Consider the following 55,247-nt stretch of genomic DNA (forward strand, 5'->3'; position numbering starts at 1 on the left):
CGTCATCCAGCAACGCGTCACCGAACTGCTCGACGTGCGCCGCGCCATCCTCGCCGCCGACCCCCTCTTCCACACCAAGATCGACAACAGCATCGACCCGTACGACCCGTACCAGTCGGACGCCAGCGCCGACTACACCTACCAGCACGCCGGAGCCTGATCATGGCCAGCCGTCAATACGCCACCTTCGAGGTCGCCGACCAGCTCTTCGGGCTCGACGTCGCCAAGGTGCAGGAGGTCCTCTCCTTCGACCAGTACACGCCCGTGCCGCTCGCCCCCGAGTCCGTCGGCGGGCTGTTCAACCTGCGCGGCCAGGTGATCGCCGCGGTCGACCTGCGCGTGCAGCTCGGCCTGCCGCCCCGCACGAAGAGCGCCGAGCCGGCGATGAACGTGATCGTGAGGACCGAAGAGGAGTCGGTCTCGCTGCTCGTGGACCGCATCGGCGAGGTCGTCACGCTGCAGGACGACACGTTCGAGCCACCGCCGGACACCCTGCACGGCCCCAGCCGGCACCTCATCACCGGCGCGTTCAAGCTCGACGGCCGGCTGCTGCTGGCGCTGGACACCACCAAGGCCGTCAACACCAACCAGTCCGGCACCGGCAACCGCGAGGAATGACGCCATGACCTGGTTCACCGACCGCGGTGTGCGCACGAAGGTGCTCAGCGCCCTCGTCGTCGCCGGCATCGCCATGATCGCCATCACCGTCGGGGCACTGCGCGGGCTGAGCGACGCCAACGACACCATGCGCGAGGTCACCGGCAAGAACGCGCAGTTCGCGGCCCTGTCCGACATCCGTGACGGGATCACCGACACCCTCGCCGCGCTGTCGCCCGAGCAGCAGAAGGCCGCCGACAACAGCGTCGCGGCCGCGGTCGAGCGGTACCGCACCAGCGGCGCCCCGGCCGCCCGGGTCGCCGACATCGGCGCCGTCGGCGAGGCGATGAAGACCTACCAGACGGTGCGGGACACCGAGATGCTGCCCGCCGCCAGCTCCGGCCGAATCGACCAGTACGTGAAGATCGCCGCGGCCAAGGGCACCCCGCAGATCGTCAGGGCGCAGCAGCTCGTGGACAAGGTGCAGGCCGCCGAGTTCGCCGAGGCCGAGCAGTGGCGCGCCGCCGCCGAGCGCGACTACGGGCGCAGCCGGATGATGCTGATCGGCGCGGCCGTGCTCGGCCTGCTCGCCGCGTTCGGCATCGGCCTGTGGGTCACCGCGCTGGTCGTCCGGCCGCTGCGCAGGGTGTCGGAGGTGCTCGGCGCCGTCGCCGCCGGCGACCTCAGCCAGCGGGTCGAGGTCGGGTCCGCCGACGAGGTCGGCGCCATGGCCGAGGCGCTCAACAAGGCGACCGAGAGCATGCGCACGACCGTGCAGACGATGGACACCACCGCCTCGTCCCTCGCCGCGTCCGCCGGCGAGCTCACCGGGGTCAGCGCGCAGATCGCCAACGGCACCGGCGAGGCCAGCGACCAGGCCAACCTCGTCGCCGCCGCGGCCGAGCAGGTGTCGCGCAACGTGCAGACCGTCGCCGCCGGCGCCGACGAGATGGGGCTGTCGATCCGCGAGATCGCGCAGAACGCCAGCGAGGCGGCGAAGGTCGCGTCGCAGGCCGTGATGGCGGCCGAGTCGACCAACCAGGCGGTCGCCCGGCTCGGCGAGTCCTCCACGGAGATCGGCAACGTCGTCAAGGTCATCACGTCGATCGCGGAGCAGACCAACCTCCTCGCGCTCAACGCGACGATCGAGGCGGCCCGCGCCGGCGAGGCGGGCAAGGGCTTCGCCGTCGTCGCCAACGAGGTCAAGGACCTGGCGCAGGAGACGGCCCGGGCGACCGAGGACATCTCCCGGCGGGTCGAGGCGATCCAGGCCGACACCACCGGCGCCGTCGCCGCCATCGGCGAGATCAGCCAGATCATCTCGCGGATCAACGACTACCAGCTCACCATCGCCTCGGCCGTCGAGGAGCAGACCGCGACGACCAACGAGATGAACCGCAGCGTCAGCGAGGCCGCGACCGGCTCCGTCGAGATCGCCACCAACGTCTCCACGGTCGCCGCGGCCGCCCAGAACACGTCACTCAACGTAGCGGAGGCGCAACGCGCGGCCGCCGATCTGTCCCGCATGTCGAGTGAGATGCGCTCGCTCGTCGCACGGTTCAGGATCTGACCCGGCGGAACGGGGTACGCTCGGGGGGTGACGGCCGGCGGCCCGCCGGGCGTTGCCCCCGACCCTTTTGGCTGACAGACCGGGGTGCAGGAGCGTTGCAGACTAGTTGCCATGTACAGCCTGGTTAGCGCCCCCGTTCTTGGCTTCGACCTCTCCCGTCTGCAGGGCGGATCGGCCGCGGCCGATGTGCTGCTTCGCGGACTCTCGCTCACTGTGAGTGACCTTGATGCCGTCGCGTCGGCCCGCTCCGACGACGACTGGGACCGTGCCGACCTGTGGCGTGACGTCGACGCCGCCGCCCAGCAGCGCCGGGCGGTGAACGCCGACGCCGGCGGGCTCGCGGTCGTCGAGCGGGCCCCGCTCGGCACGCTCGACGGGCTGCTGCACTGCCTGCGGTACGACATCCTTGACTGGACCTGGGGCAACCGCCCGGCGCAGGCGACCATGCCGACGCCGCAGGTGCGCGCCCCGCGGCAGCGGCAGAGCGAGGTCGCGAGCAAGGCCACCGGCGTGCTGTCCGACGCCGCCGCGGCCGCCTACCTGCGGGAGCTGCTGACCGACGAGTCGCGGCGCCGGCTGAGCGCGCCCTACGCCGCGGCGCTGCGCGCCCTGCCCGAGCGCGAGCACGACCTCGGCCCGCAGGCCGACGAGCTGCGCCAGCTGCTGAGCCGGGTCGGCTCGCTGTCGCCGGCGCAGATGCGCCAGCTCAACAAGGTCACCGACACCTCGCGCCCCGGCCTGACCGACTGGGCGCCGGCCGTGCACTCCGCGTCCTGGGCCGTCTTCCTCTCCGGCCGGGTGCGCGCCGGCGCCGCCGCGCAGCTGCTGCTCGTGCAGGCCCTGGACCGCGCCGGCGTGCCGGTCAGCGACCGGGCCGGCGGGGTGTGGAACCTGCTCAGCGGCGCGGTGCAGGCGCTGATGGTGCGCGACCTGCTGGACTCGGCGACGGCCCGCCGGCTGCTCGATCCGTACTTCACCGCGATGGGGCCGCTGTCGGTCTGACGCATGGCTCGCGGGTGCAAACATCGCCCCTGTCCGGAATGCTCCGGGCAGGGGCGGTTCTTTTGGAATTTCCCTCATCGTCCCCGGGGCCACGCCGATTAGCCCGCTGGAACGTGACGGGCCTCGCAGCTGCGCTGGGGCCCCCGGTGCTGGAGGCAGGGGCGCGTGATCTCGGTTCTGGTGGTGGACGACTCGGTCGTCGTCCGGCGTCTGATCACCGACGCGCTGAGTGACGATCCCGGGATCCGGGTCGTCGGCACCGCCCCGAACGGCAAGGTGGCGCTGTCCAAGATCGAGCAGCTGCGCCCGGACCTGGTCACCCTCGACATCGAGATGCCGATCATGGACGGGCTGGAGACGCTGCGAGCGATCCGCGCCCTGTACGCCCGGCTGCCGGTCATCATGTTCAGCACGCTGACGGCGGCGGGCGCGACGGCGACCCTGGACGCGCTGTCGGCGGGCGCCAGCGACTACGTCACCAAGCCGGCCAACGTGGGCAGCGTCGCGGAGAGCATCCGGTCGGTCCGCGAGCAGATCATCCCGCGGATCCACGCCCTGTGCGGCGGCCGCCGGGGCGCGCTCGCGGCGCCGGTACGGCCGTCGATCGGCATCGGGCCCAACATCGGGCCCAACACCCGCACGTACGGCGCCGGCCACGCCGTCGCCCCACCTATGGCGCCCCCGCTGGCCCGGCCCGGCGGTACCCCGCTGCCCGGCACGACCCGGCCGCCGGTGACCGCACCGCCGCCGGCCGCGCCGGTGCGCACCGCGCCGCGGACCGAGCGCGTCGAGGTCGTCACGATCGGCTGCTCGACCGGCGGGCCGGACGCGCTGACCACCGTCGTGCGGGCGCTGCCGGCGAACCTGCCGGTGCCGGTGGTCGTGGTGCAGCACATGCCGCCGGTCTTCACCAAGATGTTCGCCGACCGGCTCGACCGGACCGCGGCGCTGACCGTCGTGGAGGCCGCCGGCGACATGGTCGTGCGGCCGGGCACCGTGTACATCGCACCCGGCGACTACCACCTGGAGGTGCACCGCCGCGGGACCGAGGTGGTCACGAAGCTCAACACCGGCCCGCCGGAGAACTTCTGCCGGCCCGCCGTCGACGTGCTGTTCCGCTCGGTGGCGAAGACCTACGGCGGCGCCACGCTCGCGATCATCCTCACCGGGATGGGGCAGGACGGCAAGCGCGGCGCCGAGCAGCTGCGCGGGGTCGGGGCGGAGATCGTCGCCCAGGACGAGGCGACCTCGGTCGTGTGGGGGATGCCCGGCGCGGTGACCACGGCCGGCCTGGCCCACGCCGTCCTCCCGCTCGGCGAGATCGCCCACCATCTCATCACCCGTACCGCCGGTGGCCGGGGTGCGAAGTCCATGGAGGTGACCCGATGACCTTGACTGCCCAGGAGTTCGCCTTCATTAGCGGCCTCGTCCGGCGTGACGCGGCGATCGTGCTCGAGGCCGGCAAGGAGTACCTGGTCGAGGCGCGGCTCCTGCCACTGGCCCGGCAGTCCGGCCTGCCGAGCGTGTCGGAGTTCGTGGCGCGTGCCCAGCAGCGGCCGGAGCCGGAGGTCCACCGCAAGATCGTCGATGCGCTCACCACCAACGAGACGTCGTTCTTCCGCGACGGCGAGCCGTTCAAGCAGCTCGTCGACACCGTGCTGCCGGACCTGCTGGCCCGGCGGGCCGGCACCCGCTCGATCAAGGTGTGGTCGGCGGCGAGCTCCAGCGGGCAGGAGCCGTACACGATCGCGATGGTGCTGCAGGACAACCTGCCGCCGGGCTGGTCCTTCGACATCATCGGCACCGACATCTCCACCGAGATGCTGACCCGGGCCGAGGCCGGTCAGTACACCCAGCTGGAGGTCAACCGCGGGCTGCCGGCGCCGCTGCTGGTCAAGCACTTCGAGCGCAACGGGGCGCACTGGCAGGTCGCCCAGTCGTTACGCAAGAACGTCACGTTCCGCCGGCTCAACCTGGCCGCGCCGTTTCCGTCCATGGGGCCGTTCGACATCGTGTTCATCCGCAATGTACTGATCTACTTCGATGTCCAGACGAAGCGGACGGTGCTGCAACGGGTCGCCGGCACGCTGCGGCCCGACGGCTGGCTCTTCCTGGGCTCGGCCGAGACGACGATCGGCATCGACGACAGATTCGAACGGGTGGTCGCCGGCAGGACGTCCGCCTACAAGCTGCGGACCGCACCGAAGACCGCCGCTTCCGTGAGCGCAGTAGGAAAGGGGTGACGCCAGATGCTCACCATGGTGATCGACGATTCCCGCGCGATGCGCCTCATTCTGAAGCGGATCGTGGCACAGCTCGGCTTCGACGTGGTCGAGGCGGGCAACGGCCAAGAGGCGATGGACTACCTGAAGGCCAATGTTCTCGACGGTGACGGCGAGATCCCCGGCCTGGCGCTGGTCGACTGGAACATGCCCGAGATGAACGGGCTGGAGTTCGTCACCGCGGTCCGCGCCGAACCTCGCCTGCGCGGGATGACGTTGATGATGGTCACGACGGAGAGCGAGCAGAGCCAGATCGTGCGGGCGCTGGCCTCGGGTGCGCACGAATACGTGATCAAGCCGTTCACGCCCGACGCGATCATCGACAAGTTGGCACTGCTTGGCCTCGTCCCGAACGGAGTCGCAGCATGACGACGAACCCTACCGAGGATGACCTGAAGGTGATCGCCGAGCAGGTCTGGTCCTCCTACCTCGACCTCGACGGCGCCAGTCCGCTGGTGCCGCTGCCCGCGGAGAAGCACCAGGCCGACGTCACCGCCTCGGTCTCGGTCACCGGCGCCTGGCGCGGGCACGTCCTGGTCAGCTGCTCCGACACGGCGTCGCGCAACGTCGCGGCCGCGCTGCTGGGCATCGAGTTCGACGACGTGGCGGAGGAGGACGTCGCCGACGCCCTGGGCGAGCTCGCGAACATCATCGGCGGCAACGTGAAGAGCCTGCTGCCGGAACCGAGCGCATTGTCGCTGCCACACGTACACGTCGAGGGGACATCGGGTCGCTACCCGGCGGTCACCGAGGTGTGCCACCTCGAAGGCACCTGGATGGACGAGTCCGTCACCGTGACCGTCCTGGAGAGCACCACCGACCTTGCTGGAGCAAGCGCATGAAGATTCTGATCGCCGACGACAGCCGCGTCATGCGGCAGATCGTGACCCGCACCCTGCGGCAGGCGGGCTACGAGGGACATGACCTGGTCGAGGCGTGTGACGGGCAGGAGGCGTTCGACAAGGCCGTCGCGGAGAAGCCGGATCTGGTGCTGTCGGACTGGAACATGCCGCACATGACCGGTGTCGAGGTGCTGCGGATGCTGCGGGCCAACGGCGTGCAGGTGCCGTTCGGCTTCGTGACGTCGGAGGGCACGCCCGAGATGCGGCAGGCGGCGGAGGACGCGGGCGCGCTCTTCCTGGTCACCAAGCCGTTCACGGCGGACACATTCAAGGACGCACTCGACCCAATTTTGGGATGATTTGAGCTATGGAGCATGTTTTGCCCGTTCCGAAGGCCGTCAAAGACCTCTTTGACGACCTTCTCGGCCGGCCGGTCACGGTCAGCCCGGCCGAGCCGATCCGAGCCGCCGACGTCCCCAAGACCCTCGTCGCCCTCTACACCGACGAACGCCAGCAGCTGCTGGCCGTGATCGGGATGGACTTCGCGCTCACGGCCTATGCCGGCGCCGCGATCGGTCTGATCCCACCCGGCGGTGCCGAGGCCTGCTTCGAGGACAACGAGATCTCCAAGATGATCGGCGAGAATGCCATCGAGGTGTGCAACATTCTCGCCGGCCTGCTCAACCGCGAGGGCGCCCCGCGCCTGAAGCTCTACCAGACCTACCTTCCCGGGGAGAGTGCGCCGACCGACGCGGTGAACTGGCTGATGGCGCTGGGCCGCCGGCTCGACCTGAAGGTCGACGTGTCCGGGTACGGCGCCGGGAAGATCTCCATCACGCTCGCCGGCTGACCGTGGCGGCTGCGGCCTTTGTACCGGTTTTCCGGTGGTCGCAGCCGCACCGCCGGCGCCGGCGCGGTTGGGTGGGTGACATCGTGCAAAAAATTGCGAAGGCATGCACTACGCTTGCGGCATGACTCGACGACTCGCTGAGGTGGCGAAGTACGCCGGCGTGAGCGAGGCGACCGTGAGTCGGGTGCTCAACGGCAAGCCCGGCATCTCCGACGCTACCCGCACCGCTGTGCTCACCGCGCTCGACGTCCTGGGCTATGAACGCCCGACGAAACTGCGCGGCGAGCGCGCCCGCCTCGTAGGGCTCGTGCTGCCGGAACTGCAGAACCCGATCTTCCCGGCGTTCGCCGAGGTGGTCGCCGGCGCGCTGTCCAAGCGCGGCTTCACGCCGGTGCTGTGCACCCGGACCGCGGACGGCGTCTCGGAGGCCGACTACGTCGAGATGCTGCTGGACCAGCACGTGTCCGGCATCATCTTCTGCGGCGGCCTCTACCATCAGGCCGCGGCCGAGCACGAGCACTACCACCGCCTGCATGAGCGCGGCCTGCCCGCGGTGCTGGTCAACGCGGCGATCGACGACCTGGGCTTCCCGCGGGTGTCGGTCGACGACGGCCACGCCGTGGACCAGGCGTTCAACCATCTGGTCTCGCTCGGGCACAAGCGCATCGGCCTGATCCTCGGCCCGGCCGACCACGCGCCGTCCAACCGCAAGCTGACCGCCTTCGAGGGGGCCGCGCGGTTCAACGACACGGTCAACCCCGAGGACGTCGAGCGGGTCATCTTCTCGATGGAGGGTGGCCGGGCCGGCGCGACGCGGCTCATCAAGCACGGGGTCACCGGCATCATCTGCGCCAGCGACGTGCAGGCGCTCGGCGCGATCCGTGCGGCGCGCCGGCTGGGCCGCGAGGTGCCCGACGACATCTCCGTGGTCGGCTTCGACGACTCGCTCTTCATGAACTGCACCGACCCGCCGCTGACCACGGTCCGCCAGCCCATCCAGGCGATGGGGCAGGCGGCGGTGACCCTGCTCGTCAGCCAGGTGGCCGGCACACTGGTGCCGACCGAGGAGATGCTCTTCGAGCCGGAGCTCGTCGTGCGCGGCTCCACGGGCGCCCTCAAGGTGGCCCCGCCGAAGGCCACGAAGGCGGCCTCGGCCGCCTAGCCCGGCGGGCCGCGGCCCACAAGTTTCATAGCTGCACCGAGCGCCACGACTCCTGCATGGAGTCGTGGCGCTCTTTCGTTGCGCGCGCAACAGCCGGGCCGTCGCGGATTGCGACGTTCCATGAGCGCGGGGTCGGGGGTGACCTCGGGTCCATGCACGATTTCAACCACTTTCCTGCAAGTCCACGGCGCATGGGAGCGTCTCCATGCAAGGACCTGCCTGTGGATCATTAAAATCTTGCAACGGGCCATGGACTTCTTGTGGCGCGTGAGCCTAATCTCTTGCCTACGTCAGGCCGAAACCCTGACGCGACGACACGGAAACCGATCAGTAACGCGCCTGAAGCACGTGCATACCGGCAGCCGACGCCAGGCCGCGTACCTGTGCGGAGCGGTCCAGGTCGGACGCCCCACCTCTCCATCCGATCCCCGTCCAGGCAGGGCCCGGATGTCTCCACACCCCAACAAGGAGCGACGATGAAGTACTCACGTACCAGGATGGCCGTCGCCATCGCCGGTGCGCTGGCGCTCACCAGCACGCTCGTCGCGTGCGGCAGCGACGAGGACCCGAAAGCCGACGCGAACGCCAAGGTCACGCTCAACGTCGTGGGCCTGCTCCCGGGTTCCAAGCCCGAGGCGCAGCAGGCGCTCGCCGCCGAGGTCACGGACTTCCAGAAGGAAAACCCGAACATCACGGTCGTCACGAAGGACTACGAGTGGAAGGCCACGACGTTCGCGGCCGACCTCGCCGGCGGCACCCTGCCGACCGTGTTCGAGATCCCCTTCACCGACGCGAAGACGCTGATCGGCAACGGGCAGATCGCCGACATGCAGTCGAGCCTGAGCACGCTGTCGTACGCCTCGAACTTCAACAAGAACGTGCTCCAGTACGGCCAGGGCCCGGACGGGCACGTCTACGCGATCCCCGCCAAGAGCGTCTACGCGGTCGGCCTGCACTACAACCGTGACCTGTTCACCAAGGCCGGTCTCGACCCGAGCAAGCCGCCGACGACCTGGGACGAGGTCCGCGCCGCCGCCAAGGCCATCGCGGAGAAGACCGGCCAGGCCGGCTTCGCCCAGATGGCGAAGGACGGCACCGGCGGCTGGCAGCTGACGGTCGACACCTACGCCCGCGGCGGCCGCCTCGAGGACGGCAAGAAGGCGACGCTCACCAACGACGCCACCAAGGCCTCGCTGCAGTTCCTCAAGGACCTGCGCTGGACCGACAACTCGATGGGCGCCAACTTCGACTACGACTGGACCGGCATCAACCAGGCGTTCGCCGCCGGCAAGGTCGGCATGTACACCTCGGGCCAGGACGTCTACACCAGCCTCGTGCAGACGAACAACATCGACCCGAAGACCTACGGCCTCACCATGATCCCGCTGTCCGGCGGTGACTCCGGCGTGCTCGGCGGCGGCACCATGGCCGCCGTGTCCAGCAAGGCCAGCGCCAACGAGAAGGCCGCCGCGATCAAGTGGATCGACTACCACTACCTGCGCAAGTACACCAACGCGGAAGCCGCGAAGAAGGCCGCCGAGATCCAGATCGCGAGCAAGCAGCCGGTCGGCACCCCTGAGCTGCCGATCTTCACGCAGCAGCAGTACCAGCAGTACCAGGAGTGGATCAAGCCGCTGGTCAACGTGCCGCTGGACCAGATGACCACCTTCACCGGCAAGGTCTTCGAGGCCAAGGTCGTCAACGAGCCGCCGCTGGCCACGCAGGACGTCTACAAGTCGCTCGACACGGTCGTCCAGGCCGTCCTGACCGACAAGAACGCCAACATCGACCAGCTCCTCGCCGACGCCAACACGAAGGCGCAGCGCGCCATCGACGCGGCCGGCTGACCCTCACCGCACATCGACAAACCCGCAAAGGTGTGGGCCGTGGGTACGCCGACGGCCCACACCGGGGCTCTGCCCCCGAACCAGGACGAGGAGTGAGGTGTCGTGAGTTCTTCCGGCGCCCTGCGGCACACCGGCGGCGCCGCCGCCACCGGGGGCAACCACACGCCGGGGACGGGCGGCCCCCGGGGCGGGCGGGCCCGCCGCCGCGACGTGGTCACGTGGGTCCAGCGCGGCGGGCTGAGCTCGGTGGTGTTCGCGCTGCCGCTGCTGCTGATCTTCGGGATCTTCTCGTGGTGGCCGATCGTGCGGTCGATCGTCATGAGCTTCCAGAAGACCAACCTGGTCGGCGACCCGACGTGGGTCGGCTGGCGCAACTTCGAGTACGTGCTCACCGACCCCGACCTGCCGAACGCGATCCTGAACACCCTGTACTTCGCGCTGCTCGCCCTGGTGTTCGGCTACCCGATCCCGCTGGTGACGGCGGTGCTCATGAGCTCGGTCCGCAAGCGCAAGGGCCTCTACTCCGTGCTCGCCTACCTCCCCGTCGTGGTGCCGCCGGTCGTGGCGGTCCTGCTGTGGAAGTTCTTCTACGACGGCGCCGCGGACGGCGTGTTCAATACGATCCTCGGCTACGTCGGGCTCGGCCCGTACGCCTGGCTGTCCAGCCCGTCGCTCGCGATGCCGTCGCTGGTGGTCGAGGCGACCTGGGCCGCGGCCGGCGGGACCGTCATCATCTACCTGGCCGCGCTGCTCAGCGTCCCGGACGAGCTGTACGACGCCGCCGAGGTCGACGGCGCCGGCATCTGGCGCAGGGTCTGGCACGTGAGCATGCCGCAGCTGCGCGGGGTCCTGCTCATCACGTTCATCCTGCAGATCATCGGTACCGTCCAGGTGTTCCTGGAGCCCTACCTGTTCACCGGCGGCGGCCCGGCCGGCGCCACCCAGACGATCCTGCTCATGATCTACGACTACGCGTTCGGCCGGTCGCTGGGCGGGAACTACGGTGCCGCCACGGCGCTGTCGGTCATGCTCGCCGTGTTCCTGGCGGTCCTGTCGCTGCTGTACTTCAAGCTCACGTCCGGCTGGAGCAAGTCATGACGGGCCGGCACATCCCGGAAGGGCAGAGGACCACGATGACCGTCACCAATCCCACCGGGCAGCGGCCGGACGCCGGTCCCGCCGCGGACGCGCGGCGGCGGGCGCCCGTGGCCGCGACCCCGGCCGGTCCGGTCCGGGGTGCGCGCACGGTCCGCAAGCGCAAGGCCTCCCAGTTCGAGAACAGCAGCCGCGGCTACATCTCCGCGCAGGACTGGCGCAACCCGCGGGTCAAGGCCACCGTCAAGGCGCTGCACGGCATCCTGCTGGCGCTGCTCCTGGTGGTCGGCGTCGGGCCGATGCTGCTGCTCGCGAAGTACGCGATCACCCCCACCCAGGACATCATCCGCTCGCCGCTGGCGATCTTCCCGCACGGCGTGCGCTGGGAGAACCTCTCCGAGGCGTGGAACGACGTCAAGGTCAGCCGGTACTTCCTGAACACCATCTGGCTCGCGATCGGCTCCTGGTTCGTGCAAATGGTCGTCGCCACCACGGGCGGCTACGTGCTGTCCGTGCTGCGGCCCGCCTGGGGCAAGATCGTCAACGGCCTGGTGATCGCGACCCTGTTCGTGCCGAGCGTCGTGCTCCTCGTGCCGCTGTACCTCACCATCCTCAACCCGCCGCTCATCGGTACGTCGCTGATCAACAACTTCTTCGCGGTCTGGCTGCCGGCCGGTGCGAGCGCGTTCAACGTCGTGCTCATGACCCGGTTCTTCGACGGCCTGCCGCGCGAGGTGTTCGAGGCGGCCAAGGTCGACGGCGCCAGCGCGTTCCGGCTGTTCTGGTCCGTCGTGCTGCCGATGTCCAAGCCCATCCTCGGTGTCGTGTCGGTGTTCGCCACCGTCGCCAGCTGGAAGGACTTCCTCTGGCCGATGCTGGTGCTCAAGGACCCGGCACAACAGCCGCTGTCGGTCCGCCTCCCGGCCATCGCGTCCCAGACCGACCTCGGCGTGTTCCTCGCCGCCCTCGCGATCTCGACGCTCATCCCGGTCGTGTTCTTCATCGCCTTCCAGCGCCTGTTCCTGTCCGGTGCAGGATTGGGAGGAGCCGTGAAGGGCTGAGCGCACGACCCTCCGGCAGCACCAGCGTCACCCACAGCCAACGCCCCCGACAGGCTTGTCGTGTGTAGGCAAACCGAGTGTGAGAAAGCAGGTTCCACGTGGCCGACCAACACCACCAGGCTTGGTGGCGCAGCGCCGCTATCTACCAGATCTATTTGCGCAGCTTCGCCGACGGCAACGGCGACGGCGTCGGCGACCTGGCGGGCCTGCGTTCCAGACTGCCGTACCTGGCGAAGCTCGGCATCGACGCGATCTGGATCGTGCCGTGGTACCCGTCCCCGCTCGCCGACGGCGGCTACGACGTCGCCGACTTCCGCGCCATCGACCCGATCTTCGGCACCCTCGCGGAGGCCGAGAAGCTGATCGAGGAGGCGCACGCCGCCGGCATCCGGGTCATCTGCGACATCGTGCCCAACCACTGCTCCTACCAGCACGCCTGGTTCCAGAAGGCGCTCGCCTCGGCGCCCGGCTCACCCGAGCGCGACCTCTTCTGGTTCCGCAAGGGCCGCGGCCCCGACGGCGAGCAGCCGCCGACCGACCTGCAGTCCATCTTCGGCGGCTCCGCCTGGACCCGGGTCCCCGACGGCGAGTGGTACCTGCACCTGTTCGCCTCCGAACAACCCGACTTCAACTGGGACCACCCGGCCGTGCGCGACGAGTTCGAGGACATCGTGCGCTTCTGGCTCGACCGGGGCATCGACGGCATCCGCATCGACTCCGCCGCCGTCCTCATCAAGGACCCGCTCGTCAGCGACGTCTACGAGGACAACGAGGGCATCCACGAGATCTACCAGAGCTGGCGGCGCATCTCCGACACGTACACCCCGCCGCGCGCCCTCATCGGCGAGCTGTGGCTGCCCGACCACGAGGCGTTCGCCCGCTACCTGGAGCCCAACGAGCTGCACACGGCCTTCAACTTCGCGTTCCTCAACGCGCCGTGGGAGGCCGCCAAGCTCCGGTACGAGATCGACATGACCCTCGAGGTCCACGCGCCGGTCGCCGCCCCGGCCACCTGGGTCCTGAGCAACCACGACGTCACCCGCGAGGTGACCCGCTTCGGTCGCGAGGTGACCAACTTCGCGTTCGCCGAGAAGCGCCGCGACGTCCCCTCCGACCTCCAGCTCGGCGCCCGCCGCGCCCGCGCCGCCGCGCTGCTCATCATGTCCCTGCCCGGCGCGGTGTACCTGTACCAGGGCGAGGAGCTGGGTCTCGAGGAGGTCGAGGACCTCGACGACGCCCTCCGCGAGGACCCGATGTTCCACCGCTCCGGCGGCGTCAACCCCGGCCGCGACGGCTGCCGCGTGCCGCTGCCCTGGTCCGGCACCGAGGCCCCGTTCGGCTTCAGCCCCGCGGACGCGGCCGGCGCCCCCTGGCTGCCGCAGCCGACCGCCTGGGCCGGCAAGACCGTCGAGGCGCAGGAGGGCGACCCGGGCTCCTTCCTCGAGCTGTACCGCCGGGCCCTGCGCATCCGCCGCGCCGAACCCTCGCTCGGCGACGGCCCGATGCGCTGGCTCGACTCGGCCCCGGAGGTCCTGGCCTTCGCCCGCGACGACACCTTCGCCAACGTCACCAACCTCGGCTCGGATCCGGCAGTCCTGCCGCCGCACCGCGAGGTGCTCATCAGCAGTGTGCCGCTCAACGCCGACGGCACCCTCCCGTCGGACGCCTCGGCCTGGCTGCGGCTGTCCTGATCCACCGCGGACGCCGCGGCCCCGGCCACGGTTCGTCCTGATCCACCGCGGACGCCGCGGCCCCGGCCGCTGTCGTCCTGTCCCACCGCAGACGGCGCCCGGAACCTGGCGCTGGGTCCGGCCGCCACCGGGCCCAGCGCCAGCCGGCCCGCCGCGCACAGTCGCCGGGCGGTCGCACAAGTTGGCGGGTGCGACCGCCCGGTCTCCACGTCCGGGCCATTCCAGGCGCCGCGCTTCCCTCCCGCGTCACGCTTTCTCCCGCGTCGTGGTCGAGCCTCGCGGGCCGGGACGACGCCCGCGACGCGCGAGGTCAGGGCCGTGCGCCAGGTGGCGGTGCGCACCTGGCGGTGCGCCGTGCAGGCAGCGGCGGTGGCCGATGTGAACGGTCGATTTCCCATACTTAACTGTTAAGGGCGGCCGGGGGTCGAGCGTTAACTGTTAAGCCGCGGGGAGATCTTCCGGTGGTTCGTGCGCCGCCATAACGTCATTGCCAAGGAAAACGACTTCCTTGTGGAGGCGGCACATGCGTTCCACCCTTACCGTCGCGGCGACATCCCAGCCGTTCAGATGGTGACGCCGGTTATGTCCGGGAACAGAGGCGGGGCGCTGGACACACCGGCGCCCCGTTGTTCCCAACTGCCCAAGACCATCTGAGCAGCAGGAACTCAGTCCCAGTCCCATCGGAACCCATAACGACCCGGGCCGTAGTCCAGCGCGATCGCGTGGACTGAATTGCCCACGTCGACCTCGTAAGGGGTCACCTGTTCGGTCTGGCCGTCCATCTGCTGGAACTGATTGACGGCCCGCGGTAGCGCGGCCGGGTCGAAACACACCTCGAGCACGTATTCACGCACCGGAAGCCTGAACTTGCGCTCATAGTTGGTCGCTGTCGGAAACGGCGGATAATTGTGCAGCGCATGTTCGGTGATGACCGTCTCGCCCTTGGCGAGCGGGCGGTCGAAGAGCAGCTCCGCGAGGAGAAACGCGCTTTCCACGTGCTCGACCACGCGGCCCAGGCGGCAGTTGCGGACCGCGGTGATCAGCGGGAGCGGGTGCTCCAGCTCGTCGAGGCGCACGATCACCACATACCGGTCGGGACCGTCGGCCTCGGCCCGTAACACCTGCCGGACGAGGAACGAGACCTCCTCGCGCTCCGGCCCGACGTTGACCCGGTCGTGCTGGCTGAGCCGGGTCAGCCGCTCGTCCCAGCGGGTGTCGACGCCCTGCGCCAGGTCGGTGATGAGGTCCTGCTCGGACCAGAACGCCCCCAGGCTCGGCGCCTCCTGGCTCTTGTGCAGGTGCCGGCCGCGCGGGCGCGGCGGGCCCACCAGGGCGGCCAGGGACCCCGGCTCGACCTCCAGGATCTTCTCGAGCTCGGCGAGCGCCGCCAGGGACTCACGCCGCTCCGGGCGGCTCCGCCCGGTCTGCCAGTAACTCAACGTGGCGAGACTCACCGAGAAACCCCCGGCGCGAAGCCGCTCCTGGATGCGTTCCAGTCCCAGGCCCCGTGCCTGGATGGCGTCACGTAGCGCGCCGGCGAAGTCGACCATCAGCCCCCCGGGAGCCATCCTCGCGGTCGGGACGGGGCGCACGCAAGCACGCGTTTGCGTCATTGCCGATTCGGTAACCCCGGAGCACATGGGCGAGCGCTGGTACACCGAGAGTGTCATCTATTGCCTGGACGTCGAGACGTTCCAGGACTCCAACGGCGATGGCATCGGCGACTTTCAAGGTCTCATCAGTCGTCTCGACTATCTGACCAGGCTCGGGATCAACTGCCTGTGGCTGCATCCGATCCATCCGACGCCTGGCCGGGACGACGGGTACGACGCCACGGACTTCTACAACGTCGACCCGAGACTGGGCACCCTGGGCGACTTCGCCGAGTTGCTGCACGAGGCGGCGAACCGGGGCATCAAGGTCATCATCGATCTCGTGGTGAATCACACCTCGGACGAGCACCCGTGGTTCCAGTCGGCGGTCGCGTCGAAGGACTCGCCGTACCGCGACTGGTACGTGTGGTCCGACAAGGAGCCCGCCGACCGCTTCCAGGGCATGGTGTTCCCGGGCGAGCAGGCCGAGACGTGGACCTACCACCGCCGCGCCCGGGCCTGGTACTACCACCGCTTCTACGACTTCCAGCCGGACCTGAACTTCGCCAACCCGCTCGTGCGGGCCGAGATCAAGAAGATCCTCGCGTTCTGGATCCAGCTCGGCGTCGCCGGGTTCCGCATGGACGCGGTGCCGTTCATCATCGAGCTCACCGAGCCGGGGCGCACCGACAGTCCGATGGACTTCGACTACCTCTCCGAGCTGCGCCAGCACATCCAGTGGCGGCGCGGCGACGCGGTCCTGCTCGCCGAGGCCAACGTGGAGCCGGAGAAGCTGCCGGAGTACTTCGGCGACGCGGGCGGGTCGGGCAACCGCATCCACATGCTGTTCGACTTCATGCTCAACGGCCGGCTGGTGCTGGCTCTCGCCCGGCAGAACCCGGAGCCGGTCATCGACTGGCTGAAGACCACCCCGAAGCTGCCGCCGGGCGGGCAGTGGGCGACGTTCCTGCGCAACCACGACGAGATCGACCTGTCGCGGCTCACCGCCGAGCAGCGCGAGGACGTGTTCGAGCAGTTCGGCCCCGACGAGGACATGCGCCTGTACGACCGCGGCATCCGCCGCCGCCTCGGCCCGATGCTCGGCGGTGACCGGCGCCGGCTGGAGATGGCCTACTCGCTGCAGTTCACGCTGCGGGGCACCCCGGTGCTGCGCTACGGCGAGGAGATCGGCATGGGGGAGGACCTGAGCCAGGTCGGCCGGTACGCCATCCGCACGCCGATGCAGTGGTCGTTCGCGAAGAACGGCGGGTTCAGCGACGCCGAGCCGATCCGCCCGGTCATCAGCAAGGGCGACTACGCGTACGACGCCGTCAACGTCACCGCGCAGCGGCACGACCCGGGGTCGTTGCTCGCCTGGTTCGAGCGGATGATCCGGACGCTGCGGGAGAGCCCGGAGGTCGGCAGCGGCACGTGCGCCTGCGTCGACAAGCCGCTCCCGGCGGGGGTCCTCGCCCACCGCGCCGACGGGCCGACCGGCTCGATGCTGTTCCTGCACAACCTGGGCACCGAGGACGCCGTCGTCGACCTCGGCGACCTGGCCAAGGACACGCACCTGCCCAACGACGTCTTCGCCGACCAGGAGTACGAGCCGGTCGGCGACTTCACCGAGCTGCGGCTGGCCGGCTACGGGTACCGCTGGATCCGCCTGCGCCGCAGCAGCGTGTGACGGCTCACAGCGCCGGCGGCAGCCCGAGCCGGGTGAAGTGGGCCTCACCGATGAAGGACGTGATGGCGCTGATCCGGTCGCCGCGCAGCGCCAGCACGTTGACCGACCAGGCGCGGTGCGAGCCCGTGCCGCGGTCGCGCAGGTAGCAGGCGACCGCGGGCTGGGCGTTCGCGGTCGCCGGCAGGTGCCGCCAGGAGCCGCAGCGCTTGAGCGGCACCTCGGCGGCGAACTCGATCGCGGTGGCCCCGCGGTACCAGTGCGGCAGCGGCGGCATCGACCAGGTCACGTCCTCGGTGAGCAGGGCGACGAGGCCGGCCGTGTCGCCGCGCTCCATCGCGGTGGCGTAGCGGGTGACGAGCTGCCGCACCCGCGCGTCGCCGACGTCGCGCAGAGTCCGCTGCTGGGCCGGCGCCGGCACGCGCTCGGCGACCAGCCGGCGGGCCCGGGCGAGGGCCGAGTTCACCGACGTCGGCGTGGTGCGCATCATCGCGGCGATCTCCGCGGCGGAGAAGCCCAGCACGTCGAAGAGCAGCAGCGCCGCCCGCTGGTTGCCGGGCAGGTGCTGCAGCGCCGCGACGAACGCCAGCTCGACGGTCTCGCGCCGCTCGTACACGGCGTCCGGGTACGGCTCGAGCCACGCCACCTCGGTCGACGGCGTGTCGGCGAGCACGACGCGTTCGCTGGCCGGCCCCAGGTCCATCGGCAGCGCCCGCCGCCCCCGGGCCGCGGCCAGGTCCAGGCAGGTGCGGGTGGCGACGGTGTACAGCCACGCCCGCAGCGAACCCTCCTCCTTGAGCGTGTGCATCCCGCGCCACGCCCGCAGCAGCGCGTCCTGCAGCGCGTCGTCGGCGTCGTGGACCGAGCCGAGCATCCGGTAGCAGTGCGCGTGCAGCTGCGCCCGCAGCGGCTCGACCAGCTTCGTGAACTCCTCGCCGGGATCGCGACGATTCCGCGCCCCGGCGCCGGTCTCATCTTCGACCGACGATTCGACCGGCATGTCCACCGCCTTGATCTGGAGGGTTCATGAACCACACGTTGCGGGTGCCCGACGCCACCCTGTACTACGAGGTGCGCGGCCGGGGGCCGCTGCTGGTGCTCGCCGGCGCCCCGATGGGCACCAGGTTCCTCGCGCCGCTCGCCGAGCTGCTCGCCGCCGACCATACCGTCCTCACCACCGACCCGCGGGGTGTCGGCGCCAGCGTCCCGGACGACCCGTCCGCGGACTCGACCCCGCAGCTGCGCGCGGCGGACCTCGCCCAGCTGATCGCCCACCTGGGCATCGGTCCCGCCGCCGTCTTCGGTACCAGCGGCGGCGCCGTCACCGGGCTGGCGCTGGCCCAGGCGCATCCGGATGCGGTGCACACGCTCGTCGCGCACGAGCCGCCGTTGACGGAGCTGCTGCCGGACGCCGCCGGCCAGCGCGCGGCGGTCGAGGACATCATCGCCACGTACGCCGCCGGGGACGTGCCCGGCGCCTGGATGAAGTTCCTGGTCAACGCCAACATCCCGGTGGATCCGTCGGCGGCGCCGCCCCCGCCGGACGCCCAGCAGGCCGCCGACGAGCGGTTCTGGTTCCTGCACGAGATGCGCGGCACCACCCTGTGGGCGCCGGACCTCGACGCGCTGCGCACCGGCGGGGTGCGGATCGTGGTCGGCGTGGGGGAGGACTCCACCGGGCAGATCTGCGACCGCACCTCGGCCGCGCTGGCCGCGGGGCTGGGCACGGACCGGGCCGTCTTCCCGGGCGGGCACATCGCGTTCGTCGACGACCCGGCCACCTTCGCGCCGCGCCTGCGCCAGGTCCTGACCGCGAACATGACGGCGGCCTGACCGGCGGGCCTGGCCGGCCGTCAGGTCCGCCGGCCTGGTGGCGGCGGTCAGCGGGTGGGGATCTCGGCCGGGGTGACCGGGCGGCCGAAGTGCCAGCCCTGGCCGAGGTCACAGCCGAGGGCGGCGAGCCGGGCGGCCTGGTCGGCTGTCTCGATGCCCTCGGCGGTGACGGTCATCTGCAGCGTGTGCGCGAGCCGGATCACCGTCTCCACGATCTGCTCGTCGACGTGGTCGCTGGCCAGGGAGCGGATGCCGGCCATGAAGGCGCCGGCCAGCTTCAGCCCGTGCACCGGCAGGTGGCGCAGGTAGGCGAGGTTGGAGTAGCCGATGCCGAAGTCGTCGATGACGATGCGCACGCCGAGGTCGGCGATGGTGCGCAGGGTCTGCACCGGCCGGCCGGTCGACTGCATGAGCACCGTCTCGGTCAGCTCCAGCTGCAGGTTGGTCGGGTCGAGGCCGGTGTCGGCCAGGGCGTGCCGCACGTCGTCGAGCAGACGCGGGTCGGTGCACTGGCGGGGCGAGACGTTGACGCTGATGAGCAGCGGGGTGTCGGGGTGGGCGCGCTGCCAGTCGGCGGCGACCCGGCACGACTCGCGCAGCACCCAGCGGCCCAGCGGGTGGATCATGCCGGACTGCTCGGCGACGGGGATGAACGTGTTGGGTGACACGGTGCCGAGGTCCGGGTGCCGCCACCGCAGCAGCGCCTCCGCGCCGCGCAGGCGGTTGTCGGCGAGGACGACCAGCGGCTGGTACACCAGCTCGAACTCGCCGCGGTCCAGGGCGCCGGCCAGCCGGCCGGTCAGCCCGTAGCGCAGGACCTGCTGCGCGTTGCGCTTGACGTCGAACAGCGCGTAGCGCGCCCGCCCCTCCTCCTTGGCCAGGTAGAGGGTGGCGTCGGCGGCGCGCAGCAGCTCCTCGGGCTCGGCGCCCAGGCAGGGCTGCTCGACGATGCCGATGCTCGCCGACACCGCCAGCTCGTGCCCGTCGAGACGCACCGGCTTGCTGAGCTCGGCCAGCATCGCCTCGGCCAGCTCGGTCAGCTGGCCGGGGCCGCTGCTGTCGCGCACGACCACGACGAACTCGTCGCCGCCGACCCGGGCGACCAGGTGCCCGGCGCCGTTGACGCAGGCCCGCAGCCGGTCGGCGAGGGCGACCAGCAGCCGGTCGCCGGAGCCGTGCCCGAGGGTGTCGTTGATGGTCTTGAACTCGTCGAGGTCCAGGAAGCAGACCCCGATCCGCTCGCCCTCGCCGGCCGCGCTCAGCGTGTCGGTGAGGTGCCGGTAGAGCAGCACCCGGTTGGGCAGGCCGGTCAGCGGGTCGTGGTGCGCCTGGTGGTGCAGCTCCAGTTGCAGGCTGTGCTCGGCGTCGGTGAGCGCCCGGGCCCAGGCGCGGCGGATCCGCTCCTGGTCGTCGAGGACGCGCTGCCGGCCGGTGCGGGTGAAGCCGGCCGCGACCGCGCCGAGGATCGCGCCGATGCGGTCGTCGTCGGGCTTGCCGTCGGCGGCGGCGGGCAACCCCGCGAGCACCGCGATCGTGCGCTGCAGCGCCTCCGGGCTGGACAGGCCCACCTCGATGAGCGCGCCCCCGACGGCGGCGGCGGGCTCGGGGTCGAAGGGCTCGGCGCGCAGCACCTCGGCCAGGCGCACGACGAAGTCGTCGAACCGGGCGCGCAGCGCCTCGGCGCCGATGTCGAGGTAGCTGGTCTGGCGGACGGCGGCGACCCACCGGTGCGCGAGGTCGGACAGCGCAGGCTCGATGAGCACATCGTCCTGGCCGTCGGCGCCGGTCAACCGCATCACCCCTGGCGCGAAGATTACCGTGCCGCGAAGCGTTGAAGAATCGACGCTCAGTGGCGATCTGCGGCCGTTTCGGTGAGGCCGGCGACGAAGCGCGTCAGGAGCTGCGCGAACCGGTCCAGGTCGGCGGGGGGCCAGCCGGCGGTCGCGGCGGCGAACCTGGCCCGCCGGGCCGCGTGCACCCGCTCCGACAGCGCCAGGCCCGCCGCGGTGCGCACCAGCAGTGAGCGCCGGCCGTCGGCCTGGTCGGCCTCGCGCCGCAGCCAGCCGGCCTCGACGGCGGCGGCGACGAGCTTGCTCGCCCGGGGCTGCGCCACGTCCAGGGCCGCGGCGACCGCCATCACCGTGGCCCGGTCGCCGAGCCCTTCGACGGCGTCGACGACGTCGAACACGGCCGGGTCGACCCCGCCGGTCGGACCGCTGCGGGCCAGCGCGCGACGGGTCTGGCTGCGCCGGATGGCGACCATCGCGGTCTCGACCGCGGACAACGCGTCATGCATAATCTTTGTTATCTACATTCTTTTCGCATGTACTGGAGGCTCCATGAAACCAGAGGAGCGGCCGATCGGCTACTGGCTGCGCGAGGTCGACCGGCGGATCGAGGACGCGTTCCGGCGCACCCTCGACGGGCGGCAGCTACGCCGCCGGCACTGGCAGGTGCTCAACGGGCTCGGTCCGGGCGACCCGTTCTGGGGACCGGGGGAGCGGCCCTACGCGGAGGTCGTCGCCGACCTGACCGCCCGTGGCTGGGTCACGCCGGACGGCGCGCTCACCGCCGACGGCGAGACGGCCCGGGCGGCGATCGCGGCCGACGTCGCCGAGGTCCGGCGCCGCGCCGCCGCGGGCGTGCCGGACGAGGACTACCTGACCACGGTGCGCACCCTGGCCCGCATGGCGGGCAACCTCAGCGACGGCGGGCCCGCGGCCGGCACGCCCAGCGGCGGCTGACCGTGTGCCGGGCGGCAGCGACCGCTCGCCGGCTCAGCGGCGGCTGACCGTGTGCCGGGCGATGGCGGCGACCGTGCGCGGGGTCAGGGTGCCGTCGCCGAGGCCCAGTTCGACGAGGTCGTCGAAGACCGCCTGCCGGTGGTCGGCGGCCCGCACGGCGGCGTTGACGATCCACTGCCGGCCGCCGAGCAGCGCCGCCGCCCGCGAGTGGCGCAGGTGCCGCCCGAGCCGCGCCCGCAGCGCCGCGGTGTACCGGCGCCCCGGCGCGTCCCCGGGCGCCGCCGCGGCCGCCCCCGCCAGCGCGCCGGACAGCACCGCGTAGAAGATGCCCTCCCCGGTGAACGGGTTGATCAGGGACAGGGCGTCACCGGCGAGCAGCAGCCGCCCCCGGGCCGGCGCCGGCCGCCGGGTCGACAGCGGCAGGTGGTGGGCGCGCAGGCCGGTCGCCGCGGCGACGTCCACGTCGGGCAGCAGCGCCGCGAGCCGGTCCAGCAGGTGCGCGCGGGAGACGGGCCGGCCGCGCAGGATCTCGCCGTAGCCGACGTTGGCGGTGCCGTCGCCGATGGGGAAGGCCCACGCGTACGCCGGCCACTCCCGCGCCGCGGTGACGATGCGCTGCTCCGCCGGGCCGTCGAACGGCGCATAGCCGCGGATGGCGAGCGCCAGGTGGCCGGGGCCGTTCGGCGGCTGGCCGAGCGCCCGGCGCACCACCGAGTACGCGCCGTCGGCGCCGATGACCGCGCCCGCGGACACCGCCCCGTCCAGCACGACCCGGGCGCCGCGCTCCTCGACCCGGCGCACCGTGTGCCGGCGCAGCACCGCCCCGGCGGCCACCGCCGCGGCCGCGATCCGCCCGTCCAGCCGTTTGCGCGGCACCGTGTACGCGGGCCGGGCGTGCGCCCGGGCGACCGCCCCGCCGGCCGGCCCGACGAGCCGCAGCGACGGCACCGGCACGGAGCCCTCCTCCACGCCGGTCACCCCGAGCCCGGCGAGCACGTCGAGGGCGTGCGGGGCGACGCCGTCACCGCACGGCTTGTCGCGCGGGAAGTCGGCCTTGTCCAGCAGCAGCACGCTCGCGCCGGCGCGCCGCGCGGCGAGCGCCGCCGCCGCACCCGCGGGCCCGGCACCGACCACCACGACGTCGAACTCGTCCATGCCCAGCACTCTGCCAGCACACCGCCGTCGGCGGGCACTCAACGATGCTCAGGGACGGTGTGCACGCCCGCGGCGGAGCCCTTCGACTTGAGCATCATGATGAAGGCCAGGACGCGGGCGACCGCGCCGAAGAACTCAGCGGGGATCTCGTCGCCGACGTCGCAGGCGCCGTACAGTGCCCGGGCCAGGGGCACGTCCTCGACCATGGGGACGCGGTGCTCGCCGGCCACCTCGCGGATCTTGAGGGCGATCACGCCCATGCCCTTCGCGACCACCCGCGGGGCGCCCTTCGTCGGGTCGTACCGCAGCGCCACCGACACGTGCGTCGGGTTGACCACGACGACGTCGGCGCGGGGCACGTCGGCCATCATCCGGCTGCGCGCCATCTCGTGCTGGCGCTGCCGGATCTGGCCCTTGACGTGGGGGTCGCCCTCGGACTTCTTGTGCTCCTCCTTGACCTCCTCCTTCGACATCCGCAGCTGCTTGTTGACCCGTCGCTTGGCCACGAAGTAGTCGGCGAAGGCGAGCGCGAGCCCGGTTGCCGCGGCGACCCGGATCACCTTCAGCACCGTGTCGGCGACCAGGGCGATGATGGTCTGCAGCGGCATCGCCGTCGCGCCGAGCAGCGTCGGGATGAGCGTCTGCATCGTGTTGTAGACCACGAGGCCCAGGATCACGACCTTGACCAGCGACTTGACGCTCTCCCACGCGGCCTGCCCGCCGAAGGTCCGCTTCAGGCCCTTGAACGGGTTGAGCTTCTTGAAGTCCGGCTTCAGCAGCTTCGTCGCCGGGCGCAGGCCGCCCTGCGCGGCGGTGGCGAGGATCGCGAACACGAACAGGCCCACCGTGATCGGCGCGGACAGGATCGCGATGTCCTTGACGCCGGCCTTGAGCAGCTCCAGTGCCTTCGCCGGCTCGGGGTCGACGAACGCCTGCGTGCTGCGCATGAACAGCGACTGGCTGCGCGACATGACGTTGCGGGCCGTCATCGGCAGCAGCACGCTGGCCAGCAGCACCCCGCCCCACGCGCCCAGATCCGGCGTGCGGGCCCGGGTGCCCTCACGCCGTGCCTGCCGTTTCTTCTGCTCGGTAGGCTGCTCGGTCTTCTCGCCAGCCATCTACCGGCCGAGCGCCCCCTCGATCGTCCGCATCGACCAGCCGACCGCCGCCAGGTACGCCTTCGCCAGCTCCACCGAGGACACCGGGGAGGTGGCCAGCGCCTGCTCGTCGGCGACCTCGTACGCGCGCACGATCGACAGCACCTGACCGAGCCGGCCGTGCCCGTCGACCAGCGCGTCGGCCACCTCGACGGTCAGCGGCAGGCGGTTGACCAGCTCGGCGACCGGCTCCGAGATGAGCTCGGCGACCCCGGCGAGCAGCCCGACGGTGAACGCCGCGTCGCCCTGCAGCCCGAGCCGCTCCGCGACGGTCTGGCACAGCCGGGCCCGGGCCATCGTCGTGGACAGCTGGTCCTCGGTCGCGGACTCGGCCACGTCGCTGACGAGCATCAGCGCCGCCCACTGCCGGATCTTCGCCGAGCCGAGCAGCACGACGGCGTCGCGGACCGACGCCACCTTGCGCGGCAGGCCCGACGCGGCGGAGTTGGTGGCCCGCAGCACCCGGTAGGACAGCGCCGGGTCGCTCTGCACGATCGAGGACACCTTCGCGATGTCGGCGTCCTCCGCGGTGACCGCGCCGAGCAGCTCCAGCCGGCGCAGCCGGGACGGGGACAGCGCCACCGCCGTCAGCACCTGGGGCCGGCCGACCGCATACCCCTGCAGCAGGTCGAAGCCCACCTGCTTGGCGAGCAGGATGTGCTCCTCGGTCTCGACCCGCTCCGCGACGAGCTTGATGCCGGGGTACCGCCGGCACCGCTCCACCACCTCCATGAGCTCGTCCGGCTCGCGGATGAGCAGGTCCAGCTTCACGTACGCGGCGAGCCCGAGCAGCCGCTCGTGGCCGAGGCCGAACACGAAGTCGTCGAGGGCGATCTCGTACCCCTGCTGCACCAGCCGCGCGGTGCCGGCGAGCACCGCGTCGTCGATCTCGACGGTCTCCAGGATCTCCAGGATCGCGTGGTCCGGGTCGAACGGCAGCGGCAGGTCACCGACGAGGAAGTCGCGGGTCAGGTTGATGAAGCACTTGCGCCCGCCGACGAGCTGCTCCAGCCCGAACTCGGTGAAGGCGTTGACGATGACCTGGCTGGTGGCGTACGCGCTGCGGCGGGACGCCTCGACCTCGTCCGCGGCGCCGCGGAACAGCAGCTCGTAACCGACGACATGGCCGGCCCAGTCGTAGAGCGGCTGGCGGCCGATGTGCACGAGCTGTGTCGCGTCCGGGTGGGAGGTGGTGGCGGGCTGCACGCCCCAACCATCGGCACCCGGCGCTGCAACCAAAGGAAAACCCTCAGAACCACCCGTTCGGCACCGATCAGGGGAACGCGTCACATCAGAAAGACGAGGAGAGCGTGCCCAAACGCCTGTCGCAGTTCATCGTGCCCATCGGCATCGTGTTGATCATCCTCATGATGGTCGTGCCGTTGCCGGCGTTCCTGCTGGACACGCTGATCGCTTCGAACATCACCCTCGCGCTCGTGATCGTGCTGGTCAGCATGTACGTGAAGCGGCCGCTCGAGTTCTCCTCGTTCCCGTCGCTGCTGCTCATCGCGACCCTGTTCCGCCTGGCGCTGAACATCAGCGCGACCCGGCTCGTGCTCACCGACGGCTTCGCCGGCGCCGTCATCGACGCGTTCGGCCACTTCGTCGTCGGCGGCTCCCTCATCGTCGGCCTCGTCATCTTCCTGATCCTGTTCATCGTCCAGTTCATGGTCGTCACCAAGGGCGCCGAACGGGTCGCCGAGGTCGGCGCGCGCTTCACGCTCGACGCCATGCCCGGCAAGCAGATGGCGATCGACGCGGACCTCAACGCCGGCCTCATCGACGAGGCGACGGCCCGCAAGCGGCGCACCGAGATCACCTCCGAGGCGAGCTTCTACGGCGCCATGGACGGCGCGTCGAAGTTCGTCAAGGGCGACGCGATCGCCGCCATCATCATCACGCTGGTCAACCTCATCGGCGGCTTCGCGATCGGCATGCTGCAGCGCGGCATGTCGCCCGGCGACGCGATCGCGACCTACTCGCTGCTGTCCGTCGGCGACGGTCTCGTCTCGCAGATCCCGGCGCTGCTGCTGTCGGTGGCGACGGGCCTCATCGTCACCCGCTCCGCCAACGACGGCGACATGGGCACCACGGTCAGCAAGCAGCTCAGCCAGAACCGCCGGGCGCTGCAGATCGGCGGCGGCGCGGCGCTCGCCCTGTGCCTGATTCCCGGGCTGCCGAAGCTGCCCTTCCTGCTCGTGGGCGCCGCGGTGCTGGTGATCTCGCAGCGCCTGCCGAAGCCGGTCACGGAGGCCGAGGAGCAGGCCGCGGCCGCCGCCGAGGCCGAGCCGCCGCCCCCGGACCCGACGGAGGCGCTGCTCGGCGAGATGCGCGTCGACCCGCTGGAGCTGGCCCTGGCCCCCGACCTCGTCGACCTCGTCGACGCCAGCGGCGGCGACCTGCTCGAACGCGTCCGGGCGCTGCGCCGCAAGGTCGCCCTCGAGCTGGGCATCGTCATGCCGCCCGTGCGGACCCGCGACGACCTGGAGCTGCCGCTGTCCACGTACGCGGTGCGCATCAGCGGCGTCGAGGTCGGCCGCGGGCAGGCCCCGCCCGGCACCGTCCTGGCCATCGGCGACGGCCTGGACTTCCTGCCCGGCCGCGCCGGCGTCGAGCCCGTCTTCGGCCTCGCCGGCAAGTGGGTCCCCGCGGAGCTGCGCCACCAGGCCGACCTCACCGGCGCCACGGTCGTGGACCGGGCGTCGGTCATCATCACGCACCTGGCCGAGATCGTCCGCGTGCACGCCAGCCGCCTGCTGGGCCGCGAGGACGTCCGCGCGCTCACCGAGATCGTGAAGCGCACCCACCCCGTCGTCGTGGAGGAGCTGACGCCGTCCTCGCTCAGCCTCGGTCAGATCCAGCGGGTGCTGCAGACGATGCTCGACGAGGGGGTGCCGATCCGCGACCTGGTGCGCATCTTCGAGGCCCTGTCGCTGCAGGCGAAACAGTCCGCCGACCCCGACTCGCTCGTCGAGGCGGCCCGCGCGTCGCTCGGGCCGGCGATCGCCGCCCGGTACGCGCACGACGGCACCCTCACCGCGATCACGCTCGACCCGAGACTGGAGCAGCAACTGCTGGAATCCCTGCGCCCCACCGACAGCGGGCTGCAACTGCTGATCGACACCGCCCGTGCCGAGTCGATGCTCGCCGACCTCACCAGAATCGCCGAGCTCGGCGAGGAACGCGGCACCGGTCCCGTCCTCGTCTGCTCACCGCAACTGCGCAACGCACTGCGGAAACTGGTGCAGATGGCGTTGCCGCGTTTGCCGGTTCTGTCCTACTCGGAGATCGCCGGGAGTACGCTGCGGATTGAGACTATTGGGGTGGTGAATGGTGCCTACCCGGTTGCTGCTTGAGGGTCGTGACCTCGAAGAACTGCTCGCGCAGGTGCGCGCGGAGCACGGGCCGGACGCGGTCATCGTCTCCGCCGAGAAAGTGCGCACCGGTGGAGTCGGTGGCCTTTTCGGCACCCAGAAATATGAGCTGACGGTGGAGGTCCCGGATTCCGCTGCCACAACTCAATCATCCGGCCCTGACCCCCGCAACGACGACACGCCGAAACGTTCGCTGAGTATTCAGGATCTGGCCGCGCTGGCCGATGCGGCCGAGGCGCAGGGCCGGAATCCGACGTTCGCCGACGTGCTCGCCGGCGCGCGGGAAGGCGCGTGGGAAAGCGCTGCGGAACATGTGCGGGAAGGTGCACCGCCGAATGCCGGAGGTGGGGTGCGTCCGCCGGGTGCCGGGGGTGCGCGTCCGCCGGGTCCGCCGGGTGCCGGGGGTCCGCCAAGTGCCGGAGGTGTGCGTCCGCCGGGTGCCGGGGGTCCTCCGCGGCCGCCGACCGCGGCCGACGCGCTGAACCGGCTCCTCGCCGACGCGCCGCCCGCCGAGGCGCCCAGCGGTGCGCCCTCGGTGCGCCCGTTCCGCCCGGCGGCCAACCAGCCGATCGCGAAGCTCGGTGTCCGGCAGGTCAACGCCGACCCGCGGTTCGAGCAGCGCCCCGAGACGCCGCGGCCGCAGCGGTTCCAGCCACCGCCGGTGGACCCGCGTGCGGCGCCGGGCGGCGGTGACCCACGGCGGCGCGTGCCACCACCGCCGGACCCGCCCAGACCACAGCTGTCCGACCCTGAAACCGATTTCTGGCAGGAGTCCCCAATGCCTGTTGAAGCCACCGCCACCGTGGAGAAGCCGCGGACACCGGACGCGAGCGAACGGTTGGCCGGCGCGTACAACCCGCACACCGCCGCACAGGCGGCGGAGCGGGCCGCCGCCGAGCGCCCGGCCGCCGCGGCCGCCACCGAGCGCGCCGCCGCCGACCGGGCCGCCACTACCGCCGCGGCCGCCGGCGCCGCGCCTGCCGCTGGTGCTCAGGCCGCGCCGGCCGCGCCGGCTTCACCGGCTTCGCCGGCTTCGTCGGCTTCGCCGGCTTCACCGGCTTCGGTGGCGGAGCGCGCGGGCGCGGCGCCGGCGGTGACGGAGAAGCCGGAGCGGCAGGCGGCGCTGGGCCGCCGGCTGCAGTCGCTGGGCGTGCCGTCCGACATCGCGTTCCGGGCGACGGCCGCGGACACGTACACCGCCGTCGTCGACGCGTTCTCGGCGCTGCCGCTCGCCGAGCCGGCCCCCGACGGCCCGGGCGAGACGCTCATCGTGGTCGGCGAGTCGACCCACGCCGTCGACGTCGCCCGCTGGGTCGCGGAGTCGCAGCGCCTCGACACCAGTCACATCCTGTTCGCCGGGCGCAACGCCGCCGCCGCGGGCATCGACCCGAAGCGCCGCATCACCGGCGCCCACGACGCCCGCCTGTGGGCCAAGAAGCTGCGCAAGTCCGACTCGCCGAGCGTGGTGGCCGTCGAGGCCGCCCTGGACGAGTCCGCCTGGGCCGCCGCGATCGTCGAGGCGGTCCGCCCGGTCGCGGTCTGGGTCGTCGTCGACGCCAGCCGCAAGACCTCCGACGTCGCGCACCACCTGCAGGGCCTGCGCCGGGTCGACGCGATCTGCCTGCGCGGCACCCTGTCCAGCGGCGACCCGGCCAGCCCGCTGTCGCTGCGGCTGCCGGTGGCGCTGCTCGACGGCCGCCCCTCGACCCCGTTCCAGTGGGCGGCGATGCTCTGCGAGCGCCTGAGCCTGGTGGGCTGACGTGCTCGGCATGGCGCGGTTCTCCACGCTGTTCCTGGCGTTGGTGATCGCGTCGCCGGCGCTGTACGCCACCTTCGTCACCCACCAGCTCGACGTGGAGACCGGCCTGTTGCGGCTGCTGGTCGCCGTGCCGGTGGCGGCGGTGATGCTCGCGGTGTTCCGGCTGGTCACCCGCGACTACGGCAGGCCCGGGGACCGCCCGAAGGGCCCGGCCACCGAGCCGCCCGGCGACGAGGAACCCCTGCGCGCCGAGGCCGTCGCCGGCGAACCGTTCCCCCAACGCCGCGCCGAGGACGCCCACTGACGCGTGCTCGCGCCCGAACCGACCCGTTCAGGCGTCGAGCAGGCGCAGGACCAGCGTCACCGAGCGGTCCGTCAGGTTGGCGATCGCGTTGGGCAGCAGCATCATCGCGGAGCCCACGATCAGCAGGGTCAGCAGCACCTTCGCCGGGAAGCCGAACGAGAACGGGTTCAGCGCCGGGGCGGCGCGGGTCAGCAGGCCCAGCGCCACGTCCACCGCGAGCATCACCGCGACCAGCGGCGCCGCGATCTGCAGGCCCGCCAGGAACATGTCGGCCAGGCCGCCGGTGATGATGTCGGCGAAGACCCGCAGCGACATCGCGTCGGTGAGCGGGATCGCGGTGTACGAGCGGGCGAACCCCCGCAGGATCAGCTGGTGGGAGTCGGTGGCGAACATCAGCGCCATGCCGATGAGGTTGTAGAACCGGCCGAAGACGGCGTTGCCCTGCAGCGAGAACGGGTCCATCGCGAAGGCCAGGGTGAAGCCGCCGACCAGGTCGATGACGTTGCCGGCGACCTGGACGGCGGCGAAGAGCAGCGCGGTGACGAAGGCGAGCGCGGCGCCGACGACGGCCTGCTCGACCGCGTTGGCGATGAGGACGCCGGCGGACATGCGGGGCGGGACCTGCGGGGCGAGGGTCGGCGCGAGCGGCAGTGCGATCGCCACCGACAGCAGCGCCTTGACCGGTGCCGGGGCGCCGCGGTTGTTGAACGGCGGGCACAGGGCGAGCCACACGCCCGCCCGGATCGAGCCGAGCAGGACCGCCAGGACCGTGCTCAGCGGCACGGTGTAGGTGTCAGGCACCCTTGATCAGATCGGGGATCTGGGCGTACAGCTGCTCGGTGTAGGTGACCATCTCGTGCAGCATCCAGTTGCCGGCGAACAGCAGCGCGATGCCGATCGCGGCCGCCTTCGGCACGAAGGACAGCGTCGACTCCTGGATCTGGGTCACGGACTGGAACAGTGAGATGGCGAAGCCGACGATGAGCGCGGTGAGCAGGATCGGCGCGCCGAGCTTCGCGGCGATGGTCATGGCCTGCAGGCTCAGTTCGATGATCTTGGTGTCGGTCATCTGGGGTACACCTCGTCAGTGGTAGCTGGCCACGAGGGCGGTGAGGATCAGCCCCCACCCGTTGACCAGGACGAACAGCAGGAGCTTGAAGGGCAGGGCGATGGTGACCGGGGGCAGCATCATCATGCCGAGCGACATGAGGGCCGCCGAGACGACCATGTCGATCACCAGGAACGGGATGTAGATGACGAAGCCGATGATGAACGCGGCCCGCAGCTCCGACAGGATGAAGGCGGGCACCAGCGTGGTCAGCGGCACGTCGTCCTTGTTCTTCGGCAGGGGCCGGTCGGCGATCTTCGTGAAGAGCGCGATCTCGTCCTTGCGGGTCTGCTTGAGCATGAACGTCTCGAGGGGCTGGACCCCGTCCTTGAAGGCGACCGACTGGCTCTTCTCCCCTCGCAGGTACGGCTGCAGCCCGACGTCGTTCACCTCGCCGATGACCGGCGACATGATGAAGAGGCTGACGAACAGCGCCAGGCCGGCGATCACCTGGTTGGGTGGCACGTTGCTGAGGCCGAGCGCGTTGCGGGTGATCGACAGGACCACGAAGACCTTGGTGAAGCTGGTGGTCATCAGCAGCAGCGACGGCGCGATCGACAGCAGCGTCAGCAGGATGATGATGGTGATCGACTGGCTGGGCTGCACGCCGCCGACGTCGATGTTGACGGTGCCGTCGGGCGGGCTGGGCGACACCGGCGGCTTCGGGGTCGGCGCGGCGGTGGCGGAGCCCGGCAGCAGGAGCAGCGCGGCGCACCCGGCTGCGACGGTCAGGAGCCGTACGGCAGCCGTGGACCTCATCGCCGGCCCCGCAGGAAGCGCCACGCGTCGGCGGAGAACAGCGAGCCGGCCAGCGGTGACGGTGGGGACGCCTCGACCGGCTGCTCGAACAGGTGCGCGTCGGCGTCGGCGAGCAGCGACACGCCCGCGTCGCTGACCCCGAGGACCAGCGCCCGGTCGGCGACCTTGACGATCGCGACCGACGAGCCGCGGCTGAGCTGCTGGCGGGCGAGCACGGTCAGCAGGCCGGCCCCGTGGCCGCCGACGCCCCGGCGGGCCAGCCGCGCCAGCGCCCACAGTAGTACAAAAACCACTGTGAGTGAACACAGGACGCGCAGTGCCAGCTCGATCATGACGGCAGGTCCTACGCCCGGTCCGACGGGCCGACGATCTCGGTGATCCGGATGCCGAAGTTCTCGTCGATGACGACCACCTCGCCGCGGGCGATGAGCCGCCCGTTGACCAGCAGGTCGGCGGGGCCGCCGGCGGCCCGGTCCAGCTCGATCACCGCGCCCGGGGCGAGCGACAGCAGCTCCCGCACGCTCATGCGGGTGCGGCCGAGCTCGGCGGTGACCTCCATCTCGACGTCGTGGAGCAGGTCGAACGCGGGCCGGCCGCGGTCGGTGCGCTCGCCGCGCGGCTCGTCGCCGCCCGGGGCGCCGGTGACCTCCACGGCGACCGCGAGCGCGACGACGGCCTGCACGGTGCCCTCGTCGGTGCGCAGCGGCACCAGCAGGCCGCCCGCGCCGGCCAGCTGCCCCATGGCGTCGGCGGGGGAGAGCACCTCGCCGGGGTCGACCACGACCGGGCCGACGGTGGCCGCCGCGGCCTCCAGGGCGGGCCGGACGGCCTGGCTGAGGTCCAGGGCGCCCATGGGGGAGTTGGCGAGGGCCTCGACCAGGTCCTGCGTGACGACGATCGCGACCTCGCCCTGCGCCGTGCCGGCGAACCGGGCGCGGACCGCCTGGCCCTCGATGGCCGGCTCGTCGACGTTCTGCGTGGGCGCACCGACGGAGAGCGGCGAGCTGGCGGGCAGCAGCGCCACGGCGGCCTGGGCGGCAGCCTCGGCACGAGCCAGCATGGCCTCGTTGGTGGCGATGGTCATCGGCGGGTCTCCTCAGCGCGGTTCTGGCCGAGCTGCCCGGCTGCGTGTCCGGCGGGCCGGTGTGTCGGTCGTTGACCCGGCTGTGGGCTCGGCACCACGAGACAGGCCAGTCGGTTGCCCTGCGCGCCCGGCACGGCGTAGGCGAACGTGATGTCCGCCGTGGTCACCGCCAGCGGCGTCGAGGTGGTGTGGGCCAGGGGGACCACGTCGCCGGGGCGCAGCCCGACGAGGTCGGCCGGGTGCATGCGTACCGGCTGGAACCGCACCGCGACCTCGATCGGCGCGCCCTCCAGCCCGGCGACCACGTTGCGGTAGGCGGCCTCCCGGGCCAGCCGCTGCGCCTCGGTGAGCACCGCGCTGCCCTGCTCACCCTGCAGCTTCGGGAAGATCGAGCCGAAGGGCAGGCAGATGCTCGCCACGCACTCCTCGGTGCCGACCCGCATCTCGAACGAGGCCACGATGACCGCGTCCGACGTCGCGCCCGCCTGGGCGAACTGCGGGTTGTACTCGATGGTCGTCATCTCCGGGCGTAACGCCACGATGCCCTCGAAGGCGTAGCGCAGCTCACCGAGCGTCCGCTCGATGAGGCCGTGCAGCAACGGCGTCTCGATGTCGCTCAGTGGGCGTTGGGGCTGCGGACCGCCCGGGCCGCCGAGCATGTGGTCGATGCAGGCCATGGCGGTGCTCAGGGAGAACTCCAGAATGGCTGTGCCGGGTAGTGGGTCGATGCTGAACATGGCGACGATCGTCGGGCTCGACAGGCCGCTGATGTACTCGTCGTAGGTCAGCTGCTCGATCGAGATCAGGCTGACCTGCGACACCGCCCGGAGGCTGGTGGTCAGCAGCGTGGCGTACTGGCGGGCGAAGGTCTCGTAGGCGATCTGCAGGGTTCGGATGTGTTCACGGGACAGTTTCGTGGGACGCCGGAAGTCATACGGCTCCGGACCGGAGCTCTTGCCGCCGCGCCGGCTCATCTTGCCGGGCGTGCGGCCGCTACCGGTCGCCGACGTTGACTGCGTCACTCTCCTACCATCGGTCTTTTCAGGTGCAGCTTGACGGAAAACGGCCGAAACGGACCTGGAGGTTTCCTTGAAAACCCCCAGATCCGCCGGTTCGTGGCTACTGGATCACGAATGACGTGAAGTACACGTCCATGATCTCTTTCTCCTTGTCCACCGTGTAGGCCGCCTCGATCTTCTCCTTGAGCTCCGCCTTCGAGCGCTCCCGCTCCTGGTTGGACATGAGCTCGGCCATCTCCCGGTTGCTGTACAGGTCGATCGCGATGTCCAGCGCCTTGCTGCCGTCCGGCGCCTCCGCGACGTCCGCCGTGGCCTGCAGCGACAGCTTCAGCTTCAGGAAGTGCCCGTCGGCCAGGTTGATCGTGATGGCGTCCAGCGGCACCACGATGCCCGGCTCCGGCTCGGGCTCCGCGGTGGCGGAGGACGGCTTGAGCATGAGATAGCCGCCCGCGCCACCGCCCAGCAGCACCACCACGATCGCGATGATCATGATGAGCTTCTTCTTGCTCTTCTTCGGGGCCTCGTCGGCCCCGGCCTTCTGATCGGCCTTCTCGTCGTTCGCCATGGTCGCCGGTTTCCTCAGTTGCTCGAAGCCGCCGAGGGCAGCAGCGCCCGGGTGTCGGCCGGAAGGGTTGACAGGACGATGATCTCCACCCGCCGGTTGAGCGACGCCGCTCGCGGGTCGTCCGCCGGGTACAGCGGCTTCGTGTCGGCGAACCCGGACGCCATCAGGCGGTTCTCCGGGATGCCGGCGTCGCTGTGCAGGAAGCGCACGACGGTCGAGGCGCGGGCCGTGGACAGCTCCCAGCCGCTCGGGTACGTCCCGGTCGTGGCGGCGAGCTGGTTGGTGTGCCCGTCGACCTCGATCTTGTTCGGCAGGCCGGCGACCGCCGGACCGATGCCGGCCATGATCTCCCGGCCGGCGGACAGCAGCTGCGCCTCACCGCCGTCGAACACGATCGCGCTGGTGACGACCGTGACGACCAGGCCGCGCTCGTCGACGCTGAACCGCACCGCGTCGGCGAGCCCCTCCTTCTGCAGGCGCTGCTCGATCTGCGCCTTGATCTTCTCGAAGTTCTCGACCTCCTGCTGGGCGGCCTTCTGCCTCGCCGACGCCGAGGCCCGCTCCTTGGCCGCCACGGCCTCCTGGACCGCTGTCGCGTCGCTCGTGGTGCCGCCGATGCCCGAGGACATGTCCATCGGGGAGTCGCTGTCGGAGGACTCCATCAGGTTGGCCTCGCCGCCGTCGAACGCCACCGCCGGCGAGCCGAAGCCGACCGCCAGACCGTTCTTGAGCTCCGCGAACTTCTTCTGGTCGACCTGGCTGATCGCGAACAGCACGATGAAGAGCACCATGAGCAGCGTCATCATGTCGGCGTAGCTGACCAGCCAGCGCTCGTGGTTCTCGTGCTCCTCGTCGTGCGCGGCGTGCTTCTTGCCGTGCCCCTTCGCGTGGGCGCCCTGCTTGCCGCCTTTCACAGCGTGTGCACCTCCGCTCATCAGGCGGCCTCCTTCTTGTCAGACGCGCTGCCCGGCGGCAGCAGGCTCCGGAGTTTCTGGGCGACCAGGCGGGGGTTGGCCCCTGCCTGGATGTTGATGATGCCGGCGATCACGAGCTCCATCTGCGAGCACTCGAGCTCCGACAGGCGTTTCAACTTGGCTCCCATCGGCAGCCACATGACGTTTGCTGAGAGAACTCCCCAGAGCGTCGCCACGAAGGCGCCGGCGATGAGGTGACCGAGCTTCTCCGGCTCGCTCAGGTTCTCCAGGACGTGGATCAGGCCCAGCACGGTGCCGATGATGCCGATCGTCGGCGCGTACCCGCCCATCGCCGTGAAGATCGCGCCGGCCTGCTTGTCGGCCTTGCGTTTCGCGTCGACCTCCGCCTCGAGGATGGTGGACAGCTCCTCGGAGTCGGTGCCGTCGATCGCCAGCTGCAGGCCCTTCTTGAGGAACGGGTCCTGCACCTCCTTCATCGCGTCCTCCAGGGCCAGCAGCCCCTCGCGGCGGGCCTTCTCGGCCAGCTTCACGATGTCGTCGACGAGGCCGTCGGCCGGCGCCACACTGCCGAGCAGCACCCGCTTGAAGGAGTCGACGAGCGCGATCGTGTCCTTGAGCATGCCGCCCGCCATGGCGGCGCCGAGCGTGCCGACGAAGACCAGAATCAGCGGCGGCAGCAGGAAGATGGAGCCGGGGCTGCCGCCTTCCAGGATCATCGCCGCGAAGATCGCGACGAAGGCCAGCACGATACCGATAAGGGTTGCCGGATCCATGGGTGTCAGCGCTCCCGACGGTGCAGATGGACGACGTTGGTCTCGTTGACCCGCTCGCGGGCGGTCTCGGCACGTTCGGCCGGCGTCTGCCCGACCAGCTGCTGGGCGTCGACGACCACCTGCGCCCGGTACCGGCGGATCAGCTCCACCAGCTCCGGCAACGACTCGGCGATCAGGTACTTCGTGCCGTCCACCAGCGTCACGACGGTGTCAGGGGTGCAGTCGGCCCGCTCAACCAGGTCGGGGTTGAGGGCGAACACCGGGCCGTTGAGGCGGGTCAGCAGGATCATCGACGCGCTCCACTCCTTGGAGGTTGTGGGCGAGGCCCCCTCCGTGGGGCCTTCGGTGTTCACATCGGACCGATCACCCGACAGGTGAGGAGTTGACGGTTGCCGGGCAGGTGCTACGGAGAAGGCCCGCCACCAGGGCGGGCCTTTTCGAGCGGAACGTCCGGTTACCGCTTCAGGTTCACCAGCTCCTGCAGCACGTCGTCGGAGGTGCTGATCACCTTCGAGTTCGCCTGGAAGCCGCGCTGCGCCACGATCAGGTTCGTGAACTCCTGGGCGAGGTCGACGTTGGACATCTCCACCGCACCGCTCTGCAACGTGCCGAGACCCACCGTCCCCGCCACGCCGACCTGGGCCAGGCCCGAGTTCACCGTGAACCGGTACAGCGAGTCGCCGACCTTCTCCAGGCCCGGCGGGTTGTTGAAGTTGGCCAGCGCGAGCTGCGCCACGGTCTGCTTGTTGCCGTTGGAGAACACGCCGACCAGCTGACCGTCCGGGTTGATGCTGAAGGACTGCAGCGTCGCGGCCGGCGAGCCGTTCTGGCTCAGCGGGCTCACCGTCGTGTTGCCCGTGTACTCCGTGAGGCCGGCCAGGTCGACCTCCACCCCCACGCCGTCGCCGTCCGGGTCGTACAGCAGGCCGATCTTCGTGTCGCCGTTCGCGTCCGTGTACGTCGGCAGGCTGATCTGCCCGTTCGGCAGGAACGTCAGCGGGGTCGCCGCCGACGGGCTGGTGCCGTCGGAGACGACCACCTCCCAGCCGCCCGCGGTCAGCGTGAACGTCGTCGTCAGCGTCACCACGTTGCCCTGCACGTCGTACGTCTTGATCGAGCGCGGGATCGTCGTGTTCACCGGCGCGTCGGCGGGCAGGTTACCGGCGATGACCATGTTGCGGGTGGCGTTCGGCGCGATCAGCGTGCCCATCGGCAGCCGGATGTCACCGATCGGCGCGTTGGTGTTGACCTCGCCGTTGACGGCGGGCCAGCCCTGCACCGCGGCGCCGGTCGGGGTGACCAGCTTGCCCTCGGCGTCGAAGTTGAACGCGCCCGCCCGCGTGTACAGCTGCTCGTTGACCGAGTTGACCACGAAGAACCCGTCGCCGGAGATCATCACGTCGGTCGCCCGGCCCGTGGTCTGCGCGGAGCCCTGGACGAAGCTGGTGTTGATCGCGCCGAGCCGCACACCCAGGCCGACCTGCGCCGGGTTGGTGCCGCCCTGACCCTGCTGCGGCGCGCCGGCGGCCCGCATCATCTGGCTCAGCGTGTCCTGGAAGACCACCTGCGACGACTTGAACCCCACGGTGTTGACGTTGGCGATGTTGTTGCTGGTGACGTCCATCATCTGCTGGTGCGCGCGCAGGCCGCTGATGCCGGAGAACAGTGAGCGGAGCATTGGGGAGGGGTCCTTTCAGGATGCCGGGTTGCGGACTTCCTTGACCGCACTGAGCGCGACATCCGTGTCGCCGACCCGCAGGGTGGGGGTGGTGCCGGAGAACGCCGCCGCGGTGACCACGCCGGTCTGCTCCTTGCCGTCGTCGCCGGTGTAGGCGACGGTCTTGCCGATCAGGTTGCTCGCGCCGAGCTGCAGCTGCGCGGTGAGCAGGTGCTGCTGCACGGTCGCCAGGTCGGTGAGCTTCTCGACCGTGGTGAACTGCGCCGTCTGCGCCAGGAACTCGGAGTTGTCCATCGGCTTCATCGGGTCCTGGTACTTCAACTGGGCCACGAGCAGCTTCAGGAACGCGTCCTTGCCCAGCTCACCGCCGGGCTTCGCGGGTGTTTGCGGCGTGTCGCCGGTCTTCGGGGCGTCGCTCGGCGCGCTCGTCTTCGGGACGTAGTCGCTGATCTTGCCGCTGACCGGCGCGGTCGGGGTGGTGATGGCTGGACCCCCTCCTAGATGCGCATGTCGACCAGCACCTCGAGGGTGTCCGGATCGCGCAGCGGTTCCGTCGCCCGTGCTTCGGGTGCCTGCTGTTGAGATCGACCCTGCGGCTGCCAACCTGAGAACTGTTGCGACTGGTTGCCCGGCCGGTGCGAGTCCTGGTGCGGGTCCTGCCGCAGGTCGAGCGTGCACTGGGCGAACCCGGCGTCGCGCAGGTCCTGCCGCAGGTCCGGCAGCGCCGCCTGCAACGCGGCCCGCGCCGCCTCGCTGCCGCCCGTCAGCTGCACCGCGATCGTGCCGTCGCGCACCTCCGCCACGATGCTCACCGGCCCGAGATCCCCGGGGCTGAGCTGGATGGTCATCCGGTGCACCCCGTCGGGCCCCCGCCGCAGCGGCGTCAGGGCCATCGCCACCTGCGTCGCCACGGGCGGCTGCGGCACGGCGGGCCCCGGGTCCGGCCCGTTCGGCGCCGCCACCGCGGACATGGTGTTGGTCGGCTGCTGCTGTACGGCCACCGCCGCCCCCTGCTCCGTCGCGTTCCCCGCCTCGACGCGTGCCGGGTGCCGCCCGGGGCCGTTCCCGTCGCCACGCGCCTGCGCGTCGCCGGTGAGCGCGTCCTGCGCCACCTGCGGCACGACGAACACCGGCCCGCCGGCGGCCGTCGGCCGGTCCCCGGCGGCCGTCGGTCCGCGGTCGCCGTCCCGGGCGCCGGCCGTGGGCACCGCCGGGACTGTGGTCTGCACGGCGACCTGCGCTCCGGCCGGTGCTCCTGGCTGCGCTGCTGGCTGGGCCGCCGTCTGGGCCGCGGCCTGCGCGGCGGCCGCGGACGGTGTGCCGGCGGCGGCCTGGACACCCGGCGCCGCCTGAGGCAGCGGCTGGGGGAGCGCCTGGGAACCGCCCATGATGTCGCGGGCGACGCCATCAGCGATGCCCTGCGCGTCGGCGATGTCGTGGGCGATCGTGCCGGCGACAGCCTGTGCTGTGAGCTGCCCGCCGGTCTGAGTGCCGGTCTGCCCACCGGCCTGGCTGATGACCTGAGCGCCGACCTGCCCACCGTCCTGGGTGCCGACGTGCCCGAAGCCCTGGGTGCCGACGTGCCCGCCGCCCTGAGCGCCACCCTGGCCGCTCACACCCACGGTGATTGTCGTTTCGGTGACCACAGCGGCGATCACGGGGGCGATGTCCGGGAGTCCCGGGCCGCCCGGGCGAGCGACCCCGGCGTGCGGCACGCCGGACGGCCCGCTGACCCCGGTGGCCCCGGTCGTGGCGGCGAGCGTGTCCTGGAGGGACCCGTCGGTCGCCACCGGCAGTGGGACGGCGTGCGCGGTGGGAAGGATGATGCCCGCCCGGCCGGGACCAGCCTGCCCCGCTTGACGTTCCTGCGCGCCGGGCGCGCCCTGACCGGCGGTCGGCGGCGCGGACGTCCAGGCCTCCGTGCCGCCGGTCGGGACAAGGCCGGGCACCGCGCCAGGCGGGAACGCGCCCGGCGCCGTGCTCTCCGCGGCCCGCGCCACGGCGGCCTGGTCGGTCGCGACGGTCAGCGCGCGGTCGGCCACGACCGGCCCCGTGATGCGAGGTGCGCCGGCCGTCCGGGGGTCGCCGGTCCAGGCGACGGACCGCGACGGTTGCCCGGCCGTGGCCGGTGTCCCGGCCCGGCCGCCGGAGCCGTCCACCATCGGGGGGAGCCCGGCCGGCGGTCCGAGGGCGGCCGCGGCGGTGGGTGTGGTCAGCGGCACCGCCCCGGCGGCATCGACGGGCACTGTCACCTCGGTGGCGCCGGACCTCGCCGCGGCCGCCCGGAGCATCGCCTCCAGAGCGCGCTGCCCAGCCGGCAGGGCGACCGGCGGTGCGGGCTCCGGGGCCGAGGTGCGCTCGCGGCGGTCCGCCTCGCCGCGCCGGACCACGGTCTCGCGGTGCTGGACGGGGTCGCGGTGCTGGACGGTCTCGCGGTGCTGGACGGGGTCGCGGTGCTGGACGGTCTCGCGGTGCCGGACGGTCTCGCGGCGCTGCTGGGCGGCGGTGGCGGCGGCGACCGGGTCGGGGTCGGCGGGGCGGGGGCGTTCGTCGCGGATCCGGCGGTCCCGCACCGGGAAGCGGCGCTCCCGCTCCGCCGCACGGTCCTGGTCGCGGTCCTGCGGCCGGTCGGCCCGGTGGTCGGCCCGGTGGTCGGCCCGGTGGTCGCCCCGGTGGTCGTGGGCGGCCCGGGTCGCCGGCGCGGTGCGGTCGCGGGTCGCGGCGGCCAGGGCGGCGGCGAAGGCGTCGGACGGCCCGGTGGCGGCGTCGGTGGGGTCCGCGGCGCGGGCGGGGCCCGCCGGGCCGAGCGGGCCGAGTGGCGCGGTCATGCGAACCCTCTTCCGGCGAGCTGCTCCATCGCGGCCTTGACCTTCGGCACGTACGCCTGGGTCTGCGCGAACGGTGGGATGCCGCCGTAGCGGCTGACGGCGCCGCCGCCGGCGTTATACGCGGCGAGGGCCAGCTCGACCGAGCCGAAGCGGTCGAGGTTCGCCGACAGCATCCGCGCGGCGCCGTCGACGGCCTGGGCCGGGTCGAGGGCGTTGACGCCGAGGCCCCGCGCGGTCGCCGGCATCAGCTGCATGAGCCCCTGCGCGCCGGCGCCGCTGACGGCCGCCGGGTTGTATCCGGACTCGACCTTCGCGACCGCGGCGAGCAGGGCGGCCGGCAGGCCGTACTTCGCGCCGGCCTGCTGGAACAGCTCGGCGTACGGCACGCCGTTGAGCGCCGCGGGCCGCAGCGCCGCCGCCGCGACCATCGACCCGCCACCCACCGGCGCCACCGCCGGCGCACCCGCCGACAGCGCACCTCCGGAAAGGGTGTCGGACCAGGCGGCAGGCACGATCCGGCGGATGGCGGTCGGCGTCTCGTACACCTGCTGCGACTTCACGACGTCCCCGGCGTGCGGCGCGGCGATCATGCGGCCGTCGCCGGCGTAGATGGCCACGTGGTCGACCGGGTCGCCGAAGGCCAGCAGGTCACCGGGGCGCGCATGGGCCAGGTCGGGCACCGCGGTGCCCTGCCGGGCCTGGTCCTTCGCGACGCGGGGCAGCTTCACCCCCAGGTCGGCGTAGACCCGCTGGACCAGGCCCGAGCAGTCCAGACCGCTTTCGGGGGTGCTGCCGCCGAAGACGTACGGCGTGCCCAGGTACCGTTTCGCCGCCTCGACGACGGCCGTGCCGGTCGCCGGACCGCCCGCGACCGTGGACCGCAGGGCCGCCGCGAACGCGTCACCACCGCCGGTCGCCGCGGCCGCGGGGAGCCCGAACCGGGAGCGGATCTGCGCCACGCGCGCCTGCGCCTCGTACACCGTCATGGCTGGTCCTTGCGGTTGTGGGCGGCGGCGGTGGTCAGGTCGTCGACCGCCTTGGCCTCGGCCGCGGCCACCGTCTGCTTGCGGGTCAGGTCGTGACGCTCCTGCAGCTTCTCGATGGTGCGCCGCTGCACGGCCGCGCCGGTGAGGTCGTCGAGCCGGTCCTGGACGGTCTCGTCGGCGAGGGCGGCCGCGCCGATCGCCGCGGACAGCGCGCCCGCGACCGCCTGCCGGGCCATGAGGGTGGCGGCGAACGCCGCCGAGGTCGCCGCGTCCGGGGGCCGGCGCCGGTCGAGGTCGCGTTCGCGGGCCTGGACCGCGCCGTGCGCCGCGGCGGCGTCGGCGCGGGCCCGCACGACGGCCGCCTTCGCCGCGTCCTCCTGGGCCTTGCGCGCCCGCAGGACCGCGCCGAGCCGGAACCCGTTCTTCGCCATCAGGACCTCACCAGCGCTTCCAGCATCGACCACGCCAGCGGCGCCGGGGTGGTGTCGTCCATGTCCTGCCGCAGGAAGTCGTTGATCTGCGGCCACAGCGCCCGGGCCCGGTCGGCGTCGGGGTTGGTGCCGCTGACGTACGCGCCGATCTCGACCAGCTCGCGCACGTCGCGGTGCGCGGCCAGCATCCGGCGCAGGGCGGTCGCGTCGGCGCGCTGCTCGCGGGTGGTGACCGCGTTGGCGACCCGGGACACCGACTCCAGCACGTCGATGCTGGGGAAGTGCCCGGACGTGGCGAGCCGCCGGTCGAGCGTGATGTGCCCGTCGAGGATGGAGCGGGCGGTGTCGGCGATCGGCTCGTTGTGGTCGTCGCCTTCGACGAGGACCGTGTACAGGCCGGTGATCGAGCCGACGGGTGCCGGGCCGGCCCGCTCCAGCAGGCGCGGCAGCAGCGCGAAGACGCTCGGCGGGTAGCCGCGGGTCGCGGGCGGCTCGCCGGCGGACAGGCCGACCTCGCGCTGCGCCATCGCGGTGCGGGTGAGGCTGTCCATCAGCAGCAGCACGTCCCGGCCGCCGTCGCGGAAGTACTCGGCGATCCGGGTCGCGACGAACCCGGCCCGCAGCCGCACCAGCGGCGGCTGGTCGGAGGTCGCGATCACGACGACGGACCGGGCCAGGCCCTCGGGCCCGAGGTCGTTCTCGATGAACTCGCGCACCTCGCGGCCGCGCTCGCCGACCAGCCCGATCACGGAGATCTCGGCGTCGGTACCCCGGGTGATCATCGACATCAGGCTGCTCTTGCCGACGCCCGATCCGGCGAAGATGCCGATGCGCTGCCCCCGGCCGCACGGCACGAGGGTGTCCAGCGCGCGCACCCCGAGCGACAGCGGCTCCTGGACGCGGCCGCGGGCGAGGGCGTCGGGGGCGTCGTGCTCGACGCTCACCAGCTCCAGGCCGGTGAGCGCCGGGCCGCCGTCCATGGGACGGCCGAGGCCGTCGAGGATGCGCCCGCGCAGCTGCGGGCCGACGGCGATCAGCAGCGGCGCGCCGGTCCCGCGCACCGGGCTGCCGGTGCCGATCCCGGTCAGCGGGCCCAGCGGCAGGCACGCGAGCCGGTCGCCCTCGATGGAGACGACCTCGGCGGGCACGGCGGCGCCGGCCGGCCCGATCTCGACGAGGTCGCCGACGCGCCCGTCGACGCCGGCGACGGTGACCGACAGGCCGATGATGGAGGTGACCCGGCCGGTGACGCGGGGGCCGGCGGCCCGGCGGGCGGCGGCGATGCGCTGCTGCAGCGACGACGTCACTGTTCGAGCACCTCCCGCACCCGGTCCAGGGCCGGCCCGAGCCGGGCGTCGACCGTCGTGGCGTCGCACAGCGCGAGGGCGTCACCCGGGGCGAGGCCGGGGTCGTCCACGAGGGACACCGTGCGGCCGTCCATGACCAGTTCCGTCTGTCCTATCGTCAGCCGGTCGGCCGGGTTGAGCCGGACGGTCACCGGACTTCCCGCCGGCGCCAGCGCGAGGGCCCTGGTGAGGGCCTCCCGGCCCGGTTCGGTCGCGGTGCGCAGCTCCCGGCCGAGGACCGCCTCGGCGATCGCGAACGCGGTCGCGACGATCTGGTCCTCGATGTCGTGCGCGGCCGGCACGACCCGCCGCTCCAGGTCGGCCACGGCGGCGTCGACCGCGTGCAGCGCGCGGGCGACCCGCTGCCGCTGCGCCTCGGCGGCCGCGGCGGCCTCGGCGGCGACCCGGGCGGCCTCCGCTTCGGCGCCGGCCCGCGCCTCCCGCATGCCCTGCGCCCAGCCGGCGGCGTACCCGGCGGCCTCCGCCTCGGCCCGGACCTGCGCGACGAGCTCCGGCGGGTACGCCTCGCGCTCCCGTAGGTCGACGTCGAAGCGGGCCGGTGGGGCGGCCTCCGCGCGGTCGTCGGTGAGGACGCTCTCGCCGTACCGGAGGGTGGTCGGCACGTCCGGTGGCGGGAACGCCCGGGTCGCCGGGGTCGGCGGCGGCGGGGGCGGCGGCGGGAACGCCGGCCGGGGTGGGCCCGGCCGCTTCTTCGGCGGCGGCGGGAACGCGAGCGGGTAGTCAGCCGACGAACTCATCGTCGTCCCCTCGGCGGATGGTGATCTGGCCCGACTCCTCGAGGGTCCGGATCGCCTGGACGATCTTCGCCTGGGACTCCTCGACCGTGCGCAGGCGGACCGGGCCGAGCATCTCGATCTCGTCGGCGAGGTTCTCCGCGGCGCGCTCCGAGAGGTTCTTCATCACCTTCTGGCGGACCTCCTCGCGGACGCCCTTGAGCGCGGTGGCCAGGTCGTTGGTCTCGACCTGGCGCAGGACCAGCTGGATGGAGCGGTCGTCGAGGGACACGATGTCCTCGAACATGAACATCTTCGAGCGGATCTCCTCCGCCAGCTCCGGGTTGCGCCCGGCGAGCCCTTCCAGGATCAGCCGTTCCGTTGCCCGGTCGGTCCGGTTGATGATCTCGACCAGCGGCTCGAGCCCGCCGACCGCGGACAGGTCGCTGGGCTGCAGCACCGACGACATCTTGCGTTCCAGGGTCGCCTCGACCTTGCGGATGATCTCCGGCGAGGTGCGGTCCATGACGGCGATCCGGTGCGCGACGTCCGCCTGCAGCTCCGGGGCGAGCCCACCGAGGATCTGCGACGCCTGCGTGGCCGTCATGTGCGCGAGGACCAGCGCGATCGTCTGCGGGTGCTCGTCCTGCAGGAACGACAGCAGCTGCCGCGGGTCGGCCTGGCCGAGGAAGCCGAACGGCACGTCCATGAAGACCGTGTTGAGCCGGCCGACGATCTCCCCGGCCCGCTCCCGGCCGAGCGACGCCTCCAGCAGGTCCCGGGCGAAGTCGAGGCCGCCCTGACCGACGTACCGGTGCCCGGTCGCCATGTCGTGGAACTCCTCGAGCACCACGTCGGCCACGTCGCCCTCGACCTGCCCGAGACGCATGATCTCGGCGGTGAGCTCCTCGACCTCCGCCTCGCGCAGGTGCGACATGATCTTCGCCGCGTCCTCCTTGCCCATCTGTACGAGCAGGATCGCGGCCTTGCGCAGCCCGGACAGCTCACCGGTGGTCACGGCGGCTCATCCGCGGCGGTCGGCGAGCCAGCCGCGCAGCAGCTGGGCCACCTCGTCGGGCTGCTTCTCGACCATCTGGGTGATGTCACGGAACCGGCCGTCGCGGTCGAACTCCTCGCCGGGGCCGCCGGCGCCTTCGAGGGCGTGGGCGCCGCCGATGCCGCCGTGGCCCTCCAGCGCCAGCTTGGCGCGGGCCGCCTCGATCGCCGCCTGCATCTCCTCCAGCGCCGCGTTCTGCTGCTCGCTGAGCTTGGCCTTCTCGGCCTTGCGCCGGCGGCGGCCGGAGATCGCCGCGATGATCAGCAGGACCAGCAGGGCCAGGATGATGAGGCCCATCTGGATGTACTTCTGCTGCAGCCGGCCCTGCTCCGCCTTCGCCGCCTCGCCGGCCGCCTGCTGCTCCGCCTCGGACCTGCTGGTGTCGAACGCCATCGAGCTGACCGCGATCTGGTCGCCGCGGGTCGCGTCGAGGCCGACGGCGGAGGAGACCAGCTGCTGCAGCTGTGCCTCGTCGATCTTCGCCGCGGAGCTGTCGACGATGACGGCGACGGCGAGCTTCTTCACCGCGCCGGGCGCGGACTTCTTCGTCTCGGTGACCATGCCGACGGCGTTGTTGCGGGTCTCGGTGGACTGCTGGTACGTGCCGTCACCGCCGGCGCCGGTGCCGTTGGGCACCTGGATGTTGTCGGGGCCGAGGACGCCGCCGACCGGGGTGCCGTTGCCGCCGGTGTACTGCTCGGAGGTCTTCGACTCCGACAGCGGCGGCACGGCCGGGTCCGCGACGTACGTCTGCGTCTTGGTCTCGGTGGCGTTGAGGTCGAGGTCGGCGGTCACCTGCACGACGGAGTGCCCCGGGCCGACGACCGTGTCGAGCATGCGCTGCAGGGCGGAGTTGAGGCGCTGCTCGTACGCCGAGGTCTTGCCCGCCGGCCCGTCGGGGGACGTGTCGTCGTCGCCGGAGCTGGACAGCACCTTGCCGTTGGCGCCGACGACGGTGACCGCGCCGGGCTCCAGCCCTTCGACGCTGGAGGAGACCAGGTGCACGATCGAGGTGACGGCGCCGCCGGGCAGGGGCTTGGTGCCGGTGTCGACGAGCACCGACGCGGTCGGCGCGAGCTGGTCGTCGGTGAAGACGTCCTTCTGCGGGATCGCCAGGTGCACGGTGGCCTTGTTGACCCCGTTGATCGCCTCGATGGTCTTGCCGAGCTCACCCTCCAGCGCGCGCCGGTACGTGACCTGCTGCATGAACTCGCTGGTCATGATGCCCTGCTTGTCCAGCAGCGCGTACCCCGCGTCGCCGGAGGCGGGCAGCCCGGCGCCGCTCATCGAGATGCGCAGGTTGTACACCTGGTCGCTGGGCACGTTGATGGTGCTGCCGCCGTCGGACAGGGTGTACGTGACGCCCTCGGCGTTGAGCCGGTCGACGATCGCGCTGGCGTCGCTGGCCGCGAGGTTCGAGAACAGCGGCGCCATGGTCGGCTTGCCGGCCCACGTCGCGAAGAAGTAGCCGCCGATCGCCAGGGCCAGCACGGCGACGATGGTGACGGCGCGCTGCCCCGGGGTGAACGACTGCCAGCCGTCCCTGCCCCGCCGCAGCAGGGCGGTGAGCCGGTCGCGCATCAGGCCTGCATCCTCATGATCTCGTTGAAGGCGTCGAGGGCCTTGTTCCGCACGGCGACGGTGAGACTGGTCGCGAGGCTCGCCTCGGTCGCGGCGATCATGTAGTCGTGCACGTCGGTGAGGCGGCCGGTGGCGGCCTGCACGGCGAGCTCGTCGGCGGTGTGCTGGACCTGCTCGAGGTGCTGCAGGCCCTGCGCGACCATGGCGCCGAAGTCGGCGCCCGAGGTCGAGGGCCCGCTCTGGTCGGACGCGCTGACCGGGGACAGCGCCGGAAGGGCGCTGACGGCGGGGATGGCGGAAATGGTCATGATCAGCCCTTCCCGATCTGGATCGCGGCCTGGTACGCGTCCTTGGCCCGGTCGACCACGGTGAGGTTCGCCTGGTAGCCGCGCTGCGCCATGATCATCTGGGTCATCTGCGAGCCGAGGTCGATGTCGGGGTACTTCACGTACCCCTCCCGGTCCGCCAGGGGGTTCTCCGGCTCGTACACCAGGCGGCCCTTGGCGTCGCCGAGCGCGGTGCCGGCGACGACCACGCCACCCTCGCCGGTGCCGTAGTCGACCGCGCGGGCCTGCACGTACCGGGCGCGGAACACCTGCCCCGAGGTCGGCACGGCGTCGTTCATGTTCGCGACGTTGTCGGCGATCGCGTCGAGCCACTTGCGGTAGACGGTCGCACCCGTGCCGGCGATGCCGATCGCGCCGAAGATGGTCATGGTCAGCCCCTGATCGCCGTGCGCAGCAGCACGAACTTGTCGTCCACGGCGCGCAGCATCGTCTGGTACCGCAGGCCGGTGTCGACGTTGGAGAGCACCTCGTGGTCGAGGTTGACGTTGTTGCCGTCCTCGCGGGTCGGCTCCAGCGACCGGGCCACGGCGATCGTCGCGTCCTGCGGCGTGCCCGCCTCGACCGCGGTGCGCAGCGAGTCCTCGAACGACACCCGCCCGGCGAGGAACCCGGGCGTCTCGATGTTGGCGATGTTGTCGGCGATGACGCGTTGCCGCTTCGCCAGCCCGGTCAGGGCACTGTGCAGGGTGACGGACGTGACGTCTTCGAACACGGGGAGGCTCCCGTCCACCGGAAAACGGTGCTGCTCGCGGTGTGTCGCCGGTCCGTGGCTACGGTGATGAGCGATCCTTGCTCGTTAGAGGTATCGGCGCCGCTCACCGGGGCTTGAGGGTTTCGGTCTCGGGGAAAACCCCCACGGCCCGGATCCGGGTCCGGGCGGGGTGCAGCCCGGATGTTTCCGGCGCCGCCGATCCATAGCGTCTCTCACGTGGAGAAGAGACCGGTTACCGTACGGGTGGCGCGCTGGAGCGCGGAACACCCTTGGCGCGCAATCGCACTGTGGGTCGTGTTCGTCGCTGTCTGCTTCATCGGTGGCAACATGGCGGGGACCGTCGAGGCGAGCAACTCCGACCAGGCCATCGGCGAGTCCGGCCGGGCCGACGTCATCGTCCACGACGGCAAGTTCGACAACCCGGCGACCGAGAGCGTGCTCATCACCCCGCTCACCGGCGCCCTGGACCGCGGCGCCGCCGACAGGGCCGCCGCCGACGTGACCACCGCGATGAAGGCGCTGCCCGAGGTCGCCTCCGTGAGCGACCCGCTGCCCTCCCACGACGGCGGCGCCCTGCTGGTCCGGGTCACCATGAGCGGCGATCCCGAGACCGCCCAGGACCGCGTCGGCAAGCTGCGCGACGCCACCGCCGGCGTGCAGCGGGCCCACCCCGAGCTGCGGGTCGAGGAGACCGGCGGCGAGTCCATCGGCCAGGCCATGGACGACACCCTCGGCAAGGACTTCCAGCGGGCCGAGTTCCTCAGCCTGCCGGTGACGTTCGCGATCCTCATCGTCGCGTTCGGCGCGCTCATCGCCGCCGGCGTGCCGGTGCTGCTGGCGCTGTCGTCGGTCGCGGCCGCGCTCGGCCTGTCGACGCTCGCCTCGCACCTGGTGCCGTCGACCGACACCACCGCCAGCGTCATCCTGCTCATCGGCATGGCCGTCGGCGTCGACTACTCGCTGTTCTACCTGCGCCGGGAGCGCGAGGAACGGGCGAAGGGCCGCCAGCACCTGGACGCGGTCGAGATCGCCGCGGAGACCTCCGGGCACGCCGTGGTCGTCTCCGGTGTCGCCGTGACGATCGCCATGGCCGGGCTCTTCCTCGCCGGTGACGTCGTCTTCTCGTCGCTCGCCGTCGGCTCCATCCTGGTCGTGCTGGTCTCCGTGATCGGCTCGCTGACCGTCCTGCCGGCGCTGCTGTCGAAGCTGGGCCGCTGGATCGACCGGCCCCGCGTGCCGCTGCTGTGGCGCCTCACCCGCCCCCGTGGCGCGGCCGAGGGCCAGTCCCGGTTCTGGAGCTTCATCCTGCGGCCCGCCCTGCGCCGCCCGGCGGCCACCCTCGCCGTGTCGGTCCTGGCGCTGCTGGCCCTCGCGGCCCCGGCGCTGACCATGCGGCTGAGCTTCCCCGGCATGGAGGACCTGCCGCGCACCACGCCGGCGATGCAGGCGTACGACCGGCTGGTCAAGGCGTACCCGAGCACCGGCACCGTGCACACCGTCGCGGTCCGCGTCCCGGCCGGCCAGCTCGACGCCACGAAGGCCGCGCTGACCGAGCTGGCGAAGACCGCGGCCGCCGACCCGCTGTTCGCGCCGCTGGACGAGGCCCCCGACATCGAGGTCTCCGCCGACGGCAAGGTCGCCGTGCTCGACGTGGCCACCCCGTTCGCCGGCCGCTCCGAGGAGGCCAAGGAGTCCCTGACCCGGCTGCGTGAGGTCATGGTCCCGCAGACCGTCGGCAAGGTGCCGGGCGTGGTGGCGGGGCACGACGCGGCCGTCGGCGGGTTCGTCGGCGCCGACGTCGACTACGCCGGGCACGTCAAGGAGAAGCTGCCGCTCGTCATGGGGTTCGTGCTGGTGCTGACGTTCCTGGTCATGGCGTTCACGTTCCGCTCGGTGATCGTCGCGGTCACCTCCATCGGCCTGAACATGCTGTCCGCCGGCGCCTCCTACGGCCTGGTCGTGCTGATCTTCCAGGGCACCTGGGCGGAGGGCATCCTGGGCTTCAAGTCGATGGACGCGGTCGTGTCCTGGCTGCCGCTGTTCCTCTTCGTGGTGCTGTTCGGCCTGTCGATGGACTACCACGTGTTCGTCGTCAGCCGCATCCGCGAGGCGGTCCGGCAGGGCATGTCGACCCGCGACGCGGTGGCGCACGGCATCACCGGCTCCGCCGGCGTGGTCACCAGCGCGGCGATCGTGATGGTGGCGGTGTTCTCCATCTTCGCCACGCTGAGCACCGTGGACATGAAGCAGCTCGGCGTCGGCCTGGCCGCGGCGATCCTGCTCGACGCGACCATCATCCGGGCGGTGGTGCTGCCGTCGCTGATGACGCTGCTGGGCAACGCGAACTGGTGGGCGCCGCGCTTCATGCGCCGCCGCGAGGTGCCGCCGGCACCGGCGCCCGTGGTCGAGGGGGAGCTGGTCGGCGCCGGGCGCTGAACCAGCTGCTGGGGGAGAGGCCGGCCGGCACCGGGCAACCGGTGCCGGCCGGCCGCGCCGTTGCCGTTACGCGCCGGCCGGCCGCGCCGTTGCCGTTACGCGCCGGCCGGCCGCGCCGTTGTCGGGGCGCCGGCCGGCCGTGCTGCTGTCAGGCGTCGGCCAGCTCGATCGAGTCCGACACCCGCGGTGCCAGGATGCGCATCTCCTCCAGCACGGGCGCGCTCTGCTCGTCCGGCACCGCGGCCAGCGCCTCGCCCAGCAGCGGCAGCGCCGCCTCGTCGTGGAACATCTCCAGGGCGATCGCCGCCGCCAGGGTCCGCTCCCGCGGCGTGCGCCGGGCGTCGCCGGACAGCGCGAGCAGCGTGCAGCGCTCGGGGAAGCCGTGCTGGCGCAGCCGGGCCGACCACTCCATCGCGCGGATGAGCGGGACCAGCCGGCCGACCCGCGCGGCCACGGTCAGCACCGTCGGCTCCCCCGGGTACCGCCGCCACAGCGCCTCGAGCAGCTCGTCGGCAGCCTCCGGCGGGGCCTCGGCGATGCCGAACAGCAGCCCACGCACCCCCGAGCGGGGCAGCAGCTCGGCGACCTCGGCCAGGCTGCCGCCGGCGGCGCCGAGGATCTGCGCCATCCGGGCCACCGGCACGGGCACCTGCCCCTTGCGCAGGGTCTCGCGCAGGTGAAAAGCGGCCTCCGTGTGCCGGTCGAGCCGGCTCAGCGCGTCGATGCGCAGGCCCGCGAAGCGGTCCCGGCCGACGCCGTACAGCAGGTCGTTGACGCCGGACTCGGGCAGCTCGTCGATGATCTCCAGGGCCCGCTCGTAGTCGCCCTCGACGAACCGGAGCTTGACCTCGTGCTCGCCGACCGTGGCCGGGTTCGTGGCGATCGCGCGCAGGTCCTCGATCACCCCGGCCGCCTCGGGAATGCGGCCCAGGGCGAGGTACGCGTCGGCGAGGATCTTCAGGAACAGCACCCGGTGGCTGCGCTCCTTCGCCTCGGCCAGGCCGCGCCGGGAGGTGGCGATCGCCTCCTCGACGTGGCCGGAGCTGATCTGGGAGCGGGCCAGGTTGCCCACGGCGGTCATGCCGTTCACGTCGTCCACGGCGAGCTGCGCCAGGCGCAGGTTGCGTTCGGTCTTGCTCTTCACGACCCGGCGCAGCCGCGTGTAGCCGGAGTGGTCGAGCACCAGCTCGGGCAGGTGCGGGCCCATGAAGCCCTGCCCGGTGATGCGGTCGAGGACCTGTTCGTGCAGCCGGCCGTACAGCCGCGCCTGGGCCCGCCGGAACAGCCGGGGGTAGTAGATGGCGCTGGAGCCGCCGCCGCCCTCGTGACCCTCCCGGTTCTCGATCAGCGCGAGGAACGCCCTGCCGTCGGCGCGTTCGACCGCCTCCCGGACCGTGCGGCGGTCGCCGGTGAACACCTCGTCCGCGTCGATCCACAGCACCCAGCGGCCGCGGCAGTGCTCCAGCGAGCGGTTGCGGGCGTCGCCGAAGTGGTCGTTCCAGAAGCCCTCCACGACGCGGGCGCCGTGGGCGCGGGCGATCGCCACCGTGTCGTCGGTGGAGCCGGTGTCGTAGACGACGATCTCGTCCACCAGGTCGCGGATCGCGTCCAGGGACGGGCCCAGCACGTCGGCCTCGTCCTTGACGATGAGCGAGGCGCTGAGCAGCGGGGCGTCCGGCGCGTCGGCGAGGTCGGTGCGCAGCCCACAGGCGGGCGAGGCCACGTGCGCGACGAGCGCGGCGTGCGCGATGGTGATGCGGCCCTGCGCGGCGAGCGCGTCCCAGGGCAGGTCCGTGGTGGGTCCTCCGGCGATCGCGAGGGCGTCGCGCCGGATCGCCACGCACACCGGCCCGAGCCGGTCGACGTCGGTGAACTCGTCGCGGTGCTCCTGGCGCCACTGCCGGGCGTGGGTCTTGAACGCCGCCGGGCTCGTCATCGCCTCGTCCGGCAGCTGTACCTGCTGCGGGCCGAACGTGTGCTGGCAGCTGGGGCCGGTGGCGACGACGGCCGGGTCGTGGAACGGCTCCAGCACCGGGTCCAGCCAGTGCGCCGACAGGATCACGTCGCCGTCGACCAGGACGACGACCGGGTGGCGGGTGGCGTCGACCCCGGCGGTCCAGCGCTCGGCGACGCCGGACCCGGCGGCCGGCTCCAGCACCCGCAGCCAGGTCTCGCCGCGCAGCTCGGCGCGTAGGTCGGGGCGGTCCGGTGGCAGCACGCACACGACCTCGTCGCGCACGCCGAGGGTCGGGCGCAGCGACTGCAGGCAGGCGTGGAAGTCGTCGGGGGTGCCCCCGGCGGCGACGATCACGGACACCGGGATATGGGTCATGCCGGCACCATCGGCATTTTCGGGCGCAATCCCAGTGCTTTTCAGGTGCGGTTGTCGACGAAGACGGGCACCGTGTCGGCCGCCTCGCGGTGCAGCCGGCTCACCAGCCGTGCCTGCTGGCGGTTGCCCGCCATCGCGATCGTCAGCTCCCGGGACAGGTCCAGCTGCCGCTGCACGAGCCGGCGGGCCCGGTCCGCGAGCGCCAGCGGCAGCGGCCCGAGCCCTTCCGGCGGCGTGAACGTCGCCGGCGTCAGCGGCGTGGTCTCCAGCACGTCGCGGTGCCGCAGCAGCTGCTCGACCTGGTCGGCCTCGAGCTCCAGCGCGTCGAGGGCGGCGACCCAGGCGTCGTGCCAGCCCTCGTCCCGGCCCTCGTCCAGGCCCTTGCCCCGGCCCTTGTCCGGTCCCGGGTCCGGGGAGGTCACGGCCCGGCCCCGATGACCTGCGCGGCCGCCTCCCGCCACGCGTCGCGCAACTGCTCGGCGAAGCTCTGCACGGACTCGACCTTGGCGCGGTCGCCGGTCACGTTCGCCTGGACCAGCTCGGTGATGAGGAAGCTGTACAGCGCCGCGAGGCCGGGCCCGCCGCTCCACGCGGACGTGTCGAGGGTCGCCCGCAGCTCCATGATGATCTCCTGGGCGTGCTGGATGCGCCCCGACGCGGTCAGCCGGTCGCCCTGTTCGAGGGACTGGCCGGCGATCATCAGGTCGAGCACGAGCCGGTCGTACAGCATCACGAGCAGCCGGGAAGGGGGCGCGGTCGCGACGCTGTCACTGACGTAGCGGTTGCGCAGGGCTTGAGTGGTCATGCGATCTCCAGGCTGAGGGGGGAGTCGGCCTAGCCGAGCGAGGCGAGCTGGCCCGACAACCAGTTGCCCTGGTTCTTGAGCTTGCCCAGCGCGGTCTCCATCGCGCCGAACTGTTTCTGCAGCGTCGCCTGCCGGGCCTGCAACCGCACGTCCCAGTCGTCGACGCGGTGGTTGAGCTCGGTGATGGCGTCGTTGCCGCTGATGATCAGGCGGGACAGCGTGCCGGTGTTGGTCTGCGTCGCCTTGTCCGCCACGGCGGTCATCCGGTCGGCGAGGCCGTTCTTCAGGGTGACGTCGGACTGGGCGGCGTCGATGAACAGCGCCTGGGTCTTGTCCGGGTCGGCGGTGAGCGCCGCGGTGAACTTCGTCTTGTCGAACGTCAGCCGGCCGTCGCGGGTCAGCTCGATGCCGATGTCCTTGAAGCTGCCGTTGGTGCCGGTACCGCCGGAGACGGTGTTCAGCACGCGGGTGGCGACCTGCGACATGATGCTGTTGCCGGCGAGGGGCCCGCCGGGGACCGCGCCGCTCTTGTTCTTGGTCTGCGTGGCGATCTCCGACAGCGCCGCGTTCGCCGCGTCGACCATCGCCTGCACCTTGGTGGCGACGCCCTCGGTGTCCCGGGCGACGGTGACCGTCACCGGCGGGTCGGTGGGCGCCTGTTCCTTCACCGCGGTCACGCTCAGGCCGCCCATCAGGTCCTTGAACGTGTTCGACGACGACGTCACCTTGAGCGGGGTCGTCGCGTCGCCGATGGTCAGCTCCGCGTCGGAGCCCTCGGTGACCGGGGTGACGGCGCCGAGCCCGCTGAACGGCGAGCCGCCCAGGTCGAACTTCGACTGCAGGCCGAGCGACGTCGAGGTGATCTGCATCGTGTACTTGCCGGGGGAGACCTGGAACGCGGTGGCCTTCACGCCGAGGTCCGGGGTCTTGTTGATCGCGTCGACGACGCCCTGCAGCGACGTGTCGGTGACGTTGACCGTCTTCGGGCCGTCGGCGAAGTTGATCTGGAACGACGAGCCGCCCATGATGTTGTCCGTCACCGCGGTGACCGGCGTGTCGAACACGATGGAGTGCGCCGTCGCCAGGTGGTTGACGCGGAAGGTGAGCGAGCCGCTCTGCGTGCTGCTCGACGCGGTCGTCGAGGCCGTGGCGGCGTCGGAGCTCGACGTGGCGACGCCGCCCTTCCAGGCGGTGGGGTCGCCGATCGCCTTGGCCGCCGTGAGCAGCGCCTGCATCTTCGTGTTGATGCCCTGGTACGCGCCGACGACCTTCTGCTGCGTGGCGACCTTGGACTTGAGCGCGGTCTGCGGCGCGGCCTCGACCTGCATCAGGCTGCTGATGACGGCCGAGGTGCTCATGCCTGAGATGAGGCCGTCGACGCTTCCGGTTGCCATGCTGGTACCTCCGTGGGACAAAGCGTGCGGGGAGGAAACCTGGGTCCCCTCCCCGCCCTACGAGCGCCGTCAGCGCAGCAGCGACAGCACGTTCTGCGGTGCCTGGTTGGCCTGGGCCAGCATGCTGGTGCCGGCCTGGGTGAGGATCTGTGAGCGGGTGAAGGAGACCATCTCCTGCGCCATGTCCGTGTCGCGGATGCGTGACTCGGACGCGGACAGGTTCTCCACCGCGACGTTGAGGTTGTTGATGGTGTGTTCGAAGCGGTTCTGGTACGCACCGAGCGTGGCCCGGGCGGTCGAGACCCCCTTGATCGCGTCGTCGATCGCGGTGATCGCCAGCGACGCGCCGGTCACCAGGTCCAGCGCGGCCACCCCGAGCCCGGTCGAGTCGAAGCCGGTCACGGCGGTGACGCCGCCGAACGCGGCGGTGCCGAGGCTGACCGTGATCTGGTCCGCGCTCGCGGTGTTGGCGCCGACCTGGAAGGTGCCGACGTAGGACGTCGTCGGGTCGAGCAGCTTCTGCCCGCCGAACGCGGTGGTGGTGGCGATGCGGTCCAGCTCCTGGTTCAGCTGCGCGAACTCGGTCTGCGCGGCGGTACGCGCGTCGGAGTCCTGGGAACCCGTGGACGAGGCCTGGACGGACAGGTCGCGCATGCGCTGCAGGATGGAGTGCGTCTCGGTGAGCGCGCCTTCAGCGGTCTGCACGACCGAGATGCCGTCCTGCGCGTTGCGCACG

General features: G+C 71.8%; 55 protein-coding genes. 21 read left to right on the forward strand and 34 right to left on the reverse strand.

What is annotated here, in order from left to right; genetic code table 11:
• Nucleotides 1–162: 162 nt before the first annotated feature.
• From OP18_RS43390 to OP18_RS43455, 14 genes are all read left to right on the forward strand, one after another.
• On the forward strand, nucleotides 163–618 hold the full coding sequence (locus OP18_RS43390; RefSeq protein ID WP_033365177.1) for a chemotaxis protein CheW: 456 nt from the start codon (nucleotides 163–165) through the stop codon (nucleotides 616–618).
• A 4-nt stretch (nucleotides 619–622) separates the two neighbouring features.
• Nucleotides 623–2,167, forward strand: coding sequence for a methyl-accepting chemotaxis protein (locus tag OP18_RS53910; protein WP_052388209.1), 1,545 nt, complete (start codon nucleotides 623–625; stop codon nucleotides 2,165–2,167).
• Nucleotides 2,168–2,380: 213 nt separating this feature from the next.
• The gene (locus OP18_RS43400; RefSeq protein ID WP_245635735.1) at nucleotides 2,381–3,169 is read left to right on the forward strand and encodes a hypothetical protein; all 789 of its coding nucleotides are present in this window, start codon (nucleotides 2,381–2,383) and stop codon (nucleotides 3,167–3,169) included.
• Nucleotides 3,170–3,334: 165 nt separating this feature from the next.
• Complete coding sequence (locus OP18_RS43405; RefSeq protein WP_033365179.1) at nucleotides 3,335–4,558, forward strand: protein-glutamate methylesterase/protein-glutamine glutaminase; 1,224 nt, start codon at nucleotides 3,335–3,337, stop codon at nucleotides 4,556–4,558.
• A complete protein-coding gene (locus OP18_RS43410) occupies nucleotides 4,555–5,412 on the forward strand; it encodes a CheR family methyltransferase (RefSeq protein WP_033365180.1) in 858 nt (285 codons plus the stop codon). The genes OP18_RS43405 and OP18_RS43410 overlap by 4 nt, the downstream gene beginning before the upstream one ends.
• 6 nt (nucleotides 5,413–5,418) lie before the next feature.
• Nucleotides 5,419–5,820 (forward strand): response regulator, encoded by a 402-nt coding sequence (locus OP18_RS43415; protein ID WP_033365181.1) that lies wholly within the window; start codon nucleotides 5,419–5,421, stop codon nucleotides 5,818–5,820.
• Nucleotides 5,817–6,293 (forward strand): chemotaxis protein CheX, encoded by a 477-nt coding sequence (locus OP18_RS43420; protein WP_033365182.1) that lies wholly within the window; start codon nucleotides 5,817–5,819, stop codon nucleotides 6,291–6,293. Before OP18_RS43415 ends, OP18_RS43420 begins: the two co-directional genes overlap by 4 nt.
• A complete protein-coding gene (locus OP18_RS43425; protein ID WP_033365183.1) occupies nucleotides 6,290–6,652 on the forward strand; it encodes a response regulator in 363 nt (120 codons plus the stop codon). Before OP18_RS43420 ends, OP18_RS43425 begins: the two co-directional genes overlap by 4 nt.
• Nucleotides 6,653–6,660: 8 nt before the next feature.
• Nucleotides 6,661–7,143, forward strand: coding sequence for a hypothetical protein (locus tag OP18_RS43430; protein WP_033365184.1), 483 nt, complete (start codon nucleotides 6,661–6,663; stop codon nucleotides 7,141–7,143).
• Between the two features lie 121 nt (nucleotides 7,144–7,264).
• Nucleotides 7,265–8,305, forward strand: coding sequence for a LacI family DNA-binding transcriptional regulator (locus OP18_RS43435; RefSeq protein ID WP_033365221.1), 1,041 nt, complete (start codon nucleotides 7,265–7,267; stop codon nucleotides 8,303–8,305).
• Nucleotides 8,306–8,781: 476 nt separating this feature from the next.
• On the forward strand, nucleotides 8,782–10,152 hold the full coding sequence (locus OP18_RS43440) for an ABC transporter substrate-binding protein (protein ID WP_033365185.1): 1,371 nt from the start codon (nucleotides 8,782–8,784) through the stop codon (nucleotides 10,150–10,152).
• 102 nt (nucleotides 10,153–10,254) lie between these two features.
• Nucleotides 10,255–11,250: a carbohydrate ABC transporter permease gene (locus OP18_RS43445; protein ID WP_211273860.1), complete on the forward strand. Its 996-nt coding sequence runs from the start codon at nucleotides 10,255–10,257 to the stop codon at nucleotides 11,248–11,250.
• A gap of 35 nt (nucleotides 11,251–11,285) precedes the next feature.
• Nucleotides 11,286–12,308: a carbohydrate ABC transporter permease gene (locus tag OP18_RS43450; RefSeq protein ID WP_033365186.1), complete on the forward strand. Its 1,023-nt coding sequence runs from the start codon at nucleotides 11,286–11,288 to the stop codon at nucleotides 12,306–12,308.
• Between the two features lie 98 nt (nucleotides 12,309–12,406).
• Nucleotides 12,407–13,999 carry a glycoside hydrolase family 13 protein gene (locus OP18_RS43455; protein WP_033365187.1) on the forward strand — a complete coding sequence of 531 codons (1,593 nt, stop codon included), beginning with the start codon at nucleotides 12,407–12,409 and terminating at the stop codon, nucleotides 13,997–13,999.
• 665 nt (nucleotides 14,000–14,664) lie between these two features.
• Here OP18_RS43455 and OP18_RS43460 read toward each other — a convergent pair.
• Nucleotides 14,665–15,549, reverse strand: a complete 885-nt coding sequence (locus tag OP18_RS43460) for a helix-turn-helix domain-containing protein (RefSeq protein ID WP_211273861.1) — start codon at nucleotides 15,547–15,549, stop codon at nucleotides 14,665–14,667.
• A gap of 88 nt (nucleotides 15,550–15,637) precedes the next feature.
• Between OP18_RS43460 and OP18_RS43465 the strand changes: the two genes are divergently transcribed.
• Nucleotides 15,638–17,278, forward strand: coding sequence for an alpha-amylase family protein (locus OP18_RS43465; RefSeq protein WP_033365188.1), 1,641 nt, complete (start codon nucleotides 15,638–15,640; stop codon nucleotides 17,276–17,278).
• A gap of 4 nt (nucleotides 17,279–17,282) precedes the next feature.
• Here OP18_RS43465 and OP18_RS43470 read toward each other — a convergent pair whose 3' ends face one another.
• A complete protein-coding gene (locus tag OP18_RS43470) occupies nucleotides 17,283–18,275 on the reverse strand; it encodes a sigma-70 family RNA polymerase sigma factor (RefSeq protein WP_033365224.1) in 993 nt (330 codons plus the stop codon).
• Between the two features lie 26 nt (nucleotides 18,276–18,301).
• Between OP18_RS43470 and OP18_RS43475 the strand changes: the two genes are divergently transcribed.
• Nucleotides 18,302–19,108, forward strand: coding sequence for an alpha/beta fold hydrolase (locus OP18_RS43475; protein ID WP_033365189.1), 807 nt, complete (start codon nucleotides 18,302–18,304; stop codon nucleotides 19,106–19,108).
• 47 nt (nucleotides 19,109–19,155) lie between these two features.
• Here the strand turns inward: OP18_RS43475 and OP18_RS43480 are convergent, their stop codons facing one another.
• Together OP18_RS43480 and OP18_RS43485 are read right to left on the reverse strand one after the other, a co-directional pair.
• Entirely contained in the window at nucleotides 19,156–20,904 is a 1,749-nt protein-coding gene (locus tag OP18_RS43480; protein WP_081971608.1) for a putative bifunctional diguanylate cyclase/phosphodiesterase, read from the reverse strand.
• Nucleotides 20,905–20,954: 50 nt separating this feature from the next.
• Nucleotides 20,955–21,404: a MarR family winged helix-turn-helix transcriptional regulator gene (locus tag OP18_RS43485; protein WP_033365190.1), complete on the reverse strand. Its 450-nt coding sequence runs from the start codon at nucleotides 21,402–21,404 to the stop codon at nucleotides 20,955–20,957.
• Nucleotides 21,405–21,447: 43 nt separating this feature from the next.
• Between OP18_RS43485 and OP18_RS43490 the strand changes: the two genes are divergently transcribed.
• Nucleotides 21,448–21,852, forward strand: coding sequence for a hypothetical protein (locus OP18_RS43490; RefSeq protein WP_052388210.1), 405 nt, complete (start codon nucleotides 21,448–21,450; stop codon nucleotides 21,850–21,852).
• 33 nt (nucleotides 21,853–21,885) lie between these two features.
• On the opposite strand, the gene OP18_RS43495 is transcribed toward OP18_RS43490, so the two are convergent.
• The 3 genes from OP18_RS43495 to OP18_RS43505 are packed head-to-tail and all read right to left on the reverse strand — an operon-like array spanning nucleotide 21,886 to nucleotide 25,370.
• Nucleotides 21,886–23,007, reverse strand: coding sequence for a geranylgeranyl reductase family protein (locus OP18_RS43495; protein ID WP_033365227.1), 1,122 nt, complete (start codon nucleotides 23,005–23,007; stop codon nucleotides 21,886–21,888).
• A 38-nt stretch (nucleotides 23,008–23,045) separates the two neighbouring features.
• Nucleotides 23,046–24,125 carry an EscU/YscU/HrcU family type III secretion system export apparatus switch protein gene (locus OP18_RS43500; RefSeq protein ID WP_033365192.1) on the reverse strand — a complete coding sequence of 360 codons (1,080 nt, stop codon included), beginning with the start codon at nucleotides 24,123–24,125 and terminating at the stop codon, nucleotides 23,046–23,048.
• On the reverse strand, nucleotides 24,126–25,370 hold the full coding sequence (locus OP18_RS43505) for an EAL and HDOD domain-containing protein (protein WP_245635736.1): 1,245 nt from the start codon (nucleotides 25,368–25,370) through the stop codon (nucleotides 24,126–24,128).
• Between the two features lie 104 nt (nucleotides 25,371–25,474).
• Here OP18_RS43505 and flhA point away from each other — a divergent pair, with 104 nt between their 5' ends.
• The 3 genes from flhA to OP18_RS58170 all read left to right on the forward strand — a co-directional run bounded on the left by flhA (nucleotide 25,475) and on the right by OP18_RS58170 (nucleotide 29,601).
• The gene (gene flhA, locus OP18_RS43510; RefSeq protein ID WP_033365193.1) at nucleotides 25,475–27,520 is read left to right on the forward strand and encodes a flagellar biosynthesis protein FlhA; all 2,046 of its coding nucleotides are present in this window, start codon (nucleotides 25,475–25,477) and stop codon (nucleotides 27,518–27,520) included.
• A 796-nt stretch (nucleotides 27,521–28,316) separates the two neighbouring features.
• On the forward strand, nucleotides 28,317–29,297 hold the full coding sequence (locus OP18_RS43515) for a hypothetical protein (RefSeq protein WP_156090192.1): 981 nt from the start codon (nucleotides 28,317–28,319) through the stop codon (nucleotides 29,295–29,297).
• A gap of 10 nt (nucleotides 29,298–29,307) precedes the next feature.
• Nucleotides 29,308–29,601 (forward strand): hypothetical protein, encoded by a 294-nt coding sequence (locus tag OP18_RS58170; RefSeq protein WP_156090193.1) that lies wholly within the window; start codon nucleotides 29,308–29,310, stop codon nucleotides 29,599–29,601.
• A gap of 27 nt (nucleotides 29,602–29,628) precedes the next feature.
• On the opposite strand, the gene OP18_RS43525 is transcribed toward OP18_RS58170, so the two are convergent.
• The 22 genes from OP18_RS43525 to OP18_RS43630 form a co-directional block, all read right to left on the reverse strand.
• Entirely contained in the window at nucleotides 29,629–30,402 is a 774-nt protein-coding gene (locus tag OP18_RS43525) for a flagellar biosynthetic protein FliR (RefSeq protein ID WP_052388211.1), read from the reverse strand.
• Nucleotides 30,395–30,670 carry a flagellar biosynthesis protein FliQ gene (gene fliQ / locus OP18_RS43530; RefSeq protein WP_033365197.1) on the reverse strand — a complete coding sequence of 92 codons (276 nt, stop codon included), beginning with the start codon at nucleotides 30,668–30,670 and terminating at the stop codon, nucleotides 30,395–30,397. Before fliQ ends, OP18_RS43525 begins: the two co-directional genes overlap by 8 nt.
• A gap of 15 nt (nucleotides 30,671–30,685) precedes the next feature.
• The gene (fliP, locus tag OP18_RS43535) at nucleotides 30,686–31,468 is read right to left on the reverse strand and encodes a flagellar type III secretion system pore protein FliP (protein ID WP_033365198.1); all 783 of its coding nucleotides are present in this window, start codon (nucleotides 31,466–31,468) and stop codon (nucleotides 30,686–30,688) included.
• The gene (locus OP18_RS43540; protein WP_081971609.1) at nucleotides 31,465–31,800 is read right to left on the reverse strand and encodes a FliO/MopB family protein; all 336 of its coding nucleotides are present in this window, start codon (nucleotides 31,798–31,800) and stop codon (nucleotides 31,465–31,467) included. Before OP18_RS43540 ends, fliP begins: the two co-directional genes overlap by 4 nt.
• Before the next feature lie 11 nt (nucleotides 31,801–31,811).
• Entirely contained in the window at nucleotides 31,812–32,552 is a 741-nt protein-coding gene (gene fliN, locus OP18_RS43545; protein WP_033365199.1) for a flagellar motor switch protein FliN, read from the reverse strand.
• A complete protein-coding gene (locus tag OP18_RS43550) occupies nucleotides 32,549–33,574 on the reverse strand; it encodes a flagellar motor switch protein FliM (RefSeq protein WP_245635737.1) in 1,026 nt (341 codons plus the stop codon). The genes fliN and OP18_RS43550 overlap by 4 nt, the downstream gene beginning before the upstream one ends.
• 97 nt (nucleotides 33,575–33,671) lie before the next feature.
• Complete coding sequence (locus tag OP18_RS43555; RefSeq protein WP_033365200.1) at nucleotides 33,672–34,136, reverse strand: flagellar basal body-associated FliL family protein; 465 nt, start codon at nucleotides 34,134–34,136, stop codon at nucleotides 33,672–33,674.
• Nucleotides 34,137–34,150: 14 nt separating this feature from the next.
• Nucleotides 34,151–35,071 carry an OmpA/MotB family protein gene (locus OP18_RS43560; protein ID WP_081971610.1) on the reverse strand — a complete coding sequence of 307 codons (921 nt, stop codon included), beginning with the start codon at nucleotides 35,069–35,071 and terminating at the stop codon, nucleotides 34,151–34,153.
• Nucleotides 35,071–35,844 carry a flagellar motor protein gene (locus tag OP18_RS43565; protein WP_033365202.1) on the reverse strand — a complete coding sequence of 258 codons (774 nt, stop codon included), beginning with the start codon at nucleotides 35,842–35,844 and terminating at the stop codon, nucleotides 35,071–35,073. Before OP18_RS43565 ends, OP18_RS43560 begins: the two co-directional genes overlap by 1 nt.
• Nucleotides 35,845–35,849: 5 nt before the next feature.
• A complete protein-coding gene (locus tag OP18_RS43570) occupies nucleotides 35,850–36,134 on the reverse strand; it encodes a flagellar FlbD family protein (RefSeq protein ID WP_033365203.1) in 285 nt (94 codons plus the stop codon).
• Nucleotides 36,135–36,298: 164 nt separating this feature from the next.
• On the reverse strand, nucleotides 36,299–37,522 hold the full coding sequence (locus OP18_RS43575; protein WP_033365204.1) for a flagellar hook protein FlgE: 1,224 nt from the start codon (nucleotides 37,520–37,522) through the stop codon (nucleotides 36,299–36,301).
• A 15-nt stretch (nucleotides 37,523–37,537) separates the two neighbouring features.
• Nucleotides 37,538–38,125: a flagellar hook capping FlgD N-terminal domain-containing protein gene (locus OP18_RS43580; RefSeq protein WP_245635738.1), complete on the reverse strand. Its 588-nt coding sequence runs from the start codon at nucleotides 38,123–38,125 to the stop codon at nucleotides 37,538–37,540.
• Entirely contained in the window at nucleotides 38,020–40,350 is a 2,331-nt protein-coding gene (locus tag OP18_RS62170) for a flagellar hook-length control protein FliK (RefSeq protein ID WP_033365205.1), read from the reverse strand. The genes OP18_RS43580 and OP18_RS62170 overlap by 106 nt, the downstream gene beginning before the upstream one ends.
• Nucleotides 40,347–41,336, reverse strand: a complete 990-nt coding sequence (locus tag OP18_RS62175; RefSeq protein ID WP_033365206.1) for a transglycosylase SLT domain-containing protein — start codon at nucleotides 41,334–41,336, stop codon at nucleotides 40,347–40,349. The genes OP18_RS62170 and OP18_RS62175 overlap by 4 nt, the downstream gene beginning before the upstream one ends.
• Nucleotides 41,333–41,767, reverse strand: a complete 435-nt coding sequence (locus tag OP18_RS43595; RefSeq protein WP_033365207.1) for a hypothetical protein — start codon at nucleotides 41,765–41,767, stop codon at nucleotides 41,333–41,335. The genes OP18_RS62175 and OP18_RS43595 overlap by 4 nt, the downstream gene beginning before the upstream one ends.
• Nucleotides 41,767–43,074, reverse strand: a complete 1,308-nt coding sequence (locus OP18_RS43600) for a FliI/YscN family ATPase (protein ID WP_033365208.1) — start codon at nucleotides 43,072–43,074, stop codon at nucleotides 41,767–41,769. Before OP18_RS43600 ends, OP18_RS43595 begins: the two co-directional genes overlap by 1 nt.
• Complete coding sequence (locus OP18_RS43605; RefSeq protein WP_156090194.1) at nucleotides 43,071–43,871, reverse strand: FliH/SctL family protein; 801 nt, start codon at nucleotides 43,869–43,871, stop codon at nucleotides 43,071–43,073. The genes OP18_RS43600 and OP18_RS43605 overlap by 4 nt, the downstream gene beginning before the upstream one ends.
• On the reverse strand, nucleotides 43,855–44,865 hold the full coding sequence (gene fliG, locus OP18_RS43610; protein ID WP_033365210.1) for a flagellar motor switch protein FliG: 1,011 nt from the start codon (nucleotides 44,863–44,865) through the stop codon (nucleotides 43,855–43,857). Before fliG ends, OP18_RS43605 begins: the two co-directional genes overlap by 17 nt.
• Before the next feature lie 6 nt (nucleotides 44,866–44,871).
• Nucleotides 44,872–46,485, reverse strand: a complete 1,614-nt coding sequence (gene fliF / locus OP18_RS43615) for a flagellar basal-body MS-ring/collar protein FliF (RefSeq protein ID WP_033365211.1) — start codon at nucleotides 46,483–46,485, stop codon at nucleotides 44,872–44,874.
• Nucleotides 46,485–46,793 carry a flagellar hook-basal body complex protein FliE gene (gene fliE / locus OP18_RS43620; RefSeq protein ID WP_033365212.1) on the reverse strand — a complete coding sequence of 103 codons (309 nt, stop codon included), beginning with the start codon at nucleotides 46,791–46,793 and terminating at the stop codon, nucleotides 46,485–46,487. The genes fliF and fliE overlap by 1 nt, the downstream gene beginning before the upstream one ends.
• A 2-nt stretch (nucleotides 46,794–46,795) precedes the next feature.
• Entirely contained in the window at nucleotides 46,796–47,200 is a 405-nt protein-coding gene (locus OP18_RS43625) for a flagellar basal body rod protein FlgC (RefSeq protein WP_033365214.1), read from the reverse strand.
• 2 nt (nucleotides 47,201–47,202) lie between these two features.
• Entirely contained in the window at nucleotides 47,203–47,562 is a 360-nt protein-coding gene (locus tag OP18_RS43630; RefSeq protein ID WP_245635739.1) for a flagellar basal body rod protein FlgB, read from the reverse strand.
• 198 nt (nucleotides 47,563–47,760) lie between these two features.
• On the opposite strand from OP18_RS43630, the gene OP18_RS43635 reads away from it, so the two are divergent.
• Nucleotides 47,761–49,980 carry an MMPL family transporter gene (locus OP18_RS43635; RefSeq protein ID WP_033365215.1) on the forward strand — a complete coding sequence of 740 codons (2,220 nt, stop codon included), beginning with the start codon at nucleotides 47,761–47,763 and terminating at the stop codon, nucleotides 49,978–49,980.
• A gap of 148 nt (nucleotides 49,981–50,128) precedes the next feature.
• Here OP18_RS43635 and OP18_RS43640 read toward each other — a convergent pair whose 3' ends face one another.
• The 5 genes from OP18_RS43640 to OP18_RS43660 form a co-directional block, all read right to left on the reverse strand.
• On the reverse strand, nucleotides 50,129–52,312 hold the full coding sequence (locus OP18_RS43640; RefSeq protein ID WP_081971611.1) for a glycosyltransferase: 2,184 nt from the start codon (nucleotides 52,310–52,312) through the stop codon (nucleotides 50,129–50,131).
• 41 nt (nucleotides 52,313–52,353) lie between these two features.
• Nucleotides 52,354–52,734 carry a hypothetical protein gene (locus tag OP18_RS43645; RefSeq protein WP_052388215.1) on the reverse strand — a complete coding sequence of 127 codons (381 nt, stop codon included), beginning with the start codon at nucleotides 52,732–52,734 and terminating at the stop codon, nucleotides 52,354–52,356.
• Nucleotides 52,731–53,117, reverse strand: coding sequence for a flagellar export chaperone FliS (gene fliS, locus OP18_RS43650; protein WP_033365217.1), 387 nt, complete (start codon nucleotides 53,115–53,117; stop codon nucleotides 52,731–52,733). Before fliS ends, OP18_RS43645 begins: the two co-directional genes overlap by 4 nt.
• A gap of 29 nt (nucleotides 53,118–53,146) precedes the next feature.
• A complete protein-coding gene (fliD, locus tag OP18_RS43655) occupies nucleotides 53,147–54,511 on the reverse strand; it encodes a flagellar filament capping protein FliD (RefSeq protein WP_033365218.1) in 1,365 nt (454 codons plus the stop codon).
• A gap of 69 nt (nucleotides 54,512–54,580) precedes the next feature.
• A partial coding sequence (locus OP18_RS43660) for a flagellin (RefSeq protein ID WP_033365219.1) occupies nucleotides 54,581–55,247 on the reverse strand: 667 nt, incomplete at its 5' end.

The sequence above is a fragment of the Dactylosporangium aurantiacum genome (assembly GCF_000716715.1).
Lineage (GTDB): Bacteria > Actinomycetota > Actinomycetes > Mycobacteriales > Micromonosporaceae > Dactylosporangium > Dactylosporangium aurantiacum.

What these genes read in the sequence shown, in the direction of transcription:
- OP18_RS43390 (WP_033365177.1), top strand. Translation starts at nt 163, where the DNA reads ATGGCCAGCCGTCAATACGCCACCTTCGAGGTCGCCGACCAGCTCTTC.
- OP18_RS53910 (WP_052388209.1), top strand. Translation starts at nt 623, where the DNA reads ATGACCTGGTTCACCGACCGCGGTGTGCGCACGAAGGTGCTCAGCGCC.
- OP18_RS43410 (WP_033365180.1), top strand. Translation starts at nt 4,555, where the DNA reads ATGACCTTGACTGCCCAGGAGTTCGCCTTCATTAGCGGCCTCGTCCGG.
- OP18_RS43415 (WP_033365181.1), top strand. Translation starts at nt 5,419, where the DNA reads ATGCTCACCATGGTGATCGACGATTCCCGCGCGATGCGCCTCATTCTG.
- OP18_RS43420 (WP_033365182.1), top strand. Translation starts at nt 5,817, where the DNA reads ATGACGACGAACCCTACCGAGGATGACCTGAAGGTGATCGCCGAGCAG.
- OP18_RS43425 (WP_033365183.1), top strand. Translation starts at nt 6,290, where the DNA reads ATGAAGATTCTGATCGCCGACGACAGCCGCGTCATGCGGCAGATCGTG.
- OP18_RS43430 (WP_033365184.1), top strand. Translation starts at nt 6,661, where the DNA reads ATGGAGCATGTTTTGCCCGTTCCGAAGGCCGTCAAAGACCTCTTTGAC.
- OP18_RS43435 (WP_033365221.1), top strand. Translation starts at nt 7,265, where the DNA reads ATGACTCGACGACTCGCTGAGGTGGCGAAGTACGCCGGCGTGAGCGAG.
- OP18_RS43440 (WP_033365185.1), top strand. Translation starts at nt 8,782, where the DNA reads ATGAAGTACTCACGTACCAGGATGGCCGTCGCCATCGCCGGTGCGCTG.
- OP18_RS43450 (WP_033365186.1), top strand. Translation starts at nt 11,286, where the DNA reads ATGACCGTCACCAATCCCACCGGGCAGCGGCCGGACGCCGGTCCCGCC.
- OP18_RS43460 (WP_211273861.1), bottom strand. Translation starts at nt 15,549, where the DNA reads ATGGTCGACTTCGCCGGCGCGCTACGTGACGCCATCCAGGCACGGGGC.
- OP18_RS43465 (WP_033365188.1), top strand. Translation starts at nt 15,638, where the DNA reads ATGGGCGAGCGCTGGTACACCGAGAGTGTCATCTATTGCCTGGACGTC.
- OP18_RS43470 (WP_033365224.1), bottom strand. Translation starts at nt 18,275, where the DNA reads ATGCCGGTCGAATCGTCGGTCGAAGATGAGACCGGCGCCGGGGCGCGG.
- OP18_RS43475 (WP_033365189.1), top strand. Translation starts at nt 18,302, where the DNA reads ATGAACCACACGTTGCGGGTGCCCGACGCCACCCTGTACTACGAGGTG.
- OP18_RS43480 (WP_081971608.1), bottom strand. Translation starts at nt 20,904, where the DNA reads ATGCGGTTGACCGGCGCCGACGGCCAGGACGATGTGCTCATCGAGCCT.
- OP18_RS43485 (WP_033365190.1), bottom strand. Translation starts at nt 21,404, where the DNA reads ATGCATGACGCGTTGTCCGCGGTCGAGACCGCGATGGTCGCCATCCGG.
- OP18_RS43490 (WP_052388210.1), top strand. Translation starts at nt 21,448, where the DNA reads ATGAAACCAGAGGAGCGGCCGATCGGCTACTGGCTGCGCGAGGTCGAC.
- OP18_RS43495 (WP_033365227.1), bottom strand. Translation starts at nt 23,007, where the DNA reads ATGGACGAGTTCGACGTCGTGGTGGTCGGTGCCGGGCCCGCGGGTGCG.
- OP18_RS43500 (WP_033365192.1), bottom strand. Translation starts at nt 24,125, where the DNA reads ATGGCTGGCGAGAAGACCGAGCAGCCTACCGAGCAGAAGAAACGGCAG.
- OP18_RS43515 (WP_156090192.1), top strand. Translation starts at nt 28,317, where the DNA reads ATGCCTGTTGAAGCCACCGCCACCGTGGAGAAGCCGCGGACACCGGAC.
- OP18_RS58170 (WP_156090193.1), top strand. Translation starts at nt 29,308, where the DNA reads ATGGCGCGGTTCTCCACGCTGTTCCTGGCGTTGGTGATCGCGTCGCCG.
- fliQ (WP_033365197.1), bottom strand. Translation starts at nt 30,670, where the DNA reads ATGACCGACACCAAGATCATCGAACTGAGCCTGCAGGCCATGACCATC.
- fliP (WP_033365198.1), bottom strand. Translation starts at nt 31,468, where the DNA reads ATGAGGTCCACGGCTGCCGTACGGCTCCTGACCGTCGCAGCCGGGTGC.
- OP18_RS43540 (WP_081971609.1), bottom strand. Translation starts at nt 31,800, where the DNA reads ATGATCGAGCTGGCACTGCGCGTCCTGTGTTCACTCACAGTGGTTTTT.
- fliN (WP_033365199.1), bottom strand. Translation starts at nt 32,552, where the DNA reads ATGACCATCGCCACCAACGAGGCCATGCTGGCTCGTGCCGAGGCTGCC.
- OP18_RS43555 (WP_033365200.1), bottom strand. Translation starts at nt 34,136, where the DNA reads ATGGCGAACGACGAGAAGGCCGATCAGAAGGCCGGGGCCGACGAGGCC.
- OP18_RS43560 (WP_081971610.1), bottom strand. Translation starts at nt 35,071, where the DNA reads ATGAGCGGAGGTGCACACGCTGTGAAAGGCGGCAAGCAGGGCGCCCAC.
- OP18_RS43565 (WP_033365202.1), bottom strand. Translation starts at nt 35,844, where the DNA reads ATGGATCCGGCAACCCTTATCGGTATCGTGCTGGCCTTCGTCGCGATC.
- OP18_RS43570 (WP_033365203.1), bottom strand. Translation starts at nt 36,134, where the DNA reads ATGATCCTGCTGACCCGCCTCAACGGCCCGGTGTTCGCCCTCAACCCC.
- OP18_RS43575 (WP_033365204.1), bottom strand. Translation starts at nt 37,522, where the DNA reads ATGCTCCGCTCACTGTTCTCCGGCATCAGCGGCCTGCGCGCGCACCAG.
- OP18_RS62170 (WP_033365205.1), bottom strand. Translation starts at nt 40,350, where the DNA reads ATGACCGCGCCACTCGGCCCGCTCGGCCCGGCGGGCCCCGCCCGCGCC.
- OP18_RS62175 (WP_033365206.1), bottom strand. Translation starts at nt 41,336, where the DNA reads ATGACGGTGTACGAGGCGCAGGCGCGCGTGGCGCAGATCCGCTCCCGG.
- OP18_RS43595 (WP_033365207.1), bottom strand. Translation starts at nt 41,767, where the DNA reads ATGGCGAAGAACGGGTTCCGGCTCGGCGCGGTCCTGCGGGCGCGCAAG.
- OP18_RS43605 (WP_156090194.1), bottom strand. Translation starts at nt 43,871, where the DNA reads ATGAGTTCGTCGGCTGACTACCCGCTCGCGTTCCCGCCGCCGCCGAAG.
- fliF (WP_033365211.1), bottom strand. Translation starts at nt 46,485, where the DNA reads ATGCGCGACCGGCTCACCGCCCTGCTGCGGCGGGGCAGGGACGGCTGG.
- fliE (WP_033365212.1), bottom strand. Translation starts at nt 46,793, where the DNA reads ATGACCATTTCCGCCATCCCCGCCGTCAGCGCCCTTCCGGCGCTGTCC.
- OP18_RS43625 (WP_033365214.1), bottom strand. Translation starts at nt 47,200, where the DNA reads ATGACCATCTTCGGCGCGATCGGCATCGCCGGCACGGGTGCGACCGTC.
- OP18_RS43640 (WP_081971611.1), bottom strand. Translation starts at nt 52,312, where the DNA reads ATGACCCATATCCCGGTGTCCGTGATCGTCGCCGCCGGGGGCACCCCC.
- fliS (WP_033365217.1), bottom strand. Translation starts at nt 53,117, where the DNA reads ATGACCACTCAAGCCCTGCGCAACCGCTACGTCAGTGACAGCGTCGCG.
- fliD (WP_033365218.1), bottom strand. Translation starts at nt 54,511, where the DNA reads ATGGCAACCGGAAGCGTCGACGGCCTCATCTCAGGCATGAGCACCTCG.